General features: G+C 67.2%; 51 protein-coding genes and 1 pseudogene (2 of these 52 only partly in view). 32 read left to right on the top strand and 20 right to left on the bottom strand.

Annotated elements, in window-relative coordinates; genetic code table 11:
• The 3 genes from ileS to murJ form a co-directional block, all read right to left on the bottom strand.
• Positions 1-1339 carry the start of an isoleucine--tRNA ligase gene (gene ileS, locus RT456_RS05550; protein WP_313343606.1) on the bottom strand. Its footprint begins 1493 nt before the window's first position, so the window shows 1339 of its 2832 coding nt (coding positions 1-1339); its start codon is at positions 1337-1339; the stop codon falls past the left edge of the window.
• A complete protein-coding gene (locus tag RT456_RS05545; protein WP_313343603.1) occupies positions 1336-2283 on the bottom strand; it encodes a bifunctional riboflavin kinase/FAD synthetase in 948 nt (315 codons plus the stop codon). The genes ileS and RT456_RS05545 overlap by 4 nt, the downstream gene beginning before the upstream one ends.
• 141 nt (positions 2284-2424) lie before the next feature.
• The gene (murJ, locus tag RT456_RS05540) at positions 2425-4029 is read right to left on the bottom strand and encodes a murein biosynthesis integral membrane protein MurJ (RefSeq protein WP_313343601.1); all 1605 of its coding nucleotides are present in this window, start codon (positions 4027-4029) and stop codon (positions 2425-2427) included.
• 116 nt (positions 4030-4145) lie between these two features.
• Here murJ and rpsT point away from each other — a divergent pair, with 116 nt between their 5' ends.
• Complete coding sequence (gene rpsT / locus RT456_RS05535) at positions 4146-4415, top strand: 30S ribosomal protein S20 (protein WP_017354922.1); 270 nt, start codon at positions 4146-4148, stop codon at positions 4413-4415.
• A gap of 232 nt (positions 4416-4647) precedes the next feature.
• Here rpsT and cgtA read toward each other — a convergent pair whose 3' ends face one another.
• The 3 genes from cgtA to rplU form a co-directional block, all read right to left on the bottom strand.
• Positions 4648-5697, bottom strand: a complete 1050-nt coding sequence (cgtA, locus tag RT456_RS05530; protein WP_313343598.1) for an Obg family GTPase CgtA — start codon at positions 5695-5697, stop codon at positions 4648-4650.
• Between the two features lie 143 nt (positions 5698-5840).
• On the bottom strand, positions 5841-6101 hold the full coding sequence (gene rpmA / locus RT456_RS05525) for a 50S ribosomal protein L27 (protein WP_019184517.1): 261 nt from the start codon (positions 6099-6101) through the stop codon (positions 5841-5843).
• 15 nt (positions 6102-6116) lie between these two features.
• Positions 6117-6434 (bottom strand): 50S ribosomal protein L21, encoded by a 318-nt coding sequence (gene rplU / locus RT456_RS05520; RefSeq protein WP_214900886.1) that lies wholly within the window; start codon positions 6432-6434, stop codon positions 6117-6119.
• Positions 6435-6727: 293 nt separating this feature from the next.
• On the opposite strand from rplU, the gene uvrA reads away from it, so the two are divergent.
• Positions 6728-9727 (top strand): excinuclease ABC subunit UvrA, encoded by a 3000-nt coding sequence (uvrA, locus tag RT456_RS05515; protein ID WP_313343593.1) that lies wholly within the window; start codon positions 6728-6730, stop codon positions 9725-9727.
• On the top strand, positions 9727-10134 hold the full coding sequence (locus RT456_RS05510) for a thioesterase family protein (protein WP_313343591.1): 408 nt from the start codon (positions 9727-9729) through the stop codon (positions 10132-10134). The genes uvrA and RT456_RS05510 overlap by 1 nt, the downstream gene beginning before the upstream one ends.
• A gap of 77 nt (positions 10135-10211) precedes the next feature.
• On the opposite strand, the gene RT456_RS05505 is transcribed toward RT456_RS05510, so the two are convergent.
• The gene (locus RT456_RS05505) at positions 10212-10655 is read right to left on the bottom strand and encodes a copper chaperone PCu(A)C (protein WP_313343588.1); all 444 of its coding nucleotides are present in this window, start codon (positions 10653-10655) and stop codon (positions 10212-10214) included.
• 34 nt (positions 10656-10689) lie between these two features.
• Between RT456_RS05505 and RT456_RS05500 the strand changes: the two are divergent.
• The 4 genes and pseudogenes from RT456_RS05500 (at position 10690) to RT456_RS05485 (ending at position 14464) form a co-directional block, all read left to right on the top strand.
• Positions 10690-11466: pseudogene (locus RT456_RS05500) on the top strand (enoyl-CoA hydratase/isomerase family protein).
• A gap of 252 nt (positions 11467-11718) precedes the next feature.
• A complete protein-coding gene (tesB, locus tag RT456_RS05495) occupies positions 11719-12627 on the top strand; it encodes an acyl-CoA thioesterase II (protein WP_313343585.1) in 909 nt (302 codons plus the stop codon).
• Positions 12628-12633: 6 nt separating this feature from the next.
• A complete protein-coding gene (locus RT456_RS05490) occupies positions 12634-13140 on the top strand; it encodes a pathogenicity-like protein (protein ID WP_313343583.1) in 507 nt (168 codons plus the stop codon).
• A gap of 109 nt (positions 13141-13249) precedes the next feature.
• Positions 13250-14464, top strand: a complete 1215-nt coding sequence (locus RT456_RS05485; protein WP_313343580.1) for an RNA polymerase sigma factor — start codon at positions 13250-13252, stop codon at positions 14462-14464.
• 150 nt (positions 14465-14614) lie between these two features.
• On the opposite strand, the gene RT456_RS05480 is transcribed toward RT456_RS05485, so the two are convergent.
• Positions 14615-15196: an EF-hand domain-containing protein gene (locus tag RT456_RS05480; protein ID WP_313343578.1), complete on the bottom strand. Its 582-nt coding sequence runs from the start codon at positions 15194-15196 to the stop codon at positions 14615-14617.
• A gap of 156 nt (positions 15197-15352) precedes the next feature.
• On the opposite strand from RT456_RS05480, the gene RT456_RS05475 reads away from it, so the two are divergent.
• Together RT456_RS05475 and RT456_RS05470 are read left to right on the top strand one after the other, a co-directional pair.
• Complete coding sequence (locus RT456_RS05475; protein WP_313343576.1) at positions 15353-16108, top strand: arginyltransferase; 756 nt, start codon at positions 15353-15355, stop codon at positions 16106-16108.
• Between the two features lie 37 nt (positions 16109-16145).
• A complete protein-coding gene (locus tag RT456_RS05470; RefSeq protein WP_313343574.1) occupies positions 16146-17351 on the top strand; it encodes an endonuclease/exonuclease/phosphatase family protein in 1206 nt (401 codons plus the stop codon).
• A 150-nt stretch (positions 17352-17501) separates the two neighbouring features.
• On the opposite strand, the gene purT is transcribed toward RT456_RS05470, so the two are convergent.
• On the bottom strand, positions 17502-18686 hold the full coding sequence (gene purT / locus RT456_RS05465; RefSeq protein WP_313343572.1) for a formate-dependent phosphoribosylglycinamide formyltransferase: 1185 nt from the start codon (positions 18684-18686) through the stop codon (positions 17502-17504).
• Between the two features lie 139 nt (positions 18687-18825).
• Here purT and RT456_RS05460 point away from each other — a divergent pair, with 139 nt between their 5' ends.
• From RT456_RS05460 to RT456_RS05425, 8 genes are all read left to right on the top strand, one after another.
• A complete protein-coding gene (locus tag RT456_RS05460) occupies positions 18826-19695 on the top strand; it encodes an SPFH domain-containing protein (protein ID WP_313343570.1) in 870 nt (289 codons plus the stop codon).
• Between the two features lie 2 nt (positions 19696-19697).
• A complete protein-coding gene (locus RT456_RS05455) occupies positions 19698-19877 on the top strand; it encodes an Arc family DNA binding domain-containing protein (protein WP_313343568.1) in 180 nt (59 codons plus the stop codon).
• The gene (locus RT456_RS05450) at positions 19874-20050 is read left to right on the top strand and encodes a DUF4177 domain-containing protein (RefSeq protein WP_313343565.1); all 177 of its coding nucleotides are present in this window, start codon (positions 19874-19876) and stop codon (positions 20048-20050) included. The genes RT456_RS05455 and RT456_RS05450 overlap by 4 nt, the downstream gene beginning before the upstream one ends.
• 1 nt (position 20051) lies before the next feature.
• The gene (locus RT456_RS05445; RefSeq protein ID WP_313343563.1) at positions 20052-21353 is read left to right on the top strand and encodes an alpha/beta fold hydrolase; all 1302 of its coding nucleotides are present in this window, start codon (positions 20052-20054) and stop codon (positions 21351-21353) included.
• On the top strand, positions 21350-21901 hold the full coding sequence (locus RT456_RS05440; RefSeq protein WP_313343561.1) for a PH domain-containing protein: 552 nt from the start codon (positions 21350-21352) through the stop codon (positions 21899-21901). Before RT456_RS05445 ends, RT456_RS05440 begins: the two co-directional genes overlap by 4 nt.
• A gap of 9 nt (positions 21902-21910) precedes the next feature.
• Positions 21911-22726, top strand: a complete 816-nt coding sequence (locus RT456_RS05435; RefSeq protein WP_313343559.1) for a D-alanyl-D-alanine carboxypeptidase family protein — start codon at positions 21911-21913, stop codon at positions 22724-22726.
• 81 nt (positions 22727-22807) lie between these two features.
• Positions 22808-23326 (top strand): hypothetical protein, encoded by a 519-nt coding sequence (locus RT456_RS05430; protein WP_313343556.1) that lies wholly within the window; start codon positions 22808-22810, stop codon positions 23324-23326.
• 60 nt (positions 23327-23386) lie between these two features.
• On the top strand, positions 23387-23923 hold the full coding sequence (locus RT456_RS05425; protein ID WP_313343554.1) for a hypothetical protein: 537 nt from the start codon (positions 23387-23389) through the stop codon (positions 23921-23923).
• 42 nt (positions 23924-23965) lie between these two features.
• Here RT456_RS05425 and RT456_RS05420 read toward each other — a convergent pair whose 3' ends face one another.
• From RT456_RS05420 to RT456_RS05400, 5 genes are all read right to left on the bottom strand, one after another.
• Entirely contained in the window at positions 23966-24337 is a 372-nt protein-coding gene (locus tag RT456_RS05420) for a DUF423 domain-containing protein (protein ID WP_313343551.1), read from the bottom strand.
• A 103-nt stretch (positions 24338-24440) separates the two neighbouring features.
• Complete coding sequence (locus RT456_RS05415) at positions 24441-25520, bottom strand: SRPBCC family protein (protein WP_313343548.1); 1080 nt, start codon at positions 25518-25520, stop codon at positions 24441-24443.
• Positions 25521-25576: 56 nt separating this feature from the next.
• A complete protein-coding gene (locus RT456_RS05410) occupies positions 25577-25771 on the bottom strand; it encodes a hypothetical protein (protein ID WP_313343546.1) in 195 nt (64 codons plus the stop codon).
• Positions 25772-25832: 61 nt separating this feature from the next.
• Entirely contained in the window at positions 25833-26474 is a 642-nt protein-coding gene (locus RT456_RS05405; protein ID WP_313343544.1) for a response regulator transcription factor, read from the bottom strand.
• Positions 26474-27673 carry a sensor histidine kinase gene (locus RT456_RS05400; RefSeq protein WP_313343541.1) on the bottom strand — a complete coding sequence of 400 codons (1200 nt, stop codon included), beginning with the start codon at positions 27671-27673 and terminating at the stop codon, positions 26474-26476. The genes RT456_RS05405 and RT456_RS05400 overlap by 1 nt, the downstream gene beginning before the upstream one ends.
• Positions 27674-27810: 137 nt before the next feature.
• Here RT456_RS05400 and RT456_RS05395 point away from each other — a divergent pair, with 137 nt between their 5' ends.
• The 5 genes from RT456_RS05395 to RT456_RS05375 are packed head-to-tail and all read left to right on the top strand — an operon-like array spanning position 27811 to position 30845.
• The gene (locus RT456_RS05395) at positions 27811-28407 is read left to right on the top strand and encodes a GNAT family N-acetyltransferase (RefSeq protein ID WP_313343538.1); all 597 of its coding nucleotides are present in this window, start codon (positions 27811-27813) and stop codon (positions 28405-28407) included.
• 13 nt (positions 28408-28420) lie between these two features.
• Complete coding sequence (gene minC, locus RT456_RS05390) at positions 28421-29203, top strand: septum site-determining protein MinC (RefSeq protein WP_313343535.1); 783 nt, start codon at positions 28421-28423, stop codon at positions 29201-29203.
• Between the two features lie 35 nt (positions 29204-29238).
• A complete protein-coding gene (gene minD / locus RT456_RS05385; RefSeq protein WP_313343532.1) occupies positions 29239-30048 on the top strand; it encodes a septum site-determining protein MinD in 810 nt (269 codons plus the stop codon).
• 2 nt (positions 30049-30050) lie between these two features.
• Positions 30051-30311, top strand: coding sequence for a cell division topological specificity factor MinE (gene minE / locus RT456_RS05380; RefSeq protein ID WP_313343529.1), 261 nt, complete (start codon positions 30051-30053; stop codon positions 30309-30311).
• Positions 30312-30359: 48 nt separating this feature from the next.
• Entirely contained in the window at positions 30360-30845 is a 486-nt protein-coding gene (locus tag RT456_RS05375) for a hypothetical protein (protein ID WP_313343526.1), read from the top strand.
• A 566-nt stretch (positions 30846-31411) separates the two neighbouring features.
• Here the strand turns inward: RT456_RS05375 and RT456_RS05370 are convergent.
• From RT456_RS05370 to RT456_RS05360, 3 genes are all read right to left on the bottom strand, one after another.
• On the bottom strand, positions 31412-32644 hold the full coding sequence (locus RT456_RS05370) for a DUF819 family protein (RefSeq protein WP_313343523.1): 1233 nt from the start codon (positions 32642-32644) through the stop codon (positions 31412-31414).
• 122 nt (positions 32645-32766) lie between these two features.
• Positions 32767-34830, bottom strand: a complete 2064-nt coding sequence (locus RT456_RS05365) for a S9 family peptidase (protein WP_313343521.1) — start codon at positions 34828-34830, stop codon at positions 32767-32769.
• A 158-nt stretch (positions 34831-34988) separates the two neighbouring features.
• Positions 34989-36959: an oligopeptide transporter, OPT family gene (locus RT456_RS05360; protein WP_313343518.1), complete on the bottom strand. Its 1971-nt coding sequence runs from the start codon at positions 36957-36959 to the stop codon at positions 34989-34991.
• Between the two features lie 368 nt (positions 36960-37327).
• Between RT456_RS05360 and RT456_RS05355 the strand changes: the two genes are divergently transcribed.
• The 3 genes from RT456_RS05355 (at position 37328) to RT456_RS05345 (ending at position 43314) form a co-directional block, all read left to right on the top strand.
• A complete protein-coding gene (locus RT456_RS05355; protein ID WP_313343756.1) occupies positions 37328-38476 on the top strand; it encodes a heparan-alpha-glucosaminide N-acetyltransferase domain-containing protein in 1149 nt (382 codons plus the stop codon).
• A gap of 162 nt (positions 38477-38638) precedes the next feature.
• Positions 38639-40396: an oligopeptide:H+ symporter gene (locus RT456_RS05350; protein WP_313343515.1), complete on the top strand. Its 1758-nt coding sequence runs from the start codon at positions 38639-38641 to the stop codon at positions 40394-40396.
• 257 nt (positions 40397-40653) lie between these two features.
• Positions 40654-43314, top strand: coding sequence for a hypothetical protein (locus RT456_RS05345; protein ID WP_313343512.1), 2661 nt, complete (start codon positions 40654-40656; stop codon positions 43312-43314).
• 23 nt (positions 43315-43337) lie between these two features.
• Here RT456_RS05345 and RT456_RS05340 read toward each other — a convergent pair whose 3' ends face one another.
• The 3 genes from RT456_RS05340 to RT456_RS05330 form a co-directional block, all read right to left on the bottom strand.
• Positions 43338-45287 carry a prolyl oligopeptidase family serine peptidase gene (locus RT456_RS05340; protein ID WP_313343510.1) on the bottom strand — a complete coding sequence of 650 codons (1950 nt, stop codon included), beginning with the start codon at positions 45285-45287 and terminating at the stop codon, positions 43338-43340.
• Positions 45288-45422: 135 nt separating this feature from the next.
• Entirely contained in the window at positions 45423-47411 is a 1989-nt protein-coding gene (locus tag RT456_RS05335) for a prolyl oligopeptidase family serine peptidase (RefSeq protein ID WP_313343507.1), read from the bottom strand.
• Between the two features lie 167 nt (positions 47412-47578).
• Complete coding sequence (locus tag RT456_RS05330) at positions 47579-48214, bottom strand: LysE family transporter (protein WP_313343504.1); 636 nt, start codon at positions 48212-48214, stop codon at positions 47579-47581.
• A 132-nt stretch (positions 48215-48346) separates the two neighbouring features.
• Here RT456_RS05330 and RT456_RS05325 point away from each other — a divergent pair, with 132 nt between their 5' ends.
• From RT456_RS05325 to RT456_RS05295, 7 genes are all read left to right on the top strand, one after another.
• Positions 48347-49252 carry a LysR family transcriptional regulator ArgP gene (locus tag RT456_RS05325; protein ID WP_313343501.1) on the top strand — a complete coding sequence of 302 codons (906 nt, stop codon included), beginning with the start codon at positions 48347-48349 and terminating at the stop codon, positions 49250-49252.
• A gap of 113 nt (positions 49253-49365) precedes the next feature.
• Positions 49366-49944: a hypothetical protein gene (locus RT456_RS05320; RefSeq protein WP_313343498.1), complete on the top strand. Its 579-nt coding sequence runs from the start codon at positions 49366-49368 to the stop codon at positions 49942-49944.
• Between the two features lie 147 nt (positions 49945-50091).
• Entirely contained in the window at positions 50092-51861 is a 1770-nt protein-coding gene (mqo, locus tag RT456_RS05315) for a malate dehydrogenase (quinone) (protein WP_313343495.1), read from the top strand.
• Positions 51862-52187: 326 nt separating this feature from the next.
• Positions 52188-54353: a TonB-dependent siderophore receptor gene (locus RT456_RS05310; RefSeq protein WP_313343492.1), complete on the top strand. Its 2166-nt coding sequence runs from the start codon at positions 52188-52190 to the stop codon at positions 54351-54353.
• A 132-nt stretch (positions 54354-54485) separates the two neighbouring features.
• Positions 54486-56129, top strand: a complete 1644-nt coding sequence (gene mdcA / locus RT456_RS05305; protein ID WP_313343490.1) for a malonate decarboxylase subunit alpha — start codon at positions 54486-54488, stop codon at positions 56127-56129.
• Positions 56130-56140: 11 nt separating this feature from the next.
• Entirely contained in the window at positions 56141-56461 is a 321-nt protein-coding gene (gene mdcC / locus RT456_RS05300; RefSeq protein WP_313343487.1) for a malonate decarboxylase acyl carrier protein, read from the top strand.
• Positions 56458-56971: the 5' portion of a biotin-independent malonate decarboxylase subunit beta gene (locus tag RT456_RS05295; protein ID WP_313343484.1), read on the top strand. It continues 395 nt past the right edge of the window; the window shows 514 of its 909 coding nt (coding positions 1-514); its start codon is at positions 56458-56460; the stop codon falls past the right edge of the window. Before mdcC ends, RT456_RS05295 begins: the two co-directional genes overlap by 4 nt.

Below are 56971 nucleotides of genomic sequence, written 5' to 3'. Positions count from 1 at the left end.
TGGCCTTGTCCATCGAGATGAACCACTGCGGGGTGGCGCGGAACACCACCGGCGTCTTGTGCCGCCAGCAGTGCGGGTAGCTGTGCACGATCTCGACGAAGGCGAGCAGCGCACCGGCGTCGCGCAGCACCTCCACGATGAGCGGTTGCGCCTTCCACAGGTGCACGCCGGCCAGCACCACCTCGCCTGCCGGCGGGGTCGAGGGCAGGTACACGCCGCGGCCGTCAACCGGATTGATCTGGGCGGCGGTGTAGTTGTCCATCAGCCCGTACTGCTGGCTGACCACGAAGTCTTCCTGGCCGTGGCCCGGGGCGGTGTGCACCGCACCGGTACCGTCTTCGTCGGAGACGTGGGCACCGTTGAGCAGCGGGATGTCACGCTGCGGGTAGAACGGGTGCGCCAGCAGCAGGTTCTCCAGTGCGGCACCGGCGGCATGGCCGTGGGCGACCACTTCTTCCACGCCATAGCGGCGCAGCGCGCGCTCGGCCAGGGTCGCGGCGATGACCAGCCAGCGGCGCTTGCCGGCATGGGCCGGGCCTTCAACGAGCGCGTACTGGATCTCCGCACCCAGCGACACCGCCAGCGAGGCCGGCAGCGTCCACGGGGTGGTGGTCCAGATCGGCACGGCGACCTCGACATCCGCCGGCAGGCTCACGCCGAAGCGGGCCGCCAGCTGCGCCGAATCGCGCGCGACATACGCCACGTCGATGGCCGGCGAGGTCTTGTCCTGGTATTCGATTTCCGCTTCGGCCAGTGCCGAGCCGCAGTCGAAGCACCAGTGCACCGGCTTGGCGCCGCGCACGATGTGGCCGTTGGCGAACACCTTGGACAGCGCGCGGATTTCGTTGGCCTCGAAATCGAAGCTCAGCGTCTTGTACGGGTTGTCCCAATCGCCGACCACGCCCAGGCGCTTGAAGTCGCGGCGCTGCAGTTCGATCTGCTCTTCGGCGTACTCGCGGCACTTCTGGCGGAATTCAACGGCGTCCAGCTTGGTGCCGACCTTGCCCCACTTCTTCTCGACCGCGATCTCGATCGGCAGGCCGTGGCAGTCCCAGCCGGGCACGTAGGGCGCATCGAAGCCGGCCAGGTAGCGCGACTTGACGATGATGTCCTTGAGGATCTTGTTGACCGCATGGCCCAGGTGGATCTGGCCGTTGGCATACGGGGGGCCGTCGTGCAGCACGAACAGCGGGCGACCCTGCGCGTTTTCGCGCAGGCGGGCGTACAGGCCCTCGTCTTCCCAGCGCGACAGAATGCCCGGCTCGCGCTTGGGCAGGTCGCCGCGCATCGGGAATTCGGTTGCCGGCAGATGAAGGGTGGCTTTGTAGTCCTGGCTCACGCAGTGGCTCGCAATCTGTGTTCGGAAAGGATGTGACGCGCCTGATCGGCGTCACGGTGCATCTGGTCGGTCAACGCCGCCAGATCATGGAACTTTTCTTCATCGCGCAGTTTGGCGACGAATTCAACCTGGATATGACGACCGTACAGGTCGCCCTGGAAATCGAACAGGTGGGCTTCCAGCAGCGGCTCCACGCCCTCCACCGTCGGCCGCGTGCCGAAGCTGGAGACCGAGGGCCACGGCTGGTCGAACACGCCGTGCACCCAGGTGGCATAGATGCCCGACAGCGCCGGCGTCTTGGGGAAGCGCAGGTTGGCGGTGGGGAAGCCGAGGGTACGGCCCAGCTGGCGGCCGCGCACCACCCTGCCCCCGATCGCATACGGGCGACCGAGCAGGTCATTGGCATGGGTGAAATCGCCGGCGCGCAGCAGCTGGCGGATGCGGGTGCTGGAAATGCGCTCGCCGTGCAGGTCGACCGGCTCGATCTCGCCGGCACTGAAGCCCAGCTCGGCGCCCATCGCCTGCAGCAGGGCCAGGTCGCCCCTGCGCCGGTTGCCGAAGCAGAACTCCGGCCCGATCCAGACCTCGCGCGCGCCCAGGCGGTGCACCAGCAACTGCTGCACGAAGTCCTCGGCCTGCATCGCGGCCATGCGCGCGTCGAAACGCAGCAGCCCGATCGCATCCACGCCCAGCTCGCCCAGCATCGCCACCTTGTCGCGGGCCAGGGTCAGCCGCGGCGGCGGCTCGCCCTGGGCGAAGTATTCGCGCGGCAGCGGCTCGAAGGCGACCGCCACGGCAGGCACGCCCAACGCGCGGGCACGCGCCACCGCATGCCGCACCAGCGCACGATGGCCCAGATGGAGGCCGTCGAATGCGCCGATGCAGACCACGCTTCCGTGCGGGAACAAGCGCCCGCCTTCGATGCTTCTGAACAACCTGGTCATCTGATCGGAATCCGGCCCACCCGGGCCCATCTGTTGCAATGCATGACCGGTAAGTATACCGGGGTGACAAGGCTCGCCGGGCGCCACGCAGGGCGTGGCGCTACCGGCATCGGTCCTAGATGGTGATGGCGGGCCCTTGGATCAATGCTCGCGCAGGTGGCGCGGGCGGAAGCCCATCGCCACCAGGGCCAGCAGGTAGGTCAGGCCGCCGCCGCCGACCAGCAGTGCCAGATTGCCGATGCGGTGCCACTTATCCATGTCGGTGAACGCCGACATCAGCTGCAGCAGGCCCAGCAGCACCGCCACCATGGCCACACAGGCCAACGCCAGACGCGTCGCGTAGCCGGCCCAGCCGGGCTTGGGCTGGTACACGCCGGTCTTGCCCAGCCAGTACCAGAGCAGGCCGAGATTCAGGTAACTGGACAGCGCGCTGGCGATGCCCAGGGCCAGGTGCAGGCCCGGCTGCTTGCCCAGCGCCACCCACACGCCCTGCGCCTTCAGCGCCTCGGGCACCATCACGTGGTACAGCACGGCCAGCAGCACGAAATTGAAGACCATGTTGGCCACCAGCGCGACCAGGCCGGCGCGTACCGGGGTGCGGGTGTCCTGGCGGGCGTAGAACGCCGGCAGCACCACCTTCAGCAGCGCGAACGCCGGCAGCGCCAGGCTCAGGCCGTACACCGACAACGCGGTCATGCGGGTATCGAAGGGGGTGAACTGGCCGTGCTGGAAGATCGTGGCGATCAGCGGCTCGGCCAGCAGCAGCAGGCCCAGCATGGCCGGCACGGCGATCAGCAGCGTGGTGCGCAGGCCCCAGTCCAGCGCGCTGGAGAACCCGGCCTTGTCGGTACTGACATGGTGACGGGCCAGCGCAGGCAGGATCACCGTGCCCAGCGCTACCCCGAACACGCCCAGCGGCAGTTCCAGGAAGCGGTCGGCCAGCGACAGCCAGGACTGCGAGCCGTCGGTCAGCTTCGCCGCGATCACGGTGTCCAGCAGCAGGTTGATCTGCGCCACCGACGAGCCGAACAGGGTGGGCACCATCAGGGTCAGCACCTTGCGCACGCCCGGATGGCTCCAGCCCCAGCGCGGCAGGGTCAGCAGGTTGATGCCCTTCAGCGAGGGCAGCTGGAACAGCAGCTGCAGCACGCCCGCCGCCAGCACCGCCCAGCCCAGGGCGAGGATCTGCTTCTCCGGCGTGCCGCCCAGCCGCGGCGCCAGCCACAGCGCGCCGGCGATCATGCACAGGTTGAGGATCACCGGGGTCAGCGCGGGCATCGCGAAGCGCTGGAAGCTGTTCAGTGCCCCACCCGCCAGGGCGGTGAGCGAGACGAACAGCAGGAACGGGAAGGTCAGCCGGAACAGGTCCACCAGCAGGCCGTGCTTGGCCGGGTCGGTGTCCACCCCGCTGGAGAACAGCGTGGCCAGCTGCGGGGCGAAGATCAGCGCCAGCGCGGTCACCAGCAGCAGCACCGCGCCGAGCGTGCCGGCCACCCGCGACATCAGCTCGCGCAGCTCTTCGTGCGAGCGGGTTTCCTTCACCTCCGTGAACACCGGCACGAAGGCGGTCGCGAACGAGCCCTCCGCGAACAGCCGGCGCAGGAAGTTGGGTACCCGGAAGGCGACCCAGAAGGCGTCGGTCACCGCATTGGTACCGAACGTGGTGGTAACGGCCAGGTCGCGAACCAGCCCCAGCACCCGCGAAATCATGGTCATGCTGCTGAAAGACAGCAGCCCGCGCAACATCCTTGGTGAACTCACCCGTGTTCCCTCTTGACAATTGACTTGACGTACATTTTTCGAGCCATCATACTTTCCAGCTTGCTGTTCCCATTACATCGATTTTTCAGGAAACCACCACTGTGGCCAATATCAAGTCCGCCAAGAAGCGCGCCAAGCAGACCGTCGTGCGCAACGCGCGCAATACGGCTCAGCGTTCGATGCTGCGCACCGCTGTCAAGAAGGTGATCAAGGCTCTGGATGCCAATGACGCCGCCGGCGCCGAGGCAGCATTTGCCGTCGCCCAGCCGATCCTCGACCGTTTCAGCTCGCGCGGTCTGATCCACAAGAACAAGGCTGCCCGTCACAAGAGCCGCCTGACCGCCCGCATCAAGGCCCTCAAGGCCGCCTGATACGGCGCAACGCCGCGCATTGCGCGGCGTGCGGTAAAAGAACCCGGCCCTGGCCGGGTTTTTTGCGTTGGCGCACCAAACGCGGAAAACACCCCGCGTAGAGCCACGCCCTGCGTGGCTGGATGCGTGCGACCCAGGACCCTGTGCCGGCGACAGCCACGCAGGGCGTGGCGCTACGACAGAACGGAAAAACCCGGCCGGAGCCGGGTTCTTCAGACGCGAGCGCAGGCGCTCAGTACGCATCGCGCGCTTGCGCCTCGTCTTCCTTCTGGCGGTCGAAGAACGCCATGATGTTGGTCATGATCGGCCAGGTGCCTTCACGGCCCAGCGCCGAGACCAGGTACCACGGCTGGGTCCAGCCCAGCTCGGCGATGATCTTCTCGGCCGCGGCCTTGGCCTCGTCCTCGAACATCAGGTCGGCCTTGTTCAGCACCAGCCAGCGCGGCTTGTCCAGCAGTTCCGGATCATGCTTGGCCAGCTCGCGCTCGATCGCCCGGACCTGCTCGATCGGCGAGATTTCCACACCGCCCTCCATGGGGGAGATGTCCACCAGGTGCAGCAGCAGGCGGGTGCGCTGCAGGTGGCGCAGGAACTGCGCGCCCAGGCCGGCACCGTCGGCAGCACCCTCGATCAGGCCGGGAATGTCGGCGATCACGAAGCTGCGGTAGTTCTCCACGCGCACCACGCCCAGATTGGGGTAGAGGGTGGTGAACGGGTAATCGGCCACCTTGGGGGTGGCAGCGGAGACGGCGCGGATCAGGGTGCTCTTGCCGGCGTTGGGGAAGCCCAGCAGGCCGACGTCGGCCAGCAGCTTCAGCTCCAGCTTCAGCAGGCGCTCCTCGCCCTCCTCGCCCGGCAGCGACTGGCGCGGCGAGCGGTTGGTGGAGCTCTTGAAGTGCATGTTGCCCAGGCCGCCCTTGCCGCCCTTGGCCACCAGCAGGGTGTCGCCGTGCTGGGTCAGGTCGCCGATCACTTCGTCGGTGGCCACGTTCATGATCACGGTGCCGATCGGCACGGTGATGAACAGGTCTTCGCCGCCCTTGCCGTAGGCCTGGCGGCCCATGCCGTTTTCACCGCGCTGCGCCTTGAAGATGCGCTCGTGGCGGAAATCGACCAGCGTATTGAGGTTTTCGTCGGCGCGGATGTACACGCTGCCGCCATTGCCGCCGTCGCCGCCGTCCGGGCCGCCCAGCGGAATGAACTTCTCGCGACGGAAACCGACGCAGCCGTTACCGCCATTGCCAGCGGTGACCTGGATTTCTGCTTCGTCTACAAGTTTCATGATTCTGGATGCCAACTGGAGGCGGTGGGCAACGGATGCACCCGACCGCAGAGTCTAACGTGAAAAACAAAAACCCCGCCGAAGCGGGGCTTTCGTCAGCGGCCCCACGCCTGGGCGGGGGCGACGCCTGCATGCCGCGAAGCTCAGGCTTCGGCGACGACGCTGACGGTACGACGCTTCTTCGGGCCCTTCACCGAGAACTCCACCTTGCCGTCGACGAGCGCGAACAGGGTGTGGTCACGGCCGAGGCCAACGCCGGTACCCGGGTGGAACTGGGTGCCGCGCTGACGCACGATGATGTTGCCGGCATCGATGGCCTGGCCACCGAAGATCTTGACGCCGAGGTACTTCGGGTTGGAGTCGCGACCGTTGCGCGATGAGCCTACGCCCTTCTTATGTGCCATGACTGCTTCTCCTTATTACTTGCTGCCACCGGCAATGCCGGTGATCTCGATTTCGGTGTAGTACTGACGGTGACCCTGGCGCTTCATGTGGTGCTTGCGGCGACGGAACTTGATGATCCGGACCTTGTCGGCACGACCCTGCGACACGACCTTGGCAGTGACCGAAGCGCCGCTCAGCGCGTCGCCCAGCTTGATGCCGTCGCTGTCACCCAGCATCAGGATTTCTTCGAACTTGATCTCGTTGCCGACTTCGACTTCGAGCTTTTCAACGCGGAGCGTTTCGCCCTGCGCCACGCGGTATTGCTTACCGCCGGTTACCAGTACTGCGTACATGACCAGACTTCCTCTGTAGTTATTGTGGTCTATGGACTGCTGCCGTCGAGGGCAGACAGAAGCGGGATTTTAATGACTCACCCCAGCCCGGGTCAACCCACCCTCCGCCTTGGGGCGCAATAGGCTGAACCCCGTTCAGGTAAGCGACCCGCCGGTCTCAGGGGATGAGACACGGGACTGGCAATGTCGCCGATTGCCCCCAAATCCCAAGCTCGGTAGGCTGACCGATTGCCGTCTCCGCTTGCCCCACCCGCTTGCCGACCCCCGGGTCGAAGCCCCACAACGGATCCCCCATGGCGATGGATTTCATCCGCATCCGCGGCGCGCGGACGCACAACCTCAAGAACATCGATCTCGACCTGCCCCGCGACAAGCTCATTGTCATCACCGGCCTGTCCGGCTCGGGCAAGTCCTCGCTGGCCTTCGACACCATCTATGCCGAAGGCCAGCGCCGTTACGTGGAGTCGCTGTCGGCCTATGCCCGCCAGTTCCTGAGCGTGATGGAAAAGCCGGACCTGGACCACATCGAGGGCCTGTCCCCGGCGATCTCGATCGAGCAGAAGTCGACCTCGCACAACCCGCGTTCGACCGTGGGCACCATCACCGAGATCTACGACTACCTGCGCCTGCTGTACGCCCGCGTCGGCAGCCCGCGCTGCCCGGACCACGGCTACCCGCTGGAAGCGCAGACCGTGAGCCAGATGGTCGACCATGTGCTCACCCTGGACCCGGAGCAGCGCTACATGCTGCTGGCCCCGGTGATCCGCGAGCGCAAGGGCGAGCACGCCCAGGTGTTCGACCAGCTGCGCGCGCAGGGTTTCGTGCGCGTGCGGGTGGACGGCGCCCTGCATGAAATCGACGCGGTGCCGCCCCTGGCGCTGCGCCAGAAGCACACCATTGAAGCGGTGATCGACCGCTTCCGTCCGCGCGAGGACATCAAGCAGCGCCTGGCCGAAAGCTTCGAAACCGCGCTGAAGCTGGGCGACGGCATGGTCTCGGTGCAGTCGCTGGACGTCGCGGACGCGCCTGCGCATCTGTTCTCGTCCAAGTACAGCTGCCCGGTCTGCGACTACTCGCTGCCGGAGCTGGAACCGCGCCTGTTCTCGTTCAACTCGCCGGTCGGCGCCTGCCCGGGCTGCGACGGGCTGGGCATGGCCGAGTTCTTCGATCCCAGCCGCGTGGTGGTGCACCCGGAGCTGTCGCTGTCGGCCGGTGCCGTGCGCGGCTGGGACCGCCGCAATGCCTATTATTTCCAGCTGATCGCCTCGCTGGCCAAGCACTACAAGTTCGACGTGGATGCGCCGTGGCAGAGCCTGTCCGACAGCGTGCGCCAGGCAGTGCTGTTTGGCAGCGGCGATGAGACCATCACCTTCACCTACTTCACCGAGGCCGGTGGGCGCACCCAGCGCAAGCACCGCTTCGAGGGCATCATTCCCAACCTCGAGCGCCGCTACAAGGAAACCGAATCGGCGGCGGTGCGCGAAGAGCTGGCCAAGTACATCAGTGAGCGCAACTGCCCCGAGTGCCAGGGCCAGCGCCTGAACCGCGCCGCACGCAACGTGTTCGTGGCCGACCGTGCGCTGCCGGAGCTGGTGGTGCTGCCGATCGACGAGGCGCTGAAGTTCTTCAGCGGCATGAGCCTGCCCGGCTGGCGCGGCGAGATCGCCGGCAAGATCGTCAAGGAGATCGGCGAACGCCTGGGCTTCCTGGTCGACGTGGGCCTGGATTACCTCACCCTGGAGCGCAAGGCCGACACCCTGTCCGGTGGCGAGGCACAGCGCATCCGCCTGGCCAGCCAGATCGGCGCCGGCCTGGTGGGCGTGATGTACGTGCTCGACGAGCCGTCCATCGGCCTGCACCAGCGCGACAACGAGCGCCTGCTCGGCACCCTCACCCGCCTGCGCGACCTGGGCAACACGGTGATCGTGGTCGAGCATGACGAAGATGCCATCCGCCTGGCCGACTACGTGCTGGATATCGGCCCGGGCGCGGGCGTGCACGGCGGCGAGATCGTCGGCCAGGGCACCCTGCAGGACATCCTGGATGCACCGCGCTCGCTGACCGGCCAGTACCTGTCGGGCAAGCGCGCCATCGAGATTCCCGCGCGCCGGCACACGCCCAACCCGAAGATGACGCTGCACCTGCGCGGCGCCAGCGGCAACAACCTCAAAGGCGTGGACCTGGACATTCCGTCGGGCCTGCTGACCTGCATCACCGGCGTGTCCGGCTCGGGCAAGTCGACGCTGATCAACGACACCCTGTTCTCGCTGGCCGCCAACGAGATCAACGGCTCCTCGCACCCCGTCGCCCCGTACAAGGAGGTCGAAGGGCTGGACCTGTTCGACAAGGTGGTGGACATCGACCAGTCGCCCATCGGCCGCACCCCGCGCTCGAACCCGGCCACCTACACCGGTCTGTTCACGCCGCTGCGCGAACTGTACGCACAGGTGCCCGAGGCGCGTGCGCGTGGTTATTCGCCGGGCCGTTTCAGCTTCAACGTGCGCGGCGGTCGCTGCGAAGCGTGCCAGGGCGATGGCCTGATCAAGGTGGAGATGCACTTCCTGCCGGACGTGTACGTGCCCTGCGATGTCTGCCACGGCAAGCGCTACAACCGCGAAACGCTGGAGATCCTGTACAAGGGCTACAACATCAACGACGTGCTGCAGATGACCGTCGAAGATGCATTGAAGCTGTTCGAACCGGTGCCGGGCATCGCGCGCAAGCTGGAAACGCTGGTCGACGTGGGCCTGAGCTACATCAAGCTGGGCCAGAGCGCGACCACCCTGTCCGGCGGTGAAGCGCAGCGCGTGAAGCTGTCCAAGGAACTGTCGCGCCGCGATACCGGGCGCACGCTCTACATCCTGGACGAGCCAACCACCGGCCTGCACTTCCACGACATCGAAGCACTGCTCGGCGTACTGCACAAGCTGCGCGACGAAGGCAACACGGTGGTGGTGATCGAGCACAACCTGGACGTCATCAAGACCGCCGACTGGATCGTCGATCTCGGTCCGGAAGGCGGCCATCGCGGTGGCACCATCCTGGTGACGGGCACGCCGGAAGACGTGGCGGCCTGCCCGACCTCGTACACCGGCCAGTTCCTGGCCAAGATGCTGCCCTCGGTCAGCGCCCGTCCGGAGCGCCCGGCCGCGGTGGCCAACAAGCCCGACGTGCGTCCGCCGCGCAAGGCCAAGCCGGAAAAACCGGCGAAGAAGGCCGCTGCGGCCAAGACCACCGGCAAGGCCAGCAAAACCAGCAAGACCAGCACTGCCAAGAAGAAGAAGGACGCCTGATGACCACCGAACACAAGATCCTCGCCCGCGTGCCCATCAGCGTGCGCTGGCGCGACATGGACAGCATGGGCCACGTCAACAACGCCAAGTACATTTCCTACCTGGAAGAGGCGCGCGTGCGCTGGATGCTGGGCGTGGAAGGCGTTTCGATGACCGACCGCATCGCACCGGTGGTGGCCGCCACCAACGTCAATTACCGCCTGCCGATCGTGTGGCCCAACGACATCGTGGTGGAGCTGTTCGTCGAGCGGCTGGGCAACAGCAGCGTGACCATCGGCCACCGCATCGTGGACGAGAAGAACGACAGCACGCTGTATTCGGACGGCAATGTGGTGGTGGTCTGGATGGACACCCATACCGGCAGGAGCGCGCCGTTGCCGGAGGCGATCCGCAACGCATCGAGCTGACCCGCTACCGCTGTTGCATCGAAGAACAGGCCGCCCATGGGCGGCCTGTTTCGTTTCGGGTCATGCCCTGCCTCGCTTCAGCGCGCGGCCTCACGCACCTGCAGCATGCCTTCGACCTTGCGCCCATCGGCCAGGCTCAGCCGCAACGGCAACACCATGCCTGCCGTGAGCGTGTCCACCGACTGCATCAGCATCAGGTGCAGCCCGCCGGGCTTGAGCTCGACCGTGGCGCCTGCCGCAATCGGCAGCCGCTCCACCGCACGCATGCGGCTTACCCCATCGACCCGCGTGGATTCGTGCAGCGATACATCGTCAAACGCCCGGCTGTCCGCTGCCACCACGGTCACCGCCACCTTGCAGCCATTGCGGATCGTTGCGTAGCCGGCGGCCATGGACGCCGACGGCGGCGGCAGCCGTACCCAACCCTGCTCCACCACCACACAGGACGGCTCGGCCGCTCCGGCGGATGCTGCGCCGGCACACAGCATCAACAATACGCCAACGAATGGTTTGGTTATCATCGTCTCAGTTCCCTGCCCGCAACGAGATCGCAGCATGACGACCCTTATCGAGGTGATCAACCATGGCCCCATCCGCGAGCTGCGGCTGGCCCGCCCGCCGGTCAATGCGCTGGACACCGAGCTGTGTCGTCACCTGATCCACGACATCAACCAGGCCATGTCCGATGACGTACACGGCCTGGTGCTGTCCGGCAGCGAGCGAATCTTCAGCGCCGGCATGGACGTGCCCCATCTGCTCAGCCACGGCGAGGACCGGCACAAGCTGCTGGACAGCTAGGCCTTCTTCGGCGCGGTGCGCACCTTGGCCGAAAGCCGCGTGCCGGTGGTGGCGGCACTGACCGGGCATGCCCCGGCCGGTGGCTGCGTGCTGGCGCTGTGCTGCGATTACCGGATCCTGGCGCGCAGCCCGGACCCGAGCCAGCCGACCGTGATCGGGCTGAACGAAGTGCAGGTCGGGCTGGTGGCACCGGAGGGCATCCAGCGCCTGATGCGCCGCGTGGTCGGGCACCATCGCGCCTCGCAGCTGCTGGTCGGCGGTGAGATGGTCGCGGCCGAACGCGCCCTGGAGATCGGTCTGGTGGACGAACTGGCCGCGCCGGCCGACGTGGTGCCGCGTGCGGTGGCCTGGCTGGGCCGCCTGCTGAAGCTGCCGCGCCAGCCGATGCTGCTCACCCGCGCCATCGCGCGCGAAGACCTGCACGAAGCGCTGCACGCCGACCTGATCCGGCTCGATCGCTTCGTCGAGGCCTGGTATGCGCCGGACGCCCAGCAGGCGTTGCACACGCTCGTGGCGCGGCTGGGGAAGGGCTGACCCGCGAAGCCGGACACCTGGCCGGCTCCACCTGCGCGTGGACATGCCGTAGTGCCGGCCGCTGGCCGGCTCCACGCACGCGCGGACATCCCCGTAGTGCCGGCCGCTGGCCGGCTCCACCTGCGCGTGGACATACCCGTAGTGCCGGCCGCTGGCCGGCTCCACGTGCGCTTGGACATGCCCAGGAACCGGCCAGCGGCCGGCACTACCGGAGCCGTATAATCGGCGCCAGTCCAACCCAGGTTGCCGCCTTTGTCCGCCACGCAAGAACCCGTCGTTTCCGAGCTGATCGACCTGCTCACGCTCGAGCGCCTGGAAGACAACCTGTTCCGTGGCCAGAGCCGCGACATCGGCACCAAATACGTGTTTGGCGGCCAGGTGCTGGGCCAGGCGCTGTCTGCGGCGCAGGCCACGGTCGACAACGGCCGGCACGTGCATTCGCTGCACGCCTATTTCCTGCGCGCAGGCAACATCGACCACCCCATCGTCTACGACGTGGACCGCACCCGCGATGGCGGCAGCTTCTCCGTACGCCGGGTCACCGCGATCCAGCACGGCAAGGTGATCTTCTTCTGCGCGGCCTCGTTCCAGCAGGCCGAGACCGGCGCCGAGCACCAGCACAAGATGCCGGAAGTGCCGCAGCCGGAAGACATCGAAGCAAACCGCCCGTTGCCGCAGGAAGTGCTTGAGCGCCTCCCCATCAAGGTGCAGCGCTGGCTCTCGCGCGGTGGCCCGTTCGAGTTCCGCCACGTGTACCCGCGCGACGAGCTTCACCCACCCAAGCGCCCGCCGTACCACCAGGTGTGGCTGCGCCTGAACGAAACCGTCGGCGACGCACCCGAGCTGCACCAGGCGCTGCTGGCCTATGCCTCGGACTTCCATCTGCTCGGCACCGCCACCTTCCCGCACGGCATCAGCTACTACCAGCCGCACGTGCAGATGGCCTCGCTGGACCACGCCATCTGGTTCCACCGCCCGTTCCGCGCCGACGACTGGCTGCTGTACTCGCTGGACAGCCCCAGCGCGCAGGATTCGCGCGGCCTGGCCCGTGGCCAGTTCTTCACCCGCAACGGCATACTCGTTGCCAGCACCGCGCAGGAAGGTCTGATCCGCGTGGTGGATGACAGTGCCGCGGCCGCCGCCGTACCGGCCAAGGAATAATTCGATATGCGTCAGATCTTCAGCAGCCAGCGTGTGGAAACCGTCGAAGGCGTGGCCAGGTTGCTCCGCGACGCCGGCATCGACGTGCGCATCACCAACGGGCGTTCGTACCACAGCAAGCGCGGCAGCCAGTTCAGTTATCTGGACACCAGCAAGGCCACCACCCACCCCACCCTGTGGGTGGTGCATGCCGACGACCAGCCGCGTGCGCGCGAAATCCTGCGCGATGCGCGCCTGCTGGAAACCACCCGCCGCGACCACCCCACCGCCGAATTCGCGTTCCGCGACCAGGTGGCCGACGTGGCCCCCCGCCGCAACTGGGCCTGGCGCATCCGCATCGGCCTGCTGCTGGTCATCGCCGCCGTGGCGATGGTGGTGGTGATGCGCCACCGCAGCGCCCCGACGGCTGTGCCGGTACAGACGCAACAGGCACAACCCCAGGCCCCGGCAGCCGAACCGGCGCCAGAAGAAGAAGTACGCGTCCGTATCACGCCCCCGACCAACCAACCGTAAAACGAGAAGCAGCCACGCAGGGCGTGGCTCTACGGTTCCATGCAGATTCGGCCGGTCACATTTCCCCTGCCCCGGCGTCATGATGTCATCACCGCCAGGGACCGACGCCATGACCCCGCACCCGCTGACCGACACGCTCGACCGTGAACTGCCCGCCGCTGCCGGCGGCTGCCAGCAGTCCTACGGCCGTATCGTGCTGGCGTGCCAGAACACCGTCACCGCCATCGCGCTGGCCATCACCCGCGACGTGCAGGCCAGCGAGGACATCGCGCAGGAAGCCTTCATCAAGGCCTGGCAGCAGCTCAACCAGCTGCACAACCCGGCCAGCTTCCTGCCGTGGCTGCGCCAGATCACCCGCAACCTGGCCCGCGACTGGCTGCGCGCCAACCGCGGCCGGCCGCTGTCCGGTGACGCCGCCGATATCGCCATCAGCATGGCCGCCGACCCCGGCCCCAGCGCACCGGAGTACCTGCAGCGCGCGGAGGAGGAACTGGCCGCGGAAGAGATCATCTCGGCCCTGCCCGAAGACAGCCGCGAGACCCTGCTGCTGTACTACCGCGAAGGCCAGAGCTCGCAACAGGTAGCCAACCTGCTCGGCCTGAGCGATGCCGCCGTGCGCAAGCGCCTGTCGCGGGCGCGCGCCAGCGTGCGTGAGGAGATGCTGCGCCGCTTCGGCGACTTCGCACGCGGCACGGCACCGGGCGCCGCGTTCGCCACGGCCGTGGTGTCGATGGTGATGGTGGCGGCACCGGGCACGGCCAGCGCCGCCATCCTGCTCGGCACCAGCGTCGGCGTGGGCGGCAGCAAGATCGGCCTGGGTGGCGCCAGTCTGTCCGGCGGCGCGGCGATGGGCTCCCTCGGCGCAGCCGCCAGCCAGAGTCACCTGATCGGCCCGGAGTTCAGCTGGGGCATCGCCATCGGCGCAATGGCCGGTGGCGTCATCGGCAGCTACCTCGGCGGCCGCTACCTGCTCTGCTATACCGAAACACCGGGCGAGCGCGCCGCGGTGCATCGTTTCGTGCACTACAGCACGTTCACCGCCATGCTGGTCTGCATGACCGTGCTCGCGCTGACGGTGCTGCAGGCCCCGCTGTACGGGTCACTGATCGCCATGGTGCTTGGCACCGGCGTGGTCAACTACCAGTGCCTGGTGCCCCTGCAGCGGATCATGGCCCCGATGATCGCGCGCGATGCCGCACGCAGGGGCCGCAGCGGGCCGAGTTGGGTGTACCAGTCGATGTACGGAAGGCCGGCACTGCTGGTGACCAATCTGCTGATCGCCGGCATTGTGCTGGCCATGGCCCATCAGCGCGGGATGTTCTGAGCGAAAAAGAGCGCCGGTCGATGACCGGCGCCCCAGGTTGTGTATCCAGATCATGAGGCCTGAGCGGAGAGCAGCCGATCACAGCCGACTAACAGTCGGCTCTACGTCGGCTCTACGTCGGCTCTACGTCGGCTCTCCGTCGGCTCTACCTCAGCGCGCCTTCGGCGGCATCGGCGGCTTGTCACCACCATGCCCACCACGCGGACCGCCGAATGGGCCCTTTGCCGCATCGAACTCGGCCTTGCTGATCTGGCCGTCCTTGTTGGTGTCGGCGGCGGCGAACCAGGCGTCACGATGCTGCTTCATGCCCAGCTCGCGGTCGGCCTTGTCCAGGTAGCCGTCCTTGTTGACGTCCATCTGGTCGAAACGGGCGGCCAGGCGCGGATCGGCCTTCGCCTCGTCGCGGCTGATCCGGCCATCCTTGTTCGCGTCCAGCTTTTCCAGCCGCTCATGCGCGCCGCCCGGGCCACGCCCGTGACGCTTGCCCTGCCAGCGCGGCAGTTCTTCGCGGGAGAGCTTGCCGTCCTTGTTGGCATCCAGGCTGTCGAACTTCTCCGCCAGGCGCGGCGCCTTGGCAGCTTCGGCACGATCGACGACGCCGTCGCCGTTGGTATCCAGCGTCGCGCGGGCCGGCTTGTCGGGCGTGGCCGGCGCATCGGCGGCGACCGCCAGGCCGGCAGCGCCGGTGGTCATCAGCAGGGCCAGCAGCAGAAGGGGTTTGCGGTTGCGCATGGGTCACTCCGGTTCTGTAGGGGAATCTTCGTGCGGTGCGTTGGCACCCACGGGAGAGAAAACGCACCCGCGGCGAGCGGGTTGACCGGGCACCCGGCCGCGTTCATCGGGCAGACAGTCGCGGCGGCTGCGACGCCCCGGCGCTATGCTGTGGTCATGGCGATCCACACCGACCGCGACGACGAGCTGCGACTGTTCCAGACCGGCGACCACCCCTGTGGTTACTGGCCGGAACGGGCCGCGCGCGACCTGGTGCTGGATCCGAACGATCCGCGCCTGGGCACGCTGTACCCGATGGCACTGAGCTGGGGCTTCCGCCGCTCCGGCGACCTGGTCTACCGCCCGCATTGCGCCAACTGCCACGCCTGCGTGTCGGTGCGCGTGCCGGTGGCGCGCTTCGCCCCCGACCGCAGCCAGCGCCGCTGCCTGGCCCGCAACGACGACCTGGAAGTGCGCATCGTCGCCGCCGAGCAGACCGACGAGCAGTTCGCGCTCTACCACCGCTACCTCACCCATCGCCACGCGAAGGGCGGCATGGACGAGCACGGCCCGCACGAGTTCGACCAGTTCCTGATCGGGCAGTGGTCGCAGGGCCGCTTCCTGGAAATCCGCGGGCCGTCGCAGGACGGCCACCGCGGTGACCTGCTCGCGGTGGCGGTCACGGACGTCACCACCCAAGGCCTGTCGGCGGTCTACACCTTCTTCGACCCCGAGCACGCCCATCGCGGCCTGGGCACCTTCGCGATCCTGCAGCAGATCGCCTGGGCCCGGCGCGAGCAGTTGCCGCACCTGTACCTGGGCTACTGGATCCGCGATCACCGCAAGATGGACTACAAGCGCCGCTTCCGCCCGCTGGAGGCTTACGACGGCCGCCGCTGGCATGAATTCGACGATGCCCGGGACGGGCTCTGACCCGCCACTGCAATGCGCTCCAGTGCAGAATAGCGGGATGAACGCCCATCCCCTGATCCTTGCCCTGGCCCTGCTCTGCGGCGCCTGTGCCCAGTCCCCGACCAAGACCACCGCCATGCCGGATACCGCCTCCGCGCCGCTGCGGATCGCCACCTACAACACCTCGCTGTACAGCGACGAGACCGGCGGCCTGATCGCCGAGCTGGAAGGCGACAGCGCGCACGCGCGCAAGATCGCCGCCGTGCTGCAGCAGGTCCGCCCGGACCTGGTGCTGCTCAACGAATTCGACTACGACGACGCGCATCGCGCCGCCGACCTGTTCCAGCAGCGTTACCTGGAAACGGCCCAGCCGGGTGGCGGCGAGCCGCTGCATTTCGCCTACCGCTACCTGGCGCCGGTCAACACCGGTGTGCAGAGCGGGCTGGACCTGGACAACAACGGCCAGATCGGCGGCGATGGCCGCAACCGTGGCAACGACGCCTGGGGTTACGGCCTGCACCCCGGCCAGTACGGCATGCTGGTGCTGTCGCGCTATCCGATCGATGACGCCCAGGTCCGCAGCTTCCAACTGCTGAAGTGGAGTGCGATGCCCGGCGCGCTGCGCCCGATCGACCCGCGCACCGGCACGTCGTTCTACAACGACCACGTCTGGTCGCAGCTGCGCCTGTCGTCCAAGTCGCACTGGGACGTGCCGGTGAAGACCCCGAACGGCGTGGTGCATGCCCTGGTCTCGCACCCGACTCCGCCGGTGTTCGACGGCCCGGAAAAGCGCAACGCCGCGCGCAACCACGACGAACTGCGGCTGTGGCGGGACTACCTGTCGGGCGGCGACACGCCGTGGCTGTGCGATGACCGCGGCCAGTGCGGCGGTCTGGCGCAGGATGCACGCTTCGTGATCCTGGGCGACCTCAACAACGACCCGGTGGACGGCGATGGCCGCCATGACGGGATCGTCGAGCTGATCGAGAACCCGCGCGTGCTGCGCTACCCGACCCCGCGCAGCGTGGGCGGTGAGCAGACCAGCCTGGCGTACGCCGAAAAGGGCATCGTCCGGCGCGGCGCGCCGTTCCATGCCACCGGCGATTTCGGCCCGAAGTCGGGCACGATGCGCCTGGACTACGTGTTGCCGTCGGTGGGCTTCAGCTACATCGGCAGCGGGGTGTTCTGGCCGGCCAACGACAGTCCGGAAGCGAAGATCGCCGACGGCAGCGACCACCATCTGGTGTGGGTGGACGTACAGTAGTGCCGGCCGCTGGCCGGCTCCTGGCGAACCCTGCATCGCCGCAATGCCGGCCGCTGGCCGGCTCCTGGCGAACCCTACATCGCCGTAGTGCCGGCCGCTGGCCGGCTCCTCGCGAACCCTGCATCGTGCGGAGCCGGCCAGCGGCCGGCACTACCGCAGTTCCACCTTGATCGCTTCGGCCGCTTCGCGCGCGATCTTCCGCGCCTGATCGACGTCCTCACCCCGCGCCAGGGTCACACCCACGCGCCGGTGGCCGTGCACGCTGGGCTTGCCGAACAGGCGCAGCGCCGTATCCGGATGCACCAGCGCGGCCTCGACGTTGCTGAAACACGGTACGCCCTCGCCGTGCGCGAGCATGGCGCAGGAAGCCGACGGGCCGCTCTGCCGGATCAGCGGAATCGGCAGGCCAAGGATGGCGCGCGCGTGCAGCGCGAACTCGCTCAGCTCCTGCGAGGCCAGTGTCACCAGGCCCGTGTCGTGCGGGCGTGGCGATACCTCGCTGAACCACACCTCGTCGCCCTTCACGAACAGTTCCACCCCGAACAGCCCCCAGCCGCCCAGGTCGTCGGTGATCGCCTGCGAGATCTCCTCGGCACGCGCCAGCGCGGCCGTGGACATCGGCTGCGGCTGCCAGCTCTCGCGGTAATCGCCGTCCTTCTGCCAATGACCGATCGGTGCGCAGAACGAGGTGCCGCCGGCGTGGCGCACGGTCAGCAGCGTGATCTCGTAATCGAAGTCGATGAATCCTTCCACGATGCAGCGGCCGGCACCCGCGCGGCCGCCGGTCTGCGCGTATTCCCAGGCCGGCGCGATGTCGGCGTCGCTGCGCAGGGTGCTCTGGCCCTTGCCCGAGGACGACATCACCGGCTTGACCACGCACGGCAGGCCGATCGCCGCCACGGCGGCGCGGTACTCGGCCTCGGTGTCCACGAACCGGTACGGCGAGGTCGGCAGCCCCAGCGTCTCGGCCGCCAGGCGACGGATGCCCTCGCGGTCCATGGTCAGGCGCGCCGCACGCGCGGTCGGGACCACCCGCTGGCCGGTTTCCTGCTCCAGCTGGACCAGCGTCTCGGTGTGGATCGCCTCGATCTCCGGCACGATCAGGTGCGGCTTTTCCGCCGCGATCAGCGCGCGCAGCGCCATCGCGTCGAGCATGTCGATCACGTGCGAGCGGTGCGCTACCTGCATGGCCGGGGCGTCGGCATAGCGATCGGCGGCGATCACTTCCACCCCCAGGCGCTGCAGCTCGATGGCGACCTCCTTGCCCAGTTCGCCAGAGCCCAGCAGCAGGACGCGGGTGGCAGAGGGGGACAGCGGCGTACCGAGCGTGATCATGGCCATTTTCCGGGATGTTGAGCGGGGGGAAGCATTGTAGAGCCACCCCATGGGTGGCTGCGCAGGGCCGCAGCACTTGCGGTAGTGATATCAATTTGATATCACTTATTCAAACCTACCCCGCCAAGGATGCCCCCCCATGAAAGAAAAGCTCGTCCGCTCGCTCTCCGGCCTGCCCTTCCTGCTGGGCGTGCTTGCCCTGCTGGCCGTGGCGGTATGGATGTTCATCATCGGCGTGGAGCGCGGCAACGTCGTGCCAGGGCTGCTGTTCGGCAGCGCGGCGCTGGCCATCGTGGCCTCGCTCAGCCTGACCGGCCTGTACACCGTGCAGCCCAACCAGTCGGTGGTGCTGAGCCTGTTCGGCAAGTACGTGGGCACCGTGAAGGACAACGGCCTGCGCTGGAACAACCCGTTCTTCAGCAAGAAGAAGGTCAGCCAGCGCGTGCGCAACTTCGAGAGCGGCAAGCTCAAGGTCAACGAACTGGACGGCAGCCCCATCGAGATCGCCGCGGTGATCGTGTGGCAGGTGGTCGACGCATCCGAGGCGGTCTACAACGTGGACGACTACGAGAGCTTCGTGCACATCCAGTCCGAATCGGCGCTGCGCGCGATGGCCACCAGCTACCCGTACGACCAGCATGAGGACGGCCAGCTCTCGCTGCGCAGCCACGCCGCCGAGATTTCCCAGCATCTCAAGGATGAGCTGGCCGAGCGCCTGGCCGACGCCGGCGTGCAGGTCATCGATGCACGCATCAGCCACCTGGCCTATGCACCGGAAATCGCCCAGGCGATGCTGCAGCGCCAGCAGGCCAACGCGGTGATCGCCGCACGCACGCGCATCGTGGCCGGCGCGGTGGGCATGGTCGAAATGGCGCTGCTCGAACTGCAGAAGAACGGCGTGGTGCAGCTGGATGAGGAGCGCAAGGCGCAGATGGTGGGCAACCTGCTCACCGTGCTGTGCTCGGACCGTGGCACCCAGCCGATCGTCAACGCCGGTTCGTTGTACTGAGCATGAGCGACAAGAAAGCCTACCCGCTGCGAATCAATGCCGATGTGCTGGCAGCGGCGCAACGCTGGGCCGACGACGAACTGCGCAGCCTCAACGCGCAGATCGAATATGTGCTGCGCGATGCATTGCGCAAGGCGGGACGCCTTCCCAAGCCCGCACCCACCCCGGAGAGCAAGGAATGAGCAAGCGCTGGAGCTATCTGACCGTCGAAGTGAAGCCCTCATGGACCGGATTGAAGCCGGAGGAAATACAGGCTGAGCTCAACCGCCACGGCCAGCTCGGCTGGGAACTGGTGAACGCGCTGGTACCAACGCCCATGGGCGTGGCCCTGCTGGTCTTCAAGAAGGAGCTCTGAGATGGCCGCCCTGGTCAGGCATCTGATTGCGCTGCTGCTCGTGTCGATGGCATTGGCCGCCGGCGCCGCGACGGCAACTCCCGAACAGACCGCCAGCCAACTGCTGGACCGGCTGGAAGCGGGCGATATGGCCGCCGCAGAGGCGATGTTCACGCCCGACATGGCCAAGGCCGCGCCCGCCGCTTCGCTGCAGGCGTTGTGGCAATCGCTGGGTGCCCTGCGCAGCCGTGGGCCGGCGCGGGTGGTGGAGCAGCAGGGCATGCAGGTGGTGCAACAGCCACTGCAGTTCGCCAACGGCGCCATCAACGCCACCATCGCCGTGGATGCGCAGGGGCGCGTTGCCGGCCTGTTCCTGCAACCGGCGGCTGCGGCACCCGCGCCGCCTCCGCCGCCACCGGCCGCGGCCAGCTACGCCGAACGCGAACTGCAGATCGTCGCCGGCAAGGGGCCGCTGCCGGCCACGCTGGCGCTGCCCAACGGCGCCGGCCCGTTCCGCGCGGTGGTGCTGGTGCACGGCTCCGGGCCGCAGGACCGCAACGAGACCATCGGCGCCAACCGGCCGTTCCTGGACGTCGCCCGCGGCCTGGCCGCGCAGGGCATCGCGGTACTGCGCTATGAAAAGCGGACGCGTGCGCGGCCGCAGGACTTCAGTGGCGACTTCAGCATGGACGATGAGACCACCGATGACGCGGTGGCCGCCGTCGCCGTGCTGGCCAACACGCCCGGCATCGATCCGCGCCACATCTACGTGATGGGGCACAGCCAGGGCGGCATGCTCGCGCCGCGCATCGCCGCGCGTTCGGGCAAGGTCGCCGGGCTGGTGCTGTGGTCGGCACCGGCGCGTTCGCTGCTGACCCTGCTGCCGGAACAGAACCGCTACCTCTTCAGCCAGGATGGCAGCATCAGTACCGACGAACAGGCCGCGCTCGACCGCCTGGACGCACAGATCGCCGCCGCGCGCGGCACGGCGCCGGTGGCCGCGAAGGATCTGCCGCTGGGCCAGCCGGCCAGCTACTGGCGCGCGTTCGACGCGGTGGACCCGGTAGCCGATGCCAAGGCATTCAAGCGCCCGATCCTGCTACTGCAGGGTGGGCGTGACTTCCAGGTGGTCGAGGCGGACTGGAAGCGATGGCAGCAGGGGCTGCCGAAGGGTCCACGCACGCGCGTCCAGTTCTACCCGGCACTCAATCATCTCGGCATCGCCGGCGAAGGCGCCGGCTCGCTGCAGGAATACAGCGTGCCCGGCACCGTATCGACGGCGTTGATCGGCGACGTGGCCGCCTGGATCAAGGAGCAGGCATGAGCCGGGCACCCACTCCACCGTTGGCATTTTCCGTTGCCCCCGCCCCGATCTGGCGCCTGCTGTGGCTCTGGGTGCCGATGGCAGGTGCCATGGCGGTCGTCACCGTCACCACGCTGCAGTCCAGCCAGCGCAGCCCGCTGGAGCTCGGCTACACCCTGCCCTTCGTGCTGCTGGTCACCGGCGTACTGACCTGGGCCTTCTTCCGCCGCCGCATCTTCCTCGAGGGGGACGACCTGGTGGTCGTGTCCACCTTCTACCGGCGTCGCGTTCCTGTGGCGTCGCTGCAACTGGACAAGGCACGGATTGTCGATCTGGCCGAACACCATGAATTCAAACCCAGCCACAAGATCAATGGCTATGCCATGCCCGGCTTCCAGTCGGGCCATTACCGCCTCGGCGGACGCAAGGCGTTCTGCCTGATCACCGACGCCAGCCGCGTGCTGTACCTGCCGCTGCGCGACGACAGCGTGCTGCTGCTCAGCCCCGAACAGCCGCGCGCCCTGCTGGAGGCCCTGCAGGCGCTGGCCGTGCCTGCCCGCGCGCACTAAGCTGGTCCCATGCGCCGATCCCCTGCCCTGCTGATCAACACCGCCGACATCGAACTGTGGCCCGGCGGCCTGTTGCGCGCGCGAGGCAATGCCGACGCGCGTGCGCTGGCGAAGGCGCGCTGGGTGCTGCGCCGCAAGCGCGATGGCCGCTACCTGGCCGCCGCCACCGCGCAGGGACTGCTGCCGCTGGTGCCGCGGCTGATGCGCGAACCCGGCATCGAAGCGGCGCTGGACATGCTCGACCTGGCCCTGCACGGCACCCAGCGCGCGCATGCGGCCGATGCGCTGCTGCCGCTGAGCGGCCTGCAGCAGCGCCTGCAGCAACTGGGTATCGATGCCGACCGCTACGAACGCGAAACCGGCTTGGCGCTGGAGGCCGAACCGGCGCGGTTGGCGCTGGCCGGCGTCGACCGTTATCGGCGGCCGTTGTGGCTGCTGCAGGGTGCCGCGCGAGCGTGGCAGCGGATGCACGCCCATGCAGCGCGCGACGGCATCGTGCTGGAGGCCATCTCCGGCTACCGCAGCCACGACTACCAGCTGGGCATCTTCGACCGCAAACGCGCGCGTGGGCTCGACGTGGCCGACATCCTGCAGGTCAACGCCGCACCGGGCTACAGCGAACACCACAGCGGCCGTGCGCTGGATATCAGCTGCCCCGGCGAACCGCCGGCCGAAGAGAGCTTCGAGACGACCCCGGCCTTCGCATGGCTGGTCCAGCATGCTGGCGCGCATGGTTTCCGGTTGAGCTACCCGCGCGACAACCCACACGGCATCGTCTACGAACCCTGGCACTGGTGCTGGCAGCAAACCGGGGCCGACGCGTAACGCAGCCACGCAAGGCGTGGCTCTACCCAATTCATACATCTGCCGTTAAGCTTCGCGGATCATTAAAGGGGACGCCGCGTCATGGAAGACAACAGCCCGTATCAGGCCAGTTCGGTGGCACCTGTCGCGCCGCCATCCGGCCGACTCGACTGGCGCGATGAGGCGCCCCGCGAGATCACCAGCCCCATCAAACACATGGCGATCCTGCTGGCCGTCGCCGGCGTACTGGCGCTGATCGCCAGTGTCGTGCCGTTCTTCGGCAGCCGGTCGCTCGAACCGATGTTGATGGCGCTTGCCTTGGGCCTGACCTCGATCTATCTGCTGCTGGCCTACGGGGTCTACAAGCGCAGCCGCGTCGTGGCCAGCGTGGTACTGGCGTTCTGGTGCCTGTCGGCATTGGGCACGCTGCTGAAGATCGTCGGTGGACAAGGCGGGCTGACGGGCATTGGCTTCACCGTGATCTTCGGCTTTGTCAGCATCCGCGGCACGCTCGCCACCTTCCGCTATCACCGCCACCTGGCCAACGTCCGGATCCGCCCGGCGCGCACGCGCCTGAGCGACGACCCCGCGTTTGCGCCCAAGATCGACACCGCGCTGTAGAGCGACGCCATGCGTCGCTGACGCAGACCGGTACCGCTACCCCAGCAAGGAATCCGCCGCATGCACACGGACAGTCCCTACCAAGCCAGCCAGGTCGTGGTCGCACCCGACCACGAGCAGTTGCGCGCCAACCAGCTTCCGCACGCAATCGGTGGACCGGTCAAACACCTGTGGGTGCTCGCCCGCGTGCTCTGCGCGTTGGCCCTGCTGGCCAGCATCGCTGCGGTGGCCACGCAGTGGGGCAACTTCCGTGATGGCACCCTGTCGCTGCTGATGCTGCTGCTATCGGCAGGCGGGATACTGGTCGACGCTGTGGTGTTTGCGGGGCTTTCGTGGGGCATACGACGCTACAGCCGGGCGGCGGCGTGCGCGATGCTGGGCTACTACCTGCTGGGCCAGTTGCTGTTCGTGTTCCAGAACCAGTCCTTCGTCCTGGTCCGGCTGGCGATCGTGATCGTGGTATCGCTGATCTGCGTCCGCGGCATCCGTGCCACGTTCGCCTACCACCGGCACGCGGCGGCCGAGAAAGGTCGTCCGCCGCGCGCACGACTCAGCGACGACCCGGCCTTCGCACCGAAGATCGACACCGCGCCGTAGAGCGACGCCATGCGTCGCTGACCCGCACCGGCACCGCCCCGCTCAACGCCGCAGCGCGTTGAGTCCGTACGCCACCCAGCCCAGCATGAGGGCGGTGCCGCCCACCGGGGCCAGCCCCGTGCTCACCTGCCACAGCGCACCGGCAACCAGGCTGCCGGAGAACAGCAGCGTGCCCAGCAGCAGGACGTAGAGCGCCAGCTTGCCCACGCTGTTCTGCTGGGTCGGGCCCAGGACCGCCAGCGCCACGCCGTGGCCGAAGGCGAACAGCGCCGCCGTGTTCACGTGCGACTGCGCCAGCGGCTCGGCAATACCATGCGACGCATAGGCCGACAGGCCAACCGCGGTGGCAGCCAGCAGGCCGCCAAGGCAGGCCAGCAGGGAGGGTTTACGCGCACGTCGTTCCAGGTTGAGCATGCCTGCATCCTTCTGGGTGGGCCCCCGGCCAGGAGCCAAAAAAAAACGCGCCGCAGGGAGCGGCGCGTTTTCTGTTCTACGTTACATCCGGGCAACCGTCGGATTACTTGACGGCCCAGTAGATGTCGTAGGTCGCTTCCGGCGTGAACGACTTCTCCACGCCTGCGTTCCAGGACTCATACGGACGGTCGATCACTTCGTTGCCACCGGTCACAGCCCAGGCACGCAGCGCGTTGCGGGCGATGTCCAGGCCAGCCATGTGGCCGGTGTACTTCGCATGCGCGGTGCGGTGCGGAGCCACGTGCACGTACTTGACCGGCGCACCACCATCGATCTTCACCGTCAGGGCTTCAGCCGAAGCGCCTTCGGTACCCTTCTTCTTGACCGGCTGGGCCACGTCGAAGGCGTACTTCTCCTGACCGAAGTCAGTGGTGATGATGCGGAACGGACCGGCGGCTTCGAGGTCATTGGCCTCCATGACGCGCTTGATCCACTCCTGGTTGTCCTTGATGGACTTGGTGATGGTCGCTTCGCCGCGATCGACGTTGCCCGCAGTGACGATCAGCAGGTCTTCGGCCGGGGCATCGATGATGGCCAGGTCGGTGAGCGGCGCTTCGGCAGTGCGGTAGTCGATGTTCGGCACGGTGGCCAGCATGTTGGCCATGCGCGACAGACCCAGCTTCAGGTCGTCACCGACGTGACGGCTGACGTACAGGCCCGCATAACGACCGAACAGGTTGAAGCCGTACTTGATGCTGTAGTCCTGCGTGATCTTGACGTTGCGGCCACCCTTGCCGGTCGGCTCGAGGGTGAAGCTGGTCTTCTTGTCGTGGCCCTTGGACGGGTCCTCGATGGCGATCGCCACGCGCTTGTTCGGCTCGGACTCGGTGATCTCCCAGCTGCCCTGGCCCAGCGACGCTTCCTTGGAGGAATAGTCCAGGCGGGCGCCCACGCCGGAGGCGGGGCCGGAATGCTTCAGTTCAACGGCGGGATCACGCAGCAGGAGCGGGTTCCAGTCCTTGAAGCGGCGCAGGCTGTTGACCGTGTCGTACACGATCGTCATCTTGCGGTTGGTCTCGATGCTTTCGGTAATGTGTCGCTCGCCCGGCAGCACAACGCCAATGATGACGAACAGGCCAGCCACGATCCCCAAGGCGATCAGGAACTCGATAATACGGGTCATTCAGGAGTCTCCGGGGCCGATCCCACGGCCGGGTTGATTGAAGCGAAGCGCCAATCCTAGCAGGCTTCGCGGGTGTTGTAGATCAGGATTGGCGCACCGGTTTCCATACCGGCAGCGGTTTTGAATAGACAAGGAGCGGAAAGATAGCGCATCACGCGGGCCAGCATGTGGCCGTCGGTGATATTTATTTGCCGGTTTCGGCGACGGTGTCTTGAGCGCCAGCCGCAGGCCTTGTGCCACAAGGCTTTCAACTGGCGTTCATGTTCAACATCGAAACGGCCGACCGTGCTGCGCCGGCGATTTCGCGCGTGCTCAGACCAGCTGCAGCTCGAACGCCTTGAGCACCGCGCGGGTCCGGTCCCGCACCCCCAGCTTGGACAGGATGTTGGAGACGTGGTTCTTGATGGTCCCTTCGGCCACGCCCAGCGAGTTGGCGATCTCCTTGTTGGAGAAGCCGCTGGCCATCAGCCGGAGGATCTCGGTCTCGCGGTCGGTCAGCGGGTCCGGGCGGTCCAGGCTGACAAACTCGTTGCGCATGTGTTCCAGCCCGGACAACAGGCGCTGGGTCACCGCCGGCTGCACCAGCGAGCCGCCATCGGCGACGGTGCGGATCGCACCAACCAGCTGGTCCAGGGTGACATCCTTGAGCAGGTACCCCTTGGCACCCGCCTTCAGGCCGGCCAGCACCAGCTGGTCGTCGTCGAAGGTGGTCAGGATGATGGTGGGCGGCAGCTGGTTCAGCCGCGACAGCATCTGCAGCGCCTCCAGGCCGGACATCACCGGCATGCGCATGTCCATCAGCACCACGTCCGGGCGCACCTGCGGCACCAGCTCGACGGCCTGGCGACCATCGGCCGCCTCGGCCACCACTTCGATCCCGGCGTCCAGCGCGAGCAGCGAGCGGATCCCCTGCCGCACCAGGGTTTGGTCGTCGACCAGGCAGACGCGAATCATCAACGCACTCCTTCCAGGATGGCACCCAGCATCAGCACTGGCACGCCGGGGACCGAGGCACGCAGGCGGAAGCCCTTGCCCCGGTGGGTTTCTATCTGCAGCTCACCGCCGCATTGTTGCAGGCGCTCGCGCATTCCGCGCAGCCCGTTGCCGATGACGATGCCATCGGCACCCACCCCGTCATCATGCGCCTGTACGACCACCTGCCCCGGGGGTTCCCGGCGCACCTGGATCCACAGGTTGCGGGCGCGCGCATGGCGCACCGCGTTGGTGATGATTTCCTGGGTGCAGCGCAGCAGCACGTGGGCCTGTTCGGGATCCTCCACGCTCAGCGGCTCTTCGATGTCCAGATGGATGTCCAGCGACGGCACCTGTTCGGTCAGCGGGCGCAGCGCGGCGGCCAGGTCGATGGCGCCACTGTCGCGCAGCTGGCTGACCGCCTCGCGCACGTCGGTGAGCAGCAGCTTGGCCAGGGTGTGGGCTTGATGCACGTGCTCCTGCGCCTGGCCCTCGGTGATGTGGCCGGCCACTTCCAGGTTCAGGCTGAGCGCGGTGAGGTGGTGGCCGAGCAGGTCGTGCAGCTCGCGGGAGATGCGGGTGCGCTCGTTGACCCGGGCGCTTTCGGCCAGCAGAACGCGGGTGGCGCGCAGTTCGGTGTTGAGCCGGCGCTGTTCCTCGCGGGCGTCGGTCTGCTGCCGGGCGACCAAGCTGGTCACGAAGATGAACATGGAAAAGCCGCCATACAGCAGCGACTGCATCACCGCCTCGAACAGCGAGAACGGCAGGAACAGGTAGTACACCGGGGCCACGGCCAGCTGGCTGACCAGCAGCCAGATCACCCCCACCCGCGCCGGCAGCATCCAGGGGATGACCCCGGCGGCGACCATCATCAGGATGCTGCCCAGGCCCGAGCCGCTGAGGAAGCTCACCGCCAGCGCCGAGATGGTCAGCAGCACCAGGATGGCGCGGTCGTACCAGGCCGAGTGGCCGCCGTTGCGCAGGCCGCGGGTCAGCCACAGGTAGCCGCCGCCGAAGGCCAGGTAGGCCAGGAACAGCAGCAGCGCGGGCACGTCGACGCCGCCGCCGCTGCGTTTCACCAGCGCTTCGTACTGGGAATAGACCAGCGGCAAGCCAAGCATGACCCAGGTAAACAGGCCGGCCAGTCGCAGTACTCGGGTTTGGCTGAGGTATCCCAACATGGACGCATCTTAGGCTGAACCTGCCCCGCTGCATCCGGACATAAGTCATGCCTGGCCTGTGCCCTGCCCGGCCACCCATGCAATAATCCCCCGCAGGGCCCTGAGAGGGGCCAACCGCGTTACCCCACGGAGTCACAATGTCGATTGTCATCCGCGACGTGCGCGAGCACGAGCTCGATTCCGTCCTGGCCCTGAACAACAACGCTGGCCTGGCCATCCTTCCGCTGGATGCCGCCCGCCTGCGCCTGTTCTATGAAACCGCTGAATATTTCCGCGTCGCCGAGCGCGACGGCAACCTGGCCGGTTTCCTGATCGGTTTTGGCAGCGACAGCCAGCACGACAGCAGCAACTTCGCCTGGTTCAAGCAGCACCTGTCCAGCACATTCTTCTATATCGACCGCATCGTGGTGGCCAGCCGCCGCCGCGGTGGTGGCGTGGGCCGCGCGTTCTACGCCGATGCCCAGAGCTATGCCGAGCTGCGCTTCCCGCAGCTGACCTGCGAAGTGTTCCTGGACCACGGCGCCGACGCGGCGCTGCTGTTCCATGGCAGCTTCGGTTTCCGCGAGGTCGGGCAGAACACCATGGCGCACGTGGACGTGCGCGCCAGCATGCTGCTCAAGGACCTGTGCAGTTACCAGTGGGTGCATGACACCTACGGCGACACGCTGCCCGACGTGCCCTGGGTGGGCCATCGTCGCGAGCCGCTGCGCGCGCAACGACCGACGGGGACCTGAAGTGGCGGCGAACATGGATTTTGAACAGGCCGGTGAACTGAAGATCGGCCAGGTGGGTATCGCCAACCTGCGCATCCGCACCCTGGATGTGGAACGTCTCACCAAGGAAATGCACGACCGGGTGGCCCGCGCGCCGAAGCTGTTTGGCCGCGCGGCCGTCATCCTGGACTTCGGCGGCCTGAGCCGCATGCCCGACGTGGCGACCGCGCAGGCGTTGCTGGATGGCCTGCGCAGCGCCGGCGTGCTGCCGGTGGCGCTGGCCTACGGCAGCAACGAAACCGACCTGCTCTCGCAGCAGTTGGGGCTGCCGCTGCTGGCCAAGTTCCGCGCCCAGTACGAGCGCGCCGAAGGTGAACCGGCTGCGGTGGCACCTGCGCCTGCGCCCGCCCCCGCCGCGGAGCCGGTGCGTCGCGCACGCGCGGCCGCAGCGCCGGCACCGGCCGCGCCGGACGCAGCCCATGCCCCGTCGCCGGGCCGCATGCAGACCAGCAATGTCCGCTCGGGCCAGCAGCTGTATGCCGAAAACTGCGACCTGACGGTCATGGCCACGGTCGGCGCGGGTGCCGAAGTGATCGCCGATGGCAGCATCCATATTTACGGTACGCTGCGGGGCCGTGCCCTGGCAGGTGCCCAGGGCAATACCACGGCGCGTATTTTCTGCCGTGACTTCCACGCTGAACTGGTCGCCATTGCCGGCCATTACAAGGTACTGGACGATGTTCCCGACACCCTGCGCGGCAAGGCCGTGCAGGTGTGGCTGGAACAGGACCAGATCAAGATCGCGGCGCTGGACTGAGCCAGCACCCAAACAAAAGAATCAGGAGAAGTCCTTTGGCTGAAATCATCGTAGTCACCTCCGGCAAGGGCGGCGTCGGCAAGACCACCAGCAGCGCCAGCCTGGCCTGTGGACTTGCACGTCGTGGCAAAAAGGTGGCGGTGATCGACTTCGACGTCGGCCTGCGCAACCTTGATCTGATCATGGGCTGCGAGCGCCGCGTGGTGTACGACTTCGTCAATGTGGTACACGGCGAAGCCACCCTCAAGCAGTCGCTGATCAAGGACAAGCGCTTCGACAACCTGTACGTGCTGGCTGCCTCGCAGACGCGCGACAAGGATGCGCTGACCCAGGAAGGCGTGGGCAAGGTCCTCAAGGACCTGGCCGCGGACGGCTTCGAGTACATCATCTGCGACTCGCCGGCGGGTATCGAGAAGGGTGCGTTCCTGGCGATGTATTTCGCCGACCGCGCGGTCGTGGTGGTGAACCCGGAAGTGTCGTCGGTACGCGACTCGGACCGGATCATCGGCCTGCTTGACTCGAAGACGCACAAGGCCGAATCGGGCCAGAACGTGCCGGCCTTCCTGCTGCTGACGCGCTACAGCCCGGCGCGGGTGGAAACCGGCGAGATGCTGAGCATCACCGACGTCGAGGAAGTGCTGGGGCTGAAGGCCATCGGCGTGGTGCCGGAATCCGGCGACGTGCTGAACGCGTCCAACAAGGGCGAGCCGGTGATCCTGGATCCGGAATCGTCGGCCGGCCAGGCGTATGACGATGCGGTCGCCCGCATCCTTGGCGAAGAGCGTCCGATGCGCTTCACCACCACTGAGAAGAAGGGCTTCTTCAGCAAGCTGTTCGGAGGGTAAGCATGGGCCTGTTCGATTTCCTCAAGACGAAGAAGACCACCGCCGAAACGGCCAAGAACCGCCTGCAGATCATCATTGCGCAGGAGCGCAGCCACCGTGGTGGCCCGGACTACCTGCCGCTGCTGCAGCGCGAGCTGCTGGAAGTGATCAAGAAGTACGTGAACATCGACGCGGACGCGGTGAAGGTGGATCTGGTCAAGGACGGGGAGCACGACGTGCTCGACATCTCCGTGGCGTTGCCGGAAGGCCCGCAGCACCCCTGATCGACAGCGCCCCTCTCCCGACGGACAGGGGCGCAGCACAGACACGCCATGAACACGCCCCCCGCCGACGCCGAACCGCTGGTCACCCGCGTGGGCGACATCCCGTTCGAAAGCGCTGCGGCGCTGCTGGCAACCCACGCGCTGCGATTGCACCGGGTGCCCGATGGGGCACCGATTCCCGGCAGTTACTGGGGCGAGCCCGAAGCGGGCATCATCGCCAGCGACGTATACGTGCGTAACGACACGCCGGTGCACTCGATGCTGCATGAGGCCTGCCACCTGATCGTGCTGCCGCCGGAGCGGCGCGCGCTGGTGCACACCGACGCGACCGATTCGGTCCCGGAAGAAGACGCCACCTGTTACCTGCAGATCGTGCTGGCCGGGCAACTGCCCGGTGTGGGCAGCGCGCAGCTGATGGCCGACATGGACGCGTGGGGCTACACCTATCGTTTGGGCTCCACGCGCGCCTGGTTTGAACAGGATGCCGAAGACGCAAAGGCCTGGCTGATCGAGCGCGGCCTCCTCGCTGCGTAAAGCCACCCGCGCCATATATGGCGATTGGCAATCCACCAAATACGCCATCAATCGATGTGCCATCACCGACATCGTTGTGTCTGCGCGTAGAGCGCTGGCTGCCTTGGTTCTGCGTGGGGGGCGAGGGAGGGGTAGGCCCTGGCCGGACACGCGTGAACCCATCCATGGGGCTTATCGCAGCATCCATGCTGCTCAAAGTCCGGCCAGGGCCTACCCCTCCCTCGCCCCGCCGACATTTTCCTCGACGGACAAAAGAGCAAGAGCCTGCAGAAGTGGACCTTCCGCCAATTGGCTTTAACTGCCTTTGACTTCCCCGCCGCCGGCGCAACCTGTCTGGGGGCGCGGGGTGGGAAGGGGTAGCGGGGCTTTGAGCAGCATGGGTCGGGCGTATACGCCCGACGGGTTGGGCAGGAGCCCAACCCCGGTCTTGCCGTGTGCGCAGGACAGCGCACACGCGCAAGCTGCGATAAGCCCCATGGATGGGTTCACGCGTGCCCCGCTACCCCCTCCACCCCGCTCCCCCGCGCGCGGAAGATCAAACAGCCAGCGCCATTCGCGGCGAAACGTCAGCCGCCTGCCAAAGCCCGAAGCGTGATGCCAACGATGTAGGCGAGATACGTGCCGGTTGCGTAGCCCATCGTGCCGAGCAGGACGCCGACCGGGGCCAATGAGGGATGGAAGGCCGCTGCGACCACAGGCGCTGATGCCGGGCCGCCGATGTTGGATTGCGAACCGATCGCGAAGTAGAAGAACGGCACCTTGAGCGCCATGGCCAGCGCCAGCAGCAGGACGATGTGCACGGCGATCCAGATCAGGCCCAGTGCGAACAGCCAGGGGCGTTCCAGCAGGGCCAGCAGATCCATCTGCATGCCGATGCAGGCGATCAGGAAATACAGCAGCAGCGAGCCCAGCTTCGACGCGCCCGCGCCTTCCAGGTTGCGCGCGCGGGTGAAGCTCAGCCCCAGCCCGCACGTGGTGGAGATCACCACCACCCACACGAACGGCGCGTCCAGGCTGAACTGCGAGGCCCAGCTCACGTGGCCCTTGAACCAGGCCGAGACCGGCCCGGCAATGGCGTGCGACAAGCCTACCGTGCCGAACGCTACGGCCACGATCAGCATCAGGTCGGTCAGGCTGGCCACCCGCTCGTGCTCGGCCTGGAATTTTTCGATGCGCAGTTTCAGTGCGTCGATCGCCGAGGTATCAGCACCCGTGCGCGCATCGATCTTCGCCGCGCGCCCCGCCATGAAGATCAGCACGGCCATCCACACGTATCCCACGCCCACGTCCACCACGGCGAACTGACCGAACGTGGTCGCGTTGACGTCGAACACCTCGCGCATCGCCAGCATGTTGGCACCACCGCCGATCCAGCTGCCGGCCAGCGCCGCCATGCCGGCCCAGGTGTCGCCGGCCACGGTGGACGGATGTATCCACTTCATCAGCATGAAGGCCACTACCGCGCCGATCATGATGCTGAGGGAGGCACCCAGGTACATCAGGATCAGCTTCGGACCCAGCCGCAGGATGCCCTTGATGTCGACGGCCAAGGTCAGCAGGACCAGTGCCGCGGGCAGCAGGATGTCGCGTGCCACCGGGTTGTAGAGGCTCGTGTTCTGCCCGTCGATGAGGCCCACGGTGTTGTAGACGCCGGGGATCATGTAGCACAGCAGCAAGGCCGGCACGAAGGTATAGAAACGCTTCCACAGCCCCGTCTGGCGTGAGGCGGTCCAGAACACGGCACCGAGGGTGGCGGCGATCAGGCCGAAGACTACGATGTCGTTCTGGATCAGAGGCATGAAGGCGTCTCGGTAGTGCCGGCCGCTGGCCGGCAACCTCGGAAGGTCGATGGGGTTGCCGGCCAGCGGCCGGCACTACGCGTATACCCAGCGCCGCCGCGGAAGGCGGCGCTGGTCACCGGTCATTCGCCGATGTGCTGCTTGAGCCAGCCGTTCACGGTGTCATGCCACTGCACGCTGTTCTGCGGCTTGAGCACCCAGTGGTTCTCGTCCGGGAAGTACAGGAACTTGGACTCGATCCCCTGGCGCTGCGCGGCCGTGAACGCGCCCAGGCCCTGTTCGACCGGGATGCGGTAGTCGAGCTGGCCGTGGATGATCAGGATCGGCTTCTTCCAGTCGGCCACGTGGTTGACCGGGTTGAACTTCTCGTAGTTCGCCGGCTTCTGGAACGGCGTACCGCCCTGCTCCCACTCGGTGAACCACAGCTCTTCGGTGGCGTAACCCATCATGCGCTGGTCGAACACGCCGTCATGGTTGACCAGGCACTTCCACGGCGTGTTCCAGTTGCCGGCGATCCAGTTGACCATGAAGCCGCCGTAGCTGGCGCCCAGCGCACAGGCCTTGTCGCCGTTGAGGAACGGGTACTGCTTCTGTGCCGCCGCCCAGCCCTTCTGCAGGTCTTCCAGCGGGCGGTCGCCCCAGTGCTGGCTGATCGCGTCGGTGAAGGCCTGGCCGTAGCCGGTGGACCCGTGGAAGTCGATCATCACCACCGCGTAGCCCTGGCCCGCATACGTCTGCGGGTTCCAGCGGTAGCTCCAGCCATTGCCGAAGCTGCCCTGCGGGCCGCCGTGGATCAGGAACGCCACCGGGTAGGTCTTGCCTTCCTGGTAGTTGTACGGCTTGACCACGTAGCCGTGCACGGTCTCATTGTTCCAGCCCTTGAACTGGAACTGCTCGTAATCGCCGAACGCCACGTCGGGCAGCATCTGCCCGGCGCTCGGGGTGATCTCACGCGGGCTGCTGCCGTCGGCCTGGGCCACCACGATCTGGTCGCCGCTCTTCAGGCTGTTCTTCGTGTAGGCCAGGGTGCCGCCGGCGATCACCGGCGAACCGATGCTGCCGCCTTCGGCGACGACCGTGGCCTTGCCGGTGGCGATGTCGATGTTGAACAGGCGGTGCTCGCCGAGGTCGTCGGCCGCGGTGTAGAAGCTGCTGCCATCCTGCGACAGCACCACTTCGCCGGCCGAACGATCCCACGTCGGCGCGATCTCACGGGTCTTGCCCGAGGCCACGTCCATCGCCATCACGCCGAAGCGGTCGGCTTCGAAACCGGGGCGCTTCATCGCGCGGTAGTACAGGGTGTTGCCGTCGGCGCTGAACACCGGGCCGGCATCCCAGGCCGGGTTGGCCGCGGTCAGGTTGACCGGGGCCTGCTTGCCCTCGGCATCGAGGCGGTACAGGTCGAAATTGGTCGACCACGCTTCCTCACGGCCGGCCACGCGGATGCTGGCCACCACGCTCTTGCCGTCCGGTGCCCAGGTGAAATCGTCATTGCCGCCGAACGGCTTGGACGGCGCATCGCCGGCCAGCGTGGCGCTGATCGCCGACGCGCCCTTGACCGCAGCGGCCTTGCCGGCCGGCAGCGGGGCCACGAACAGGGTGTTGCGGCGGCCGTCGTTCCAGGTATCCCAGTGGCGCACGAACAGGCTGTCGAACACCTCGCCGGTGTTCTTGCGCGCCTTGTGCGCGTCCAGCTTTTTGCTGGTGCAGGCCAGGTCCGAACCGCAGTCCTGGAACACGCCGGCACTGAAGGCCACGCGGTCGCGCTGCGGGGAGACCTGGAACCCGTCCACGTCGACCGCGAAGTCGGTCAGCTGGCGCGGCGTGCCGCCGGCCAGCGGCATGGCGTACAGCTGCTGGCTGCCGCCCTTGGCGCTGAGGAAGTACACGGTCTGGCCATCGGCCGACAGCGCGGCCGAATTGACGTTCCAGCCGGCCGGGGTGAGCGGCTTCGGCGGCGCGGCATCGCGGGTGCGCAGGTTGCGGATGAACAGGCCGGTGCTGGCCTTGCTGTCGGTGCCGACCACGCGCTTGGCGAACACGACGTTGCCGCCGTCGGCGGTCAGCAGCGGGGCCGAAACCCGATCCAGCGCGATCATGTCGCGCACATCCAGGCCACGCGTGGCGGCCAGCGACGGCAGCGCGGTCAGCAGGCACAGCGGCAACAGGGCGTAACGAAGCTTCATCGGGTTCTCCGCGGAACGGCAAAACGCCGATGGTAGGGTCCCGGCGCCCCCCAGCGCAAAGGCCACAGGTAATGCTGTGGTGCGGGCCGCACGCCGACAACCGTTCAAAAACAAACCCCGCCGTGGCGGGGTTTGTCGGTCTTCACATCAGGTCGGCATCACACCGCGCCCGCCTTTTTGCCGGTCCGGTAGATCAGCCAGCCGACCACGAACAGCACGGCCAGGCCGATCCACTGCGCCCCGGGCAGGTGGAACGGCAGCGCCAGCACGTCGGCGCGGCTGCTGAGCACGATCGGGACCGCGATCGCGATACCCATCAGGGCTTCGCCGGTGATCAGGCCCGCGGCGAACAGCACGCCCGGCTTGTGCACGCGGTCGCGGCCTTCTTCGTCATCGGCACGGACCTTGTGGAAGCGCTCGACCAGGTAGGCAATCAGGCCGCCCAGGAAGATCGGCACCATCAGTTCCAGCGGCAGGTAGATGCCGATCGCGGCGGCCAGCACCGGCACGCGGAAGCGCGCGTTGCGCGACTTCAGCCAGCTGTCCAGCGCGATGATGGCCGCGCCGACCACGGCGCCGATGCCGATGAAGGTCCACGGCAGCTCACCGCCGAACAGGCCCTTGGCCACCGACGCCATCAGGTTGGCCTGCGGTGCGGCCAGCGCGTTCGGGTGCAGGTCGGACTTGACGCCGATACCGTAGGCGGTCGCCAGCAGGTTCAGCACCGGTGCCATGATCAGCGCGCAGGAGAACGCGCCGATGCCCAGCATCAGCTGCTGCTTCCACGGCGTGGCGCCGACGATGTAGCCGGCCTTCAGATCCTGCAGGTTGTCGCCACCGACCGCGGCGGCACAGCACACCACCGCACCGATCATGATCGCGGCCACCGCACCGAGCGGCGCGCCGCCGATACCCACCGGGGTCAGGCCATCCTTGCCCAGCAGCAACACCAGCACGGCCGAGGCGAACAGGATGGTGGAAATGGTGATGCCCGAGACCGGGTTGTTGGACGACCCGATCAGGCCGGCCAGGTAGGCCGAGACCGACACGAACAGGAAGCCGGCGACGATCATGATGAGGGTCATCGGGATCGACACGTGCCACTGGCCCACGATGGCCTGGTACAGGGCCAGCAGCGGCAGGGTGAACACCACCAGCGCCACCAGCATCCACTTCATCGGCAGGTCGCGTTCGGTGTGGGCCAACACCGGGCCGCCACTCTTGCGCGCGGCGGCAAACCCGCTCTTGACGCCGTTGAGCAGCGACTTGCGCAGCGAAATCAGCGTCCACACACCGCCGATCAGCATCGCGCCGACGCCGAGGTAGCGCATCTTCGCGCCCCAGATGGCGAAGGCCGCTTCGGTGGAGCTGGCGGTAGCGATCGATGCGGCCAGGCCCGGGTCGGTGTTCATGAAGAACGCCTGGTACAGCGGGATGGCGATGTGCCAGGTCAGGATCGAACCGGACACCACCACGATGCCGACGTTGAGGCCGACGATGTAGCCCACGCCCAGCAGGGCCGGCGACAGGTTGGTACCGATGAAGGCGGTGATCTTGGAGCTGCCCACGTAGGCCGAGGTGGCCCATGCATCGGGGATCAGGCGCATGCCGCTTTCAGCGGCCAGCTTCACGAAGGCGCCGATCACGGCCGACACGGCCAGGATCTTCAGGCCCGGGCCCGGGTTTTCACCGGCCTTGAGCACTTCAGCGGCCGCCTTGCCTTCCGGGAACGGCAGCGGGTCTTCGACGATCATCGAACGCCGCAGCGGCACCGAGAACAGCACGCCCAGCAGGCCACCCAGGCCGGCAATGCCCAGCACCCACCAGTACTTGAAGTCCGGCCAGTAGCCCATGATCACCAGCGCGGGGATGGTGAAGATCACGCCGGCGGCGATCGACGAACCGGCCGAGGCGCCGGTCTGGACGATGTTGTTCTCAAGGATGGTGCCACCGCCGAGCAGGCGCAGCACGCCCATCGAGATGACGGCCGCGGGAATCGCGGTGGCGATGGTCAGGCCTGCGAACAGACCCAGGTAGGCGTTGGCCGCCGACAGGATCACCGCCAGCACGATGGCAAGCACCACCGCGCGGAAAGTGAGCTGTTTGGGCGCAGCGTCGTCGTTGTTCATGGAAGCCCCTGCTGGCAAAAAATCTGCTCCACGCTAGCGTTCATGTAGAGGCAAGGCAAGTCGTGCCTTCGGCACGACGTATCGCCGAAGGCGATACCGTGGCGCCCAGGCGCCACGGTAGTGCCGGCCGCTGGCCGGCTCCAGGCGATCCAACGGTAGTGCCGGCCGCTGGCCGGCTCCAAGCGATCCAACCCATCAAACGGTAGTGCCGGCCGCTGGCCGGCTCCAAGCGATCCCAACCCCATGCGAGGAGCCGGCCAGCGGCCGGCACTACGCACCAACGACCCTGATCGGCAAAGCCCCAAACCCCAACACGCACGTAATTTTGTAATGTTATATCCTATCACACCGCACCTCCTGCCGTGACCGTGGCCCCACCCTCCCCCCGCCTAACCTCCATCGACCAGCTGCGCGGCACCGTCATCGTGCTGATGCTGCTCGACCATGTACGCGAAACCTTCTACCTGCACCACCAGGTCGCCGACCCCATGGGGCTGGACCAGATCGAGCCCGCCCTGTTCGTCAGCCGCCTGCTCGCCCACCTGTGTGCCCCGGTGTTCGTGCTGCTCACCGGCCTGTCGGCGTGGCTGTACGCCAGTGGTCAGGTGCACGGGCGTCGCGCCGCCTCCGCCTTCCTGCTCAAGCGCGGCCTTTTCCTGATCGCGCTGGAACTGCTTGTGGTGAACTTCGCCTGGACCCTGCAGTTCCCGCCCAGCGTGATCTACCTGCAGGTGATCTGGGCCATCGGCCTCAGCATGGTCGCGCTGGCCGGCCTGTTGTGGCTGCCGCGCGGGGTGCTGGCGGCGCTGGCCCTGGCGCTGATCGCCGGGCACAACCTGCTCGACGGCGTGCACGTCAGCGGCGACGGCCCGCTGGCCGTGCTCTGGAAGATCCTGCACCAGCGCGACTGGATCGCGGTCGGCGACGCCCTGCGCCTGCGCACCTCCTACCCCGTGCTGCCGTGGATCGGGGTCATCGCGCTCGGCTATGCGATCGGCCCCTGGTTCGCCCGCGCTGGCGATGCGACTGTGCGCCGGCATCGCCTGCTGTGGGCCGGCTGCGGCGCCCTGCTTGGCTTCGCCCTGCTGCGCGCCACCAACGTGTACGGCGATGCGCCGTGGCAGGCGTTCGACAGTGCCGGCCAGACGCTGATGAGCGTCTTCAACGTCACCAAGTACCCGCCCTCGCTGCTGTTCGTGCTGCTCACCCTGGGCATCGGCCTGTTGCTGCTGCGCCTCTACGAGCACCCCGGGGTCGCCCGCGCACTGGCCCCGCTGGCCAACATCGGTGCCGCGCCGATGTTCTTCTACCTGCTCCACCTGTATGTCCTGAAGCTGCTGTACGTGGCCGCGGAGGCGTACTTGGGGCAGACCCATGGCGGGTATTTCGGCGTGGACCACGTCGGAACGCTGTGGCTGATCACCGCCGCATTGGCGTTGGCCCTGTATTGGCCGACCCGCGCGTTCGCGCGCCTGAAGACCCGCCGCAGAGACCTGGCCTGGCTGCGGTACCTGTAGCGCCACGCCATGCGTGGCCGCGTGATCCGTAGAGCCACGCCCTGCGTGGCTGCGAGGTATCGGGTCCTGTAGAGCCACGCCCTGCGTGGCTGCGGGGCCCCCGATACCAGTGAAGCCGGCTAAAGCGTGATAATCGCGACCTGATTTGTCGCCAATAACCCGATGACCGCCACCGCCCTGCCCGCCTCCGACGACTTCCTTGGCCATCCCAAAGGCGTTTACGTCTGCTTTTTCACCGAGATGTGGGAGCGCTTCTCGTTCTACGGCATGAAGGCGCTGCTGCTGCTGTACCTCACCAAGTACCACCTGTTCGGTGACAAGGCCGGCCTGGACCTGCTGGGGGCCTATGGCGGCCTGGTGTACTGCATCCCCGTGTTCGGCGGCCTGCTCGCCGACCGCTGGCTGGGCATGCGCAAGGCCGTGGTGTTCGGCGGGGTCCTGCTCGTCCTGGGCCACCTCGGCATGGCGTTCGAAGGCCATGCCGCCACCCGCGTCGGTGGCCAGGTCGTGCGCGACGAGGCCGCCCTTGGCATCACCTATCTGTCGCTGGCGCTGATCATCATGGGCGTGGGCTTCCTGAAGCCCAACATCTCCACCATCGTCGGCAAGCTCTACCCCGACAACGACCCGCGCCGCGACTCCGGCTTTTCCCTGTTCTACGCCGGCATCAACCTCGGCGCCCTGTTCGCCTCCCTGGTGTGCGGCTTCCTGGGCGAGGCCTACGGCTGGAAGTACGGCTTCGGCGCCGCCGGCATCGGCATGGTCATCGGCCTGGGCATGTTCCTGTGGGGCCAGAAGTACCTGCACGGCCATGCCGAACCCACCAACGCCGCCGCACTGCGCCAGCGCGTGTTTGGCCTGCGCCGCGAATGGCTGATCTACGGCGTGGCCGTGCTGGGCGTGGTGCCCGTGGCGGCGCTGATGTGGGCCGCCGCCAACGGCGCGTTCGCCATCGGCGGCGAAATCAGCCTGGCCCTGATGCTGATGATTGTCGTGCTGGGCGGCGTGCTGCTCTGGTTCGCCTGGTTCACCGGCACCCGCTGCACGCCTGTCCAGCGCCAGCAGATGATTGCCCTGATGGCGCTGATCTTCATGGCCCTGGTGTTCTTCACCCTGTACGAGCAGACCTACGGTTCGTGGGTGACCTTCACCGACCGCCTGCTGACCAAGGACCTGGTGCCCTCGCTGGTGATCCGCGACGGCACGCCGCTGCCGTGGTCGATCGCCTCCCTGCTGCTGGCGCCGCTGGGCTTCGTGGTGGCCGCGCGCCTGTCCGAACGGCGGCCCGGCTCGCAGGCCCCGCGCAACCTGTTCATCGCCATCGTCGCGCTGATGCTGGTGCTGCTCATCCGCGACTGCCTGGTGATTCCGCAGACCGCCGGTTCGCTGACCTACCTGGGTGGCCTGTTCCTGGTGGTGCTGGCACCGCTGTTCGCCGTGTTGTGGGCCTGGCTGGACCGCCGCCGCCTTGACCCGTCCAAGCCGCTGAAGTCGTCGCTCGGGCTGATCTTCGCGGCACTGTCGTTCGTGCCGCTGGCGCTGGCTGCACAGCAGGTGGGAGCGACCGGACAGATGGCCAGCGTGTGGTGGCTGGTGCTGGCCTACCTGGTGCTGGAGATTGGCGAGATGTGCCTGTCACCGGTGGGCCTGTCCGCCGTGACCCAGCTGGCCGCGCCGCGCGTGGTGAGCCTGATGATGGGCACCTGGTTCCTGGCCACCGCGTTCTCCGAAACGCTGGCCGCACTGTTCGGCAAACTCGCGGCCATCGAGGTGCCCGAAGGCGAAACCATGAACATCACCGCTGCCGCCGCCAGCTATGAACACCTGTTCTGGCTGCTGATGTGGATCGGCCTGGGCTGTGCTGCCGTCGCGCTGATGGGCTCGCCGCTGCTGAAGCGGTTGATGCACGGCGTGAAGTAAGCGGCAGCCGCGCGTGGACGCAACGGCACCGGACGGTGCCGTTGTCGTTTGTGGCGCGCGATGCACCAGCATCCACATGCACATAAACAGTTCTTAACACCATTCGACTTGATCACACTCTGCAGCCGTTAGAACAAGTTGTAGATACAGCCGTTTTGCCGCTCTTCACCATGACGCTCCCCACGCGCCAGCAATGGCTGACATGGGCACGGCGCGCGTTGCCCACGCGCATCCTTTCTGCGTTCATGGAGTTCCCCATGCCCCACCCTGTTCCAACCCCGCGGCCGCTGGCCGCGCTCATCGCCCTGGCGCTGTGCACCAGCATCACCGCGCCCGCGCCCGCGCACGCCGCCGATGATCTTGACTGCGACGCCACCCCCGAACACCCGCGGTGCGAGGACGCGGCCACGACGCGCAGCATGACCCCCTGGGTGCTTGGCGGCGTGGCGTTGGCTGGCGCGGTTGCCGCCGCAGCGGGCGGTGGCGGTGGCAGTAGTGCAAGCGACGGCGGTAGCGGTGGCGGCAGCGCGCCGGGCCACGAGGGTGGCCAGTACGGCGGCAATCATGCATTGGCCGGCGCAGGGACCGACATCGGGTGGGAGGGCAACGTGGAGACCCTCGTGGTCGGCCCCGCACGCAACGACGGCACGCTGCGCCTCAACGCGGGCACGCTGCGTGTGCGCAGCGACGGTCACCTGCGCAACACCGGCACCCTGCGCGTCGGCCAGGCTGCCCACCTGCTTGTCGAGAATGATGGCGACCTGGACAACCATGGCCGCCTGGAACTGCAGGGCCAGCTTCACCTCCAGCACGATGGCAGCGTGGACAACCATGGCACTCTGGTCGCGCATGGCGCGACCATCCGTGTCGACGGCGACTCGGAACTCGAGAACCTGGGCAACATGGAACTGCGCGACACCGTGGTCACCCTCACCGGTGAGGGCGAATTCGACAATGGCGAGCGCCGACGCAATGCCACCCTGACCGTCGACGGCGGCGGCTTCTCGCTGAGCGGGATGGCCGGGTTCGACAACCACGGCACGGTCAACGTCACCGGCGCCCTCCACCAGGGCGCGCTGGTGCACGCGGTCACCGCACGCGTCGGCAACGAGCACGACGTCATCGACGCGTTCAACAACCACGGGCAGATCACGCTGAACGGCAACGCGCGCGTACTCACCCTGATTGCCGACCGCCATGCCAGCAGCGGGGTCAACCGCGTCGGCGGGCATCTCGTCAGCCATGCCCGCAACCAATCGGCGTTGCACGCCGAAGGCGCGCAGGCGACCCTGCTCAACCAGGGCAACCTCACCGTCACCGGTGACGGTGCGGTGGCGATGTCCGGCGCGCGCGGCGCGACGCTGATCAACGACGGTGTGATCAACCTCGGCGTGGCCGGTGGCAACAACGGCCAGCACATGGTCGCCATGGCGTCCGACGGCTCGGCAACCATCAACAATCGCCGCAACGGCGTGATCAACATCCACGCCGACAATGCCCATGCCTTCCGCATGGGCGCCAGCGGTGGTGGCCGCCTGATCAACAACGGCCAGGTCAACATCCATGGCCACGGCAGTGGCACGCATGCCGACCTGCCCACCCAGGACGCCGACCGCCCCGCCCCCGATCTCGGCTGGCAGGCGCCCCGGGGCGTCAGTGGCTATACCGTCGGCACCCAGGTCGACGGCAGTGCGGGGCAGATGGTGCTGCATCAAGGCGGTCATCTGGTTGATGTCGATGTGGATACCGGCTTCACCCGCGGTACGGACCAGTCGAAGGTCCGACTGGACAACGTGTTCGTCGGTGCCGATGGCGGCGAACAGAACATCACCAGCGCCACCGTGGTGTGGCAGGCCCGGGCCGAGCGCGACGAAGACGGCAACGTTGACGTGGTAATGACCCGCAACGATTACCGTGAGCTGGCCGATGCTGCAGGCCAGGACATCGCGTCGGCACTTGAAGCGGGCTATGCCAACAACGCGCTGTACCACAGCCTGGAAGTGGCCAGCGAAGCCGAATTCCACACGGCGCTGAACCAGCTCTCCGGCGCCGGTCTGGCGGCGGCCGGCATGCGTCTGACCGCCAACGGCGATGCGTTCTGGTCGAGTCTGGCCCAGGCGACGCCTGCCAATGGCTACCGCCTGGTGGCGTTCGGCCCGGGTTCGGCCAGCGCCTCCGGCGTGCAGGGCGTCGGCACCGGGATGCAGGTGGCGATGGCGATGGGCGGCGGCCGCCAGCTGCAGCTGAGCAGCGGCCTGCTGGGCTCTGATTTCTCCACCGACGGTGGCCAGACCCGCTCGCAGTCGCGCTTTGCCGGCATCGGCCTCGCCGAGGCGCTGGGTGCGTTCACGCTGCAGTACACGCTCGGTAACGAATGGCACCAGACAGATGGCCAGCGCCAGCTGCACTGGGGTGCCACACGCATGAGCGCCCACAGCCAGCGCACGCTGTCACGCACCCGGCTCAGCAGCATGCTGAGCACCGGTATCGACGCAGCAGGTCTGCACTGGCAGCCGCGCGTGGGAACCACGGCCTACCATGCCCGTGAAGGCGCGTTCCATGAGTACGGCGCCGAGGCGCTGGGCCTGTCAGTGGGTGCCGGCACCCGCAGTGGTATCCAGCTGGAGCTGGGCTCCTCGGTGGCCGGCTACCTGGGCAGCGGCTGGTCGTTGCGTGGCGATGCCGCGCTGTTCGGCTCGCTGGCGCATCGCGCCAGCCTTCGCAGTGCGACGCTGCACGGCGCAGGCGATCACGCCTTCGTCGTGCAGGGAGGCGCGCCCTCGGGACTGGACTACCGGCTGATGATGGGCGCCGACTATCGCTACAGGCGCGCCGCTGTGGGCGGTGCGGTGATGGCCGAGCGGCTGATGGGCGTGCGGGATGTGCAGGCGCAGATGCAGGTGCGCATGGCGTTCTGATCGCGCCTGGGCAAGGCGTGGCGCTACGGTTGGGCGGGAGTGGCGGCCGAGGCGGTCTGGCCGCCCAGGCTGCGCGCCAGGAAGGCCAGCAGCTTGGCGTAGTACTCGCGCTGGTGCTGCGGGGTGTAGAAGCCGTGGCCCTCGCTCTTGTAATACAGGCTTTCCACCGGTGAGCCGGCACGCCGCAGCGCGGCTTCCATCCGCTTCGTATGCTCGATGGGGGCACGCTTGTCTTCGCCACCGGCGGCCAGGAACACCGGCACCCGCACCTGTGCGGCCAGGGTGACCGGCGAGCGCGCGCCCAGCGCCTCGACCGGCCCCAGCCAATCCCGCAGGTAGGTCACGCCAGAGCGGTCGTCCTGGATATCGCCCACCTCGTACATCAGCGGCAGGTCGTAGACGCCCACGTACCCGGCGGCACACTGGTACAGGCCCGGTTCGCGCACCGCACCCATCATGGCGGCGTACGCGCCATAGCTGGCGCCGTAGATGCAGATGCGCTTTTCGTCGGCGATGCCCTGGGCGATCGCCCAGCGCGTGGCATCGGTCACATCGTCCTGCATGCGCAGGCCCCATTGATGCTTGGCGGCCACGGCATGCGCACGCCCGTAATTGGACGAGCCGCGGAAATTGATCTGCAGCACCGCGTAGCCGGCCGCCGCCAGCAGCTGCGTGTCGCGTTGGTAGTCGCCCGCGTCGAACACGTCGATCGGCCCGCCGTGCGGCATCACCACCATGGGCAGCGCGCGTGCCTGCTTTCCATGGGGAACGGTGAGGAACCCATGCAACGGTAGTCCATCGCGCGCGGTCAGCGCGATCGGGCGCACCTCGGCGCTCTGCGCTGCATCGATCCAGCTGCTGCGGCTGGCCAACAGCGTGGCTTTCTTCTCCACCGTGTCGTAGCGGTAGAAATCGCCCGGGTTGGTACCCGACCAGGTCTGCGCCAGGACGGTGCGCCCGTCGCGGGTGCTGGAGGTGACGTACACCGGGCCGCGCAATGCGGCCCGCAGCGTGCGGTACAGCCGCGCGGTACTGGAGGTGTCGTCAAAGAAACGTGCGCGGGGAACATCGCCAAAGTACAGCGCGCCCACCGGCACCCGGGTGCCGGGCTGGTAGATCACCCGCCCCAGATCCACCACCTCGTCGCGCAGCAGCAGGCGCCGCTCGTTGGTCTGCGGGTTCCAGCTCAGGATGGCGTCGGGTCCTTCGGTCTGTTCGACCTGCAGGTAGGCCAGGCTGCCATCGGCAGAGAATCCCAGCGGCGTCTCGACCCGATGACTCTGCGACTGGTCGTTGATCAGCACCCACTCCTCGCCCCGCTGCGCGCGGTAGTAGAGCTTGGGCACGTTGTCCTGGCTGGCACCCGAGGCAAAGCGCACCTCGCCGGTGTTGTCGGTGGTGAAGTCCGCGCGCTGCACCGGCGACCGTGCCACCGTCATGCGTCGCCCGGTCACCGCATCCATCCGCTCGATCCGGGTATAGGGGTTCTCGGCGAACGGCCACACCGCGATCAGCACGCTGCGGTCGTCGTTGGCCAGCTCATCGGTCAGGAACGCCGCCACGCCGCCTTCATTGAAGCCCCCCACGCGGTAGCCGACCAGCAGCTGGCCGCCCTTTCCGTCGGCATTGATGCCATACAGTTCGCCGGTGGGCTGCGGCCGGTCGAGCCGCCCCGACTTCTGCGCCAGGCCGATCACCAGACGCTGGTTGCTGACCCAGTCAACGCTGCCGGCATGATTGTTGCGCGGCGGGCGGAACGAACCGACCATCGCCATGTCGGCGGTACGCAGGATCGCCACCGCCGTGGCGTCTTCCAGCGGCACGGTGGCGGCCACGTAAGTGCCGTCGGGCGAAATCTTGATGGTGGTAAACGAATCCTCGCGCAGGAAGCGCTCCAGATCGACCGCGCCGGCCCCCGCCGACAGCACCGCACAACCCGCGCCCAGCAGCGCAGCCACGATTGTCTTGCGCATCCTTCCCCCTGGCTCCTGGACGTCTTGTCCGGGTGGCCGATTCTAGGCAGAACGAGGCGGCCAGTTCCATCCTCGGACGGCCAAAACAAGGAACGGCACCCGGGGGTGCCGTTCGTGTCCCGCCGTGTCCCTGGGTCAGGGCGTTGCGGGCGCGGTGGCGCTGGCGGTCTTGCCGCCCAGACTGCGCGAGAGGAAGCCCAGCAACTTTGCGTAGTATTCGCGGCGATGCGGGTCGGTGTAGAAGCCGTGGCCCTCGGTGGAGTAGTACAACGACTCCACCGGCACGCCCGCCTTCTGCAGCGCGGCTTCCATGCGCTTGGTGTGCTGGATGGGGGCGCGTTCGTCTTCGCCACCGGCGGCCAGGAACACGGGCACCTTGATGCGATCGGCCAGGTTCACCGGCGACACCGCGGCAACCTCGGCAGGGCTGCCCAGCCATTCCTTCAGGTAGGTGCTGCCTGAGCCGCTGCGCTGGATGTCGCCGGTGGTATGCATCATCGGCAGGTCGTACACGCCGACGTAGCCGGCGGCACACCGGTACAGCGCCGGCTCGCGAGCCGCCCCCATCATCGCGGCATACGCCCCGTAGCTGGCACCGTAGATGCAGATCCTGGAGGCGTCGGCGTGCCCTTGGGCGATGGCCCAGCGGGTGGCGTCGGTGACGTCGTCCTGCATGGCGGCACCCCACTGCCTGGCACCGGCGTTCTCGTAGGCGCGGCCGAAATTGCCGGAGCCGCGGAAGTTGACCTGCAGCACGGCATAGCCGGCATCCGCCAACATCTGCGCTTCGGTATCGTAGCTGCCGTCGTCGAAGACGCCGAACGGACCGCCATGCGGCATGACCACCATCGGCGGTTTGGCCGACGCCGGGGTCGACGGAACCGTGAGGTAGCCATGCAGCTCCATCCCGTCGCGGGCCTTGAAGGCGAACGGCTGCACCTTTGCGTTGCGCTCCGGGTCAACCCAGGCGCTGCGGCTGATCAGGTGCTCTGCACTCTTCTTGACGGTATCGAAGATGTAGAAGTCGCCGGGATTGCGCCCAGACCAGGTCTTTACCAGTACATGGCGGCCATCCCCGGTGCTGGAGGTGATCAATACCGCATCGCCGCCGAATGCCGCCTCCAGGCTGCGGTACAGGCGTGCATCGGTCGACGCCTCGTCGAAGAAGCGGGTGCGGGGTTTGTCGCCCAGGTACAGCGCACCGACCGGAACGCGGGTACCCGGGCGGTAGATCAGCTCATCGGGGTCCACCACCGGGTCGCGCAGCAGTGGGGTGCGCGTTTCCGTCAGCGGATCCCAGCCAACGATCGCATCCGGGCCGTCGGCCTGCTGCACGCGCAGGTAGGCGGTCCTGGCATCCTCGGAAAAGCCGAGCGCGGTTTCAATGCGACCGCTGTCGGCTTCGTCGTTGACCAGCTTCCAGGCATCCCCGATCGCGTCGCGGTAATAGAGCTTGTTGACGTTGTCGGCACCGGCACCATGGGCGAAGCGGATCTGTCCCTGCGGGTCGCTGACGAAGTCCGCGCGGCGCACCGGCGACCGTGCAACGGTCTGGCGGCGGCCACTGTTGATGTCCAGCCGGTCCACGCGCGTGTACGGATCCTCGATGAACGGCCAGATCCTGACCAGCACATTGCGCTCGTCCTGCGGCATCGAGTCGATCAGGAACGCGGCTACGGCCTCGACCTTCTTCGGCTGGATGTGGCTGCCGGGACCCTTGCTCGCCACCCGGTAGCCAACCAGCAGTTCGCCGCGGCCGCCGTTGGCGTTGATCGCGTAAAGCTCGCCGGTCAGCTGCGGCTTGTCCAGGCTGCCAAACTTCTCGGACAGGCCGATCAGCACGCGCTCGTTGTTGACCCAGTAGAAACTGCTCGCGTGGTTGTTGCGTGGCGGTACGAACGAACCGGTCACCTTGCCGGTGGAGCGGCTCAGGATCGCCAAGGCGGTGCGGTCTTCCATCGGCACGGTGGCCGCGTAGTAATCCCCGCCCGGTGACAGCTTGATGTCGGTGAACGTATCGCGCTTGAGGTAGTGCCCCAGGTCCAGCTCTGCCGCAGCCGCCTGTCCAATGGGCCCACACAGCAGGGCCACGACGGCCAGGGCCGCCCACGTCGAGTAACGCATCCTTCCCCCTTCCTTCCGGACACCTTGTCCGTGATCGCCGATTCTAGACAGATCGCGGCGTCGGGAGCCAGTCGCGGCAGCCAGGGACGCGGGCGACCCGGGAAAGAAAAATGGCACCGCGAACGGTGCCATTTTAAGGAGTGCATTGACGGAGAGAGAGAGAGAGATCAATGCACGCCGCGGAACGCCAGGCTCAATGCGAGAATCGACAGGATCACGGCGATGGTGCCGTCGAGGATGCGCCAGGTCCTGGGTTTGGTGAACAACGGGGCCAGCAGGCGGGCGCCGAGGCCCTGGGCGGTCAGCCACAGGCAGCTCGCGGTGACCACGCCGGCGGCGAACGCCATGCGGGCATTGCCGAAGTTTTCGGCAATCGAGCCGATCACCATCATGTCCAGCCAGAAGTGCGGGTTGATCAGCGAGAAGCCGACGGCGGCCGTGAGCACGGCACGGCGCGAGGTGTTGTCGCCGTCGTCCACCTGCATGCCGCCACCACCGGCCAGCGCGCGACGCGCCGACTGCCAGGCGTACCAGGTCAGGAAGGCCACGCCCCCCCACAGCACCACGGTGGTCAGCCACGGCAGTGCCTGGGTGAGGGTGCGCAGGCCGGCGACGCTGGCGAAAATGAAGACGGCATCGATCGCCGCGCAGGTGGCCACCACCGGCACGATGTGCTTGCGCAGGATGCCCTGGCGCAGGATGAAGGCGCTCTGGGCGCCGACCACGGCAAACAGACCGATGCCTGCGGCGGCGCCACTGAACCACGCGGCCAGACCGGGGCCGCCGGAAATGAAGGAGAACATGGGGTACCACCTGTCTTGCGGGGGGGCGGTGCCTCGCCAAGGCGTACAGCACCGGATGGCGCGTATTGTCGCGCCGCAACATGAAAAAGTAGAGCTAAACTTACTTAACCATCTTTAGCGGAACTTAAGACGATGCGTATCGACCATGCCCAGCTGCGGGCGCTGGCGGCGGTGATCCGGGAGGGCAGTTTCGAGCGGGCCGCGCAGTCGCTGAATGTCACGGCGTCGGCGGTGTCGCAGCGGGTCAAGGCGCTGGAGGACCGGATCGGCCGCCTGCTGGTGAAGCGTTCGTCGCCCGCGGTGGCCACGCCGGAAGGTCAGGTGCTGGTGCAGCTGGCCGAGCAGACGGCGCTGCTGGAGCACGATGCGCTGCATCGGATGGGTATCGCGGACGAGGACCTGCCGCATGCGAGCATCCCGGTGGCGGTCAACCACGACAGTCTGGAGACGTGGTTCCCGGAGGCGGCGCTGAATTTCGCGCGGCAGACGGGGACCACGCTGGACCTGCGTTCGGAGGACCAGGACCACACGGTGGCGCTGCTGCGCCAGGGGGCGGTGCTGGGGGCGGTGACGACGCTGGACGAGCCGGTGCAGGGCTGCCAGATCCACGCGCTGGGCAGCATCCGCTACGCGGCCACCTGCACGCAGGAATTCCACGACCGCCATTTCGCCAAGGGGGTCAACGCGCAGTCGCTGGCGCAGGCACCGGTGCTGGTGTTCAACCGCAAGGACGACATGCAGGCCCGCTTCGCGCGGCGGCTGGCCGGCGACGACCTGCCAATGACCGCGCCAACGTGGTGGATTCCGTCGACGCGGGCGTTCGTGCAGGCCAATCTGGGCGGGCTGGGCTGGACGATGAACCCGCTGCCACTGGTCAAGCGCCATCTGGAGGCCGGGCGGCTGGTCCTCATGAAACAGCGCGCGTGGGAAGACGTGCCGCTGTACTGGCAGCACTGGAAGGGCGACGTGCAGACGATGGCCTTGTTGACCAAGGCGGTGCTGGCGGCGTCGGGGACGCTGGTGCGCAAGCGCCGGTGATTCAATGCCAACGGCCAAAGCGGCGCGGCTGGATTGCTGCGGCTTGGCCCGGCTCCACACCCTCACGACGCTTGGAGCGGCACGATCACAGCGTCAAACTGCGGGACAGAGCGATGGAATCAGATCCGGTCTACCTGCATATCCGGGTGGTGCTCAGCATCATCCTCGGCCTGAGCATCACCACGCTGGTGAAGGGCCTGGCCTCGATCATCGAGCATCCCGCGCGGCGCGGGGGCTGGTCGGGCATCCATCTGTGCTGGGTGCTGTGGACGCTGGTGTCGGTGGTGACGTTCTGGTGGTGGGAGTTCCGCCTGGGCGAGGTGCGCCACTGGACCTTCGGGCTGTACCTGTTCGTGATCGGCTACTGCGCCAGCTGGTACATGCTGTGCGTGCTGCTGTTCCCCGATGACCTGCGCGAGTACGGCAGCTACGAGCAGTACCTGCTGCAGCGCCGCGGCGGCTTCTTCGGGATGCTTGCCCTGGTGACCCTGCTTGACCTGGGCGACACCGCCATCAAGGGGCACAGCCGCTGGCAGCTGCTGGGCGAGGCCTATCCGGTGCACACCGCGATCATGCTGGTCATCGCCGGGGTCGGCATTGCCAGCCGATCGCGACGCGTCCACCTGGCGCTGGCCGCGCTGGCCCTGGTGTACCAATGCGGCTACTTCCTGGTGGAGTACTTCACCCTGTAGCCGCCCGCGCGATGCTGCGTTGCACCAAATCCGTACCATTTCGGGATAAAATCAGGACACCAGGATGCGCCAAGAGCTTGTTTCTTCACGCTTCTTCCCCAAAGCGTCGTCATCCTGCCCTCATCTCCCCACATGAAGAGAATTCCCATGACGAAGTCGTCTGGAACGAATTCGGACGCCGCGCAGCGGCAGCCCGAAGGACGCCCGGCTCGGAAAACCGGGTTCAGAAGGTTTGGCAAGGTCGTACTCGGCCTGTTCGTGCTGCTGCTGATCGCGGCGGCCGTGTTCCTGTATTGGCCCCTGCACCAGCGCTCGGTTCCGGCCGCTGGCAACGACAAGCCGGTTGACGTCGTGCTGGTCGGCGGCGGCATCATGAGCATCACCCTGGCCACCTTCCTGCAAGAGCTGCAGCCGGACTGGAACATCCAGGTGTACGAGCGCCTCGACGGCGTGGCCCTGGAAAGCTCCGATGGCTGGAACAATGCCGGTACCGGCCACTCCGCCTTCGCCGAATTGAACTACACCCCCGAGCTCCCGGACGGCAGCATCGAGACCAAGCGCGCGGTGGGCATTGCCGAGCAGTTCGAGATCTCGCGCCAGTTCTGGTCGCACCAGGTCAAGGAAGGCCGCCTCAGCCAGCCCTCGGACTTCATCAACCCCACCCCGCACATGAGCTTCGTGTGGGGCGATGACAACATTGCCTACCTGCACAAGCGCCAGCAGGCGCTGGTCCGCAATCCGCTGTTCTACGGCATGCAGTACTCCGAGGACCCGGCGCAGATCAAGGCGTGGGCACCGCTGCTGATGGAAGGCCGCGACCCGAACCAGAAGGTCGCCGCCACCTGGATGCCGCTGGGCACCGACGTCAACTTCGGCGTCATCACCCGCCAGCTGACCGCCGGCCTGCAGCGCAACCCGAACTTCAGCCTGCACCTGCAGCATGAAGTCGGCGCACTGCGCCAGAACGACGACAGGACCTGGAACGTGACGGTCAAGGACCTCACGTCCGGCACCGAGTCCACCATCAAGTCGCGCTTCGTCTTCATCGGTGCCGGCGGCGCCGCCCTCAAGCTGCTGCAGCTGTCGGGCATTCCGGAGTCCAAGGACTACGCCGGCTTCCCGGTCGGCGGCCAGTTCCTGGCCTTCAAGTCGCCGGCCATCGCCGGCCGCCACAGCGTCAAGGCCTACGGCATGGCCGAAACCGGCTCCCCGCCGATGTCCGTGCCGCACCTGGATGCGCGCAAGCTGGACGGCAAGCCGGTGGTCCTGTTCGGCCCGTTCGCGCTGTACAGCACCAAGTTCCTCAAGCACGGCTCCTGGTTCGACCTGTATTCGTCCGTGAACCACAACAACGTGGCCGGCATGCTGGACGTGGGCGCCGAGAACCTGGACCTGGTCAAGTACCTCATGGGCCAGGCCCGCTTGAACGACGACGACCGCCAGGCCGAACTGGTCAAATATTTCCCCAACGCCAAGCGCGAGGACTGGACGCTGGTCACCGCCGGCCAGCGCGTGCAGATCATCAAGCGTGACCCCGAGAAGGGGCCGGTGCTGCAGTTCGGTACCGAGATCGTGACCGACAAGGACCACACCCTCGCGGCCCTGCTGGGCGCCTCGCCGGGTGCATCCACCTCCCCGCCGATCATGCTGGACCTGCTCAAGAAGGCCTTCCCCGAGCAGATGGCCGCCGGTTGGGAAGCCCGCCTGAAGCAGATCGTCCCGTCGTACGGCCGCAAGCTCAACGACAGCCCGGCGCTGACCAACGAGATCCGCCGCCAGACCAGCGACGCCCTGCGCCTGCCCTACCTGGACGTCCCCGGAGAGACCAGCCCGGCCGTGATGCTGACCGCCCCGGCCGCCCCGGCGGCCCCGGCCAAGGAAAAGCGCAACGCCAATGAGGAGTTGCAGGCGTTGTAAGTCTGTTCCGGCGCCAGCCACGCAGGGCGTGGCTCTACGAAAGAAAACCGGCTCTCTGGCCGGTTTTTTTTTGCTTGTACCGGCCGCCCACAGGACGCCGTCGGGGGCGTGGGGCGGTAGGGGGGTAGCGGGACCTTGAGCAGCATGGATGCTGCGATGAGCCCCATGGATGGGTTTACGCGCGTCCCGCTACCCCCCTGCCGCCCCACGCCCCAGCACTGAACAGGAAGACGCCATGACTAAAGCTCGTTAAATTATTGTAATTAGAATGCGAACGATTTACATTTGCGTCCCGATGTGAACAGCCCACCTCTTCGAGACCCTCCATGTACCGTCGCGACCTCCTCCCCCGTTCCCTCCGCCGTGCACCGCTTGGCCTTGCCCTGCTCTCCGTGCTGTCGCTCGCCTCGCCCCTCGCGATGGCCGAGACCGCCGATGCCGCGAGCGATGCCAAGACCCTGGACCAGGTGAACGTCGTCGGGACCCAGCGCGCACCGTCCAGCACCACCCGCCTGCCGATCACCCTGCAGGAAACCCCGCAGTCCACCAGCGTCATCGGCCTTGAGCGCCTCCAGGACGAGTCCCTGTTTTCCATCAACGATGTCATGCGCAACATCACCGGCGTCAATGTGTCCTTCTACGACACCCAGCGCCCCCTGTATTACGCGCGCGGCTTCACCATCACCGACTTCCAGGTGGACAGCCTGCCGACCTACAGCGGCTCCACCAACCAGGAATATGACACCGCGTTCTACGATCGCATCGAAGTGATCCGCGGCGCCAACGGCCTGCTCAGCGGTGCCGGCATCCCCTCCGCCACCGTCAACCTCCTGCGCAAGCGCCCGGGCAAGGAATTCGACGCCTCCTTCGCCGTCAGCGCCGGCAGCTGGGACTTCCGCCGCATGGAAGCCGACGTCAACGCCCCCCTGACCGCCGACGGCCGCTTCCGCAGCCGCGTCGTTGCCGCCTACACCGATCGTGAGCTGTATTACGACCGGTACAAGGAAGACAAGATGGCCGGCATGGCCGTCCTCGAAGGCGACCTGACCGATTCCACCACCGTCACCGTCGGCTACCAGCGCCAGGACAACAACCCGGTCGGCTCCACCTGGGGCACCGTTCCGTTCTTCAACAGCGACGGCACCTTCGCCCACCTCCCGCGCGAAACCAACATGGCCCCCAAGTGGAGCTACTGGCAGCGCGAGACCAGCACCGCCTTCGCCAACCTCGAGCAGCGCTTCGGTGAGAACTGGCTGCTCAAGCTCAACACCGCCTACACCCGCGGCAACGTCCAGAACGTACGCGTCTACGGCAGCGGTTACCCCGATCCGGTCACCGGTGCCGGCACCTACCTGCTGGCCGGCGCCGGCGATGCCGAAGACACCCGCAAGGGCGCGGATCTGTTCCTGTCCGGCACCTTCCCGGCCTTCGGTCGCGAACACGACGTCGTCGTCGGCGGCAGCTGGTCCGACCTCGAAGCCACCACCTGGACCCTCACCTCGGTGGCCAGCTGGCGCTACAACATCCCCGACATCCGCACCTGGAACGGCGACATTCCCGAGCTGACCGCCAGCCGCACCGGCGCACGCCGCATTGCGCGGACGAAGCAGAGCGGCGTGTACGCCTCCACCCGCCTGCGCCTGGCCGAGCCACTCTCGCTGATTGCCGGCGCCCGCCTGAGCCGCTGGGAAACCATGACCCGCGCCTACAACGCCGCCGGCACTTACACCGGCACCAGCGGCCAGTACAAGGTGACCGACGAGGTCACCCCGTACGTCGGCCTGGTCTACGACATCGTTCCCGACTTCTCCGTCTACGCCAGCTACACCGAAATCTTCAACCCGCAGAACTACAAGGACCGCAACGAGAACCTGCTGGCGCCGGTGGAAGGCTCCAACCTGGAAGCAGGCATCAAGTCGCAGTGGTTCGACGGCAAGCTCACCGCCAACGCCGCCCTCTTCGAGGCCAAGCAGGACAACTACGCGGTGCGTGACATGAGCCTGCCGGACGGTTCGCTCAGCGACGGCAGCTCCGCCTACATCGGCGTGAACGGTACCAAGTCGCGCGGCTGGGAAATGGACATCAACGGCGAGATCCGCCCGGGCTGGACCGTCAACGCCGGCTACACCCACGTCAAGGTCACCCGTGCGGCGACCGACATGATCTACGCCAACCTGCCGGAAGACTTCCTGCAGCTCAACACCAGCGTGCGCCTGCCGGGCGCGTTCGACCGCCTGACGCTGGGCGGCGGCCTGTCGTGGCAGAGCGAGGTCGAGGGCTACAACATTCCCTACCCGCTGGGCGGCACCCGCACGGTGAAGCAGCCGGCGTACATGCTGGTCAACGCGCATGCCAACTACCGCATCAGCGACAGCTGGACCGCCACGCTGAGCGTGCGCAATGCACTGGACAAGACGTACTGGGCCAACCTGGACTACAACAACTACGGCGAACCGCGCTTCGTGTCGTTCAGCCTGCGCTGGAAGTACTGATCGGGAATGCCGCCACATCCGCACCTGAATAGGCCCGCCGCCCGGCGGGCCTTCTTTTTTGCTGCATTGCGGGTTGCACACCCCTCCATAATTATGGCGTAATTATCCAAACCCCGGACCGGATGTGCGTCGATGAACCCCAGTTGGGACACCTTGGAGCGAGGTCGCCAGGCACGGCTCGAACGCGCCGCGCCATGGGCGCAGGGCCATTCGGTCGCCGCCGACGATGCCATCGCGCTGCTGCACGCCCTGCTCGAACCCGGCGACAAGGTCTGCCTGGAAGGCAACAACCAGAAACAGGCCGACTTCCTGGCCCAGTGCCTGGCCGACCTTGACCCCGCCCGCGTGCACGACCTGCACATGGTGCAGTCGGTGCTGTCACTGCCCTCGCACCTGGACGTGTTCGAGCGCGGCATCGCCTCCCGGCTGGACTTCTCCTTCTCCGGCCCGCAGTCGGTGCGGCTGGCCAACCTGGTCGCCGAAGGACGCATCCAGATCGGTGCCATCCACACCTACCTGGAACTGTTCGGCCGCTACTTCATCGACCTCACCCCGCGCGTGGCACTGGTAGCCGCGCAGGCCGCCGACCGCCACGGCAATCTCTACACCGGCCCGAACACCGAAGACACCCCGGTCATCGTCGAAGCCACGGCGTTCGGCGGCGGCATCGTCATCGCCCAGGTCAACGAAATCGTCGATACCCTCCCCCGCGTCGACATTCCCGCCGACTGGGTCAACTTCGTGGTGCAGGCTCCGCGCCCGAACCACATCGAACCCTTGTTCACCCGCGACCCGGCGCAGATCTCTGAAATCCAGGTGCTGATGGCGATGATGGCCATCAAGGGCATCTACGCCGAGTACGGCGTCAACCGGCTCAACCACGGCATCGGCTTCGACACCGCCGCCATCGAACTGCTGCTGCCCACCTACGCCGAATCGCTCGGGCTGAAGGGCAGGATCTGCCAGCACTGGGCGCTCAATCCGCACCCGGCGTTGATTCCCGCGATCGAGTCGGGCTTCGTCACGTCCGTGCACTCGTTCGGCTCCGAACTGGGCATGGAGAAATACATCGCCGCGCGCGGGGATGTGTTCTTCACCGGCGCCGACGGCTCGATGCGCTCCAACCGCGCGTTTTCGCAGACCGCCGGCCTGTATGCGTGCGACATGTTCATCGGTTCCACCCTGCAGATCGACCTGCAGGGCAACAGCTCCACCGCGACCCGCGACCGCATCGCCGGGTTTGGCGGCGCCCCCAACATGGGCTCCGATGCGCGCGGCCGCCGCCATGCCAGCGACGCGTGGATCAAGGCCGGCCAGCAGGCGGCACGCCCCGGTGACATGCCGCGCGGACGCAAGCTGGTGGTGCAGATGGTGGAAACCTTCCGCGAACACATGGCGCCCGCGTTCGTCGACCGTCTCGATGCCTGGGAACTGGCCGAGCGCGCCAACATGCCGCTGCCGCCGGTGATGATCTATGGCGACGATGTCAGCCACGTGCTCACCGAAGAAGGCATCGCCAACCTGCTGCTGTGCCGCACCCCGGAGGAACGCGAACAGGCGATCCGCGGCGTGGCCGGTTATACCGCCGTCGGCCTGGGACGCGACCGGGCGATGGTCGAGAACCTGCGCGACCGGGGCGTGATCCAACGCCCCGGCGACCTGGGCATCAACGTGCGCGACGCCAGCCGTGACCTGCTGGCCGCGCGTTCGGTCAAAGACATGGTGCGCTGGTCGGGCGGTCTGTACGACCCGCCCAAGCGCTTCCGCAACTGGTAAGGAAACCTGCGATGGAAACCCTCGACTATCGATTCGACGGCACGCTGCCCGTGCGCTTCCCCACCGATGCGGTGCTGGTCGGCGTGCTGGCCTCGGGCAACCTGGAAATCCTGCTGGAACCGGCCGCGTTGGACGGTGCCATGGCCGTGCGCATCATCACCGCCGCGCGCGGTTTCGGCACGATCTGGGAAGCGGTGATCGGCGATTTCGCCCGGCGCCATCCCCTGCGCGATGTGCAGGTGTCGATCAACGACGCCGGTGCAACGCCCGCCGTGGTCAGCCTGCGCTTGGACCAGGCGGTGGAAACCCTGCGCGCCGGAGGCACCCCATGAGCATCGCGCACCGCCACAGCTATTACGAAGCCGATGCGCGCGAACGCATCGCCGGCCTGCTCGACGCCGGCAGCTTCCGCGAACTGCTCGGCCCGGCGCAGCGCGCCATCAGCCCACACCTGGCCCAGCTGGACCAGCCGGCCGCGTTCGACGACGGCATCGTGGTGGGCGAGGGGCAGCTGCGCGGTCGCCGCGTGCTGGTCGCCGCGCAGCAGGGCCAGTTCATGGGCGGCGGCGTGGGCGAAGTGCACGGTGCCAAGCTCACCGGCCTGATGCAGCGCGCCGCGCAGACGCGGCCGGAGGGCGTGCTGCTGCTGCTCGACACCGGCGGTGTACGCCTGCACGAGGCCAACGCCGGCCTCATCGCCATTTCCGAAATCATGCGCGCCACCCTCGCCGCGCGCGCGGCCGGCGTGCCGGTGCTGGCGCTGATCGGCAGCGGCAACGGCGCCTTCGGCGGCATGGGCATCGTCGCCCGGTGCTGCACCACCGTGATCATGTCCGAGGAAG

The organism is Stenotrophomonas sp. (assembly GCF_032099025.1).
Taxonomy (GTDB): Bacteria; Pseudomonadota; Gammaproteobacteria; order Xanthomonadales; family Xanthomonadaceae; genus Stenotrophomonas.
The sequence above is the reverse complement of the archived record's forward strand: the minus strand, read 5'-3'. Positions and strand labels throughout refer to the sequence as shown.

Excerpts from the sequence above, each read along its gene's own strand:
- RT456_RS05545 (WP_313343603.1), bottom strand. The coding sequence starts at position 2,283 with ATGACCAGGTTGTTCAGAAGCATCGAAGGCGGGCGCTTGTTCCCGCAC.
- murJ (WP_313343601.1), bottom strand. The coding sequence starts at position 4,029 with ATGTTGCGCGGGCTGCTGTCTTTCAGCAGCATGACCATGATTTCGCGG.
- cgtA (WP_313343598.1), bottom strand. The coding sequence starts at position 5,697 with ATGAAACTTGTAGACGAAGCAGAAATCCAGGTCACCGCTGGCAATGGC.
- rpmA (WP_019184517.1), bottom strand. The coding sequence starts at position 6,101 with ATGGCACATAAGAAGGGCGTAGGCTCATCGCGCAACGGTCGCGACTCC.
- rplU (WP_214900886.1), bottom strand. The coding sequence starts at position 6,434 with ATGTACGCAGTACTGGTAACCGGCGGTAAGCAATACCGCGTGGCGCAG.
- uvrA (WP_313343593.1), top strand. The coding sequence starts at position 6,728 with ATGGCGATGGATTTCATCCGCATCCGCGGCGCGCGGACGCACAACCTC.
- RT456_RS05510 (WP_313343591.1), top strand. The coding sequence starts at position 9,727 with ATGACCACCGAACACAAGATCCTCGCCCGCGTGCCCATCAGCGTGCGC.
- RT456_RS05505 (WP_313343588.1), bottom strand. The coding sequence starts at position 10,655 with ATGATAACCAAACCATTCGTTGGCGTATTGTTGATGCTGTGTGCCGGC.
- RT456_RS05490 (WP_313343583.1), top strand. The coding sequence starts at position 12,634 with ATGCGTCAGATCTTCAGCAGCCAGCGTGTGGAAACCGTCGAAGGCGTG.
- RT456_RS05485 (WP_313343580.1), top strand. The coding sequence starts at position 13,250 with ATGACCCCGCACCCGCTGACCGACACGCTCGACCGTGAACTGCCCGCC.
- RT456_RS05480 (WP_313343578.1), bottom strand. The coding sequence starts at position 15,196 with ATGCGCAACCGCAAACCCCTTCTGCTGCTGGCCCTGCTGATGACCACC.
- RT456_RS05475 (WP_313343576.1), top strand. The coding sequence starts at position 15,353 with ATGGCGATCCACACCGACCGCGACGACGAGCTGCGACTGTTCCAGACC.
- RT456_RS05470 (WP_313343574.1), top strand. The coding sequence starts at position 16,146 with ATGAACGCCCATCCCCTGATCCTTGCCCTGGCCCTGCTCTGCGGCGCC.
- purT (WP_313343572.1), bottom strand. The coding sequence starts at position 18,686 with ATGATCACGCTCGGTACGCCGCTGTCCCCCTCTGCCACCCGCGTCCTG.
- RT456_RS05460 (WP_313343570.1), top strand. The coding sequence starts at position 18,826 with ATGAAAGAAAAGCTCGTCCGCTCGCTCTCCGGCCTGCCCTTCCTGCTG.
- RT456_RS05455 (WP_313343568.1), top strand. The coding sequence starts at position 19,698 with ATGAGCGACAAGAAAGCCTACCCGCTGCGAATCAATGCCGATGTGCTG.
- RT456_RS05450 (WP_313343565.1), top strand. The coding sequence starts at position 19,874 with ATGAGCAAGCGCTGGAGCTATCTGACCGTCGAAGTGAAGCCCTCATGG.
- RT456_RS05445 (WP_313343563.1), top strand. The coding sequence starts at position 20,052 with ATGGCCGCCCTGGTCAGGCATCTGATTGCGCTGCTGCTCGTGTCGATG.
- RT456_RS05440 (WP_313343561.1), top strand. The coding sequence starts at position 21,350 with ATGAGCCGGGCACCCACTCCACCGTTGGCATTTTCCGTTGCCCCCGCC.
- RT456_RS05435 (WP_313343559.1), top strand. The coding sequence starts at position 21,911 with ATGCGCCGATCCCCTGCCCTGCTGATCAACACCGCCGACATCGAACTG.
- RT456_RS05430 (WP_313343556.1), top strand. The coding sequence starts at position 22,808 with ATGGAAGACAACAGCCCGTATCAGGCCAGTTCGGTGGCACCTGTCGCG.
- RT456_RS05425 (WP_313343554.1), top strand. The coding sequence starts at position 23,387 with ATGCACACGGACAGTCCCTACCAAGCCAGCCAGGTCGTGGTCGCACCC.
- RT456_RS05420 (WP_313343551.1), bottom strand. The coding sequence starts at position 24,337 with ATGCTCAACCTGGAACGACGTGCGCGTAAACCCTCCCTGCTGGCCTGC.
- RT456_RS05415 (WP_313343548.1), bottom strand. The coding sequence starts at position 25,520 with ATGACCCGTATTATCGAGTTCCTGATCGCCTTGGGGATCGTGGCTGGC.
- RT456_RS05405 (WP_313343544.1), bottom strand. The coding sequence starts at position 26,474 with ATGATTCGCGTCTGCCTGGTCGACGACCAAACCCTGGTGCGGCAGGGG.
- RT456_RS05400 (WP_313343541.1), bottom strand. The coding sequence starts at position 27,673 with ATGTTGGGATACCTCAGCCAAACCCGAGTACTGCGACTGGCCGGCCTG.
- RT456_RS05395 (WP_313343538.1), top strand. The coding sequence starts at position 27,811 with ATGTCGATTGTCATCCGCGACGTGCGCGAGCACGAGCTCGATTCCGTC.
- minC (WP_313343535.1), top strand. The coding sequence starts at position 28,421 with ATGGATTTTGAACAGGCCGGTGAACTGAAGATCGGCCAGGTGGGTATC.
- minE (WP_313343529.1), top strand. The coding sequence starts at position 30,051 with ATGGGCCTGTTCGATTTCCTCAAGACGAAGAAGACCACCGCCGAAACG.
- RT456_RS05375 (WP_313343526.1), top strand. The coding sequence starts at position 30,360 with ATGAACACGCCCCCCGCCGACGCCGAACCGCTGGTCACCCGCGTGGGC.
- RT456_RS05370 (WP_313343523.1), bottom strand. The coding sequence starts at position 32,644 with ATGCCTCTGATCCAGAACGACATCGTAGTCTTCGGCCTGATCGCCGCC.
- RT456_RS05365 (WP_313343521.1), bottom strand. The coding sequence starts at position 34,830 with ATGAAGCTTCGTTACGCCCTGTTGCCGCTGTGCCTGCTGACCGCGCTG.
- RT456_RS05360 (WP_313343518.1), bottom strand. The coding sequence starts at position 36,959 with ATGAACAACGACGACGCTGCGCCCAAACAGCTCACTTTCCGCGCGGTG.
- RT456_RS05350 (WP_313343515.1), top strand. The coding sequence starts at position 38,639 with ATGACCGCCACCGCCCTGCCCGCCTCCGACGACTTCCTTGGCCATCCC.
- RT456_RS05345 (WP_313343512.1), top strand. The coding sequence starts at position 40,654 with ATGCCCCACCCTGTTCCAACCCCGCGGCCGCTGGCCGCGCTCATCGCC.
- RT456_RS05340 (WP_313343510.1), bottom strand. The coding sequence starts at position 45,287 with ATGCGCAAGACAATCGTGGCTGCGCTGCTGGGCGCGGGTTGTGCGGTG.
- RT456_RS05335 (WP_313343507.1), bottom strand. The coding sequence starts at position 47,411 with ATGCGTTACTCGACGTGGGCGGCCCTGGCCGTCGTGGCCCTGCTGTGT.
- RT456_RS05330 (WP_313343504.1), bottom strand. The coding sequence starts at position 48,214 with ATGTTCTCCTTCATTTCCGGCGGCCCCGGTCTGGCCGCGTGGTTCAGT.
- RT456_RS05325 (WP_313343501.1), top strand. The coding sequence starts at position 48,347 with ATGCGTATCGACCATGCCCAGCTGCGGGCGCTGGCGGCGGTGATCCGG.
- RT456_RS05320 (WP_313343498.1), top strand. The coding sequence starts at position 49,366 with ATGGAATCAGATCCGGTCTACCTGCATATCCGGGTGGTGCTCAGCATC.
- mqo (WP_313343495.1), top strand. The coding sequence starts at position 50,092 with ATGACGAAGTCGTCTGGAACGAATTCGGACGCCGCGCAGCGGCAGCCC.
- RT456_RS05310 (WP_313343492.1), top strand. The coding sequence starts at position 52,188 with ATGTACCGTCGCGACCTCCTCCCCCGTTCCCTCCGCCGTGCACCGCTT.
- mdcA (WP_313343490.1), top strand. The coding sequence starts at position 54,486 with ATGAACCCCAGTTGGGACACCTTGGAGCGAGGTCGCCAGGCACGGCTC.
- mdcC (WP_313343487.1), top strand. The coding sequence starts at position 56,141 with ATGGAAACCCTCGACTATCGATTCGACGGCACGCTGCCCGTGCGCTTC.